This is a genomic window from Bacillus sp. FJAT-29937, assembly GCF_001509555.1.
GTDB lineage: Bacteria > Bacillota > Bacilli > Bacillales > Cytobacillaceae > Cytobacillus.
In genome coordinates this window covers 230687-288357 of the sequence record NZ_LMAS01000002.1, presented here as the reverse complement: position 1 = coordinate 288357, position 57671 = coordinate 230687, and the positions used below count along the sequence as shown (strand labels likewise).

The window sequence follows — 57671 nt, the reverse complement described above, 5'->3', positions numbered from 1 at the left end:
CAGATCGAATCATTTTTCTAGCCATGGATTCTTCATCTTCAGAAACATCCATTACTTCCGCTGTTTTACTTTCCTCTAGGATATAAACGGAAAATAATACGGCAACAAGCGATACAAGTGCAGAAATTAAAAGCGGAACCTTTAATCCAAAGTCCGCCAAAAAACCGCCAATGCCCGGGCCAATCACAATACCTAGTGACATAGATGCGGATAATAAGCTATTTCCTTTTGCTCGCTGGTCCATTGTAGTAATATCCGCCACATATGCAAAGATAGCCGGTATAAGCAATGCCGCGCCAATGCCTCCAATAATACGCGAAGTATATAGCCACCAAACAGAGTCAAAGCCATAAAATACAAACATAGAAAGCGTCAGCCCTATCAAACCATAAATAATCATCTTTCTACGCCCGTATTGATCGGCCCATTTCCCTGCAATGGGAGAAAAGATTAATTGCGCGCCTGCAAAAAGAGCAATCATTAAACCCGCAGCTGTCCCCCCTTGATTAATGGATTCCAAATACGCAGGCAAAATTGGGATAATAATTCCAAAACTTCCTATGGCAATGAACATATTTATCATCAAAATCAATATTTTTTTCCGTTGTTCTGCATTCATGATTGTTACCCTCTCATTCTCTATTTCATGTCAATCTAATTGATTAACTTCTCTCTTTATTCGGGCAGATTCCCCTTGGAAAGGACTTTTCTACTATTCAAGACAAATAATTATTTTCACATAAATACTAGGCAATTGTCAATACTCACGATAAGACCAACTAGCTTGTTGTTCCAAATCGTTTAGCGTTTCTTACTCGAGCACGTTCCGCTTCGATTTCACGATTGCGCGGCTCGGCACTCGTTTCAAGCGAGCAAAATAATTCCCTAGAAACTCTTGCTACCTCATTAACCGCACGATTAAACGCTTCATCGTTCGCCATTGAAGGCTTGTTAAAACCCGTTATCTTTCTTACATACTGAAGAGCTGCTGCATGAATTTCTTCTTCGGTAGCAGGGGGATCAAAATTAAATAAGGTTTTAATATTTCTGCACATAGGTTTCTCCTCTTCTAATCATTAATAACTACTTCCAATTCTACAAATGACGATGAATATCCTTTTATTCTCAAAATGCACAATAAATATTAGAAACAATTTAGAAAGAAACCCATCCGAGTAGAAAGTCGTACCGCTAATAGGGAACTTTGATAAACAGTGAAAATAGCATACCAATTTACAAACAAAAACGCTCAGATTTGTGCCTGAGCGTTAATTTTTTCATTACTTAGCTTTAATCCTCTCGATTCGCCGTCCGATCCATAGCATCTTCAGCACCTTCGCCTGCCTTATTACCCAGTGCACCACCAGCAACAGCGCCCGCAATTGTGCCAAGCGGACCTAACACGGAACCTACTACAGCACCAGCAGCAGCACCAGCTCCTGTTCCAAGTGCCTCACCAGCATCGATATCATCACGATTTCGCTTTTCGTCTGCCATTATTTCACCTCCATGTTTGGGAAGTGTAATTGCTACCACACTTAAACACATCCCTCAAATGTATTTTGCTCCACAATGTGTACGATTAATTAAAAATCATCTAATTTACTACTGGTAATTTTACTCATCAAACTTTCACTAAACTTTTCACATTGATTTAAGCCAAATTGTACTGGATAAATTGAAGGAACGCTTCAAATTTGAAGCGTTCTTTCTATCTTCGTCTATTCCTTTGCTAGCATACCTTCTCCTTGTGTCGGTGCTTTCATATTGTATATCGGCAAAATGACGAGAAGGCCAATAACAAATAGAACAGCTGCAAACTCGAACATCGAAACAATTGATGTCATTTCTTTGAGGATACCTGCTAAACTCATCGTTATTACCATAGCCCCACTGAAAAGTGGACTTAATGTTCCATTAACTCTTCCAATGAATTCAGATTGTGTATTTTGAAGGATCAGCGTATTAATCCCAATTTGGATGCATGGAAAAAATAATCCGTTCACAAATTCTGCACCAAGCGTAAGCGACAAATTAGTAGAGAAACCAATCACGCTCATCCCTATTGCATTTGCCAGCATACCAATAATTAATAGCTTTTGCGGCGGAACTGACTTAGAAAACATAACTGAGATCGCTCCACCTACGATCATCCCGATTCCGTTTGCCATTAATAGCCATTGCAAGCTTTCTTTTGCTAATTCCAAGCGTTCTGTCACGAGAAAAATAGATAAAGGATGGATCAACCCAATCGCAAGCCCTGCAGCCATAAAGCATAGACCAAGAAGCTTCAGCTCTTTTTTTCCAAGAACATAGCGAACTCCGCTTTTCATTTCTTCAAGCAAAGACGACTCTTTCTTTTCGCTTTCCATCGAATGGTCAGCTGGAATAAAGGCTAACATAACTGCGGAAAGGAGGAACGCAACACCAGTAATGGCAATGGACACATCTATTCCAAATTGCTGGAATACAAATGTTCCAAGCACAGGACCAAAAACCATAAAAACAGCAAAAATCGTTTGATAAATAGACATCGCTGATTGAATCAATTTTTCATCCAAGTGCATTTTAAATAATTTCATTCCTGATGGCTGGGAAAATTGTGATAGTATGGCTGAAATTAATGTGGCGAAGAAAATGATTTTCCAGGAGCCGATCACAAGGGTGATTAATACAGCAAATACGGAAACCGCACTTAATATATCACACCAAATCATCGTTCTCTTTGGCCGCCAGCGATCGGCGAATGTCCCGCCAATAAAGGAGAAAATAAAGATTGGAGCAAACTCCGCAACAGATATCATCGAAACGGCAAAAGCATCTCCATTTGTTTTTTCCATGACGAATAGAAGAACAGCAAAATTTCGAACCCAAATTCCGATTTGCAGGAACAAGGAGGATAGAAAAATAGCCTGAACAAAACGATTTTTAAATAATTGTGACATAACATTCCTCATTTCTTGAAGTGAGAGGCAGGATTGACACCTCCTCTTTTTTAACATTTACTTAAAGACACAAAAACTCCCATCCGTCATGTTTGGATAGGAGTTTATCTAAAACCATAGAAAAAGGCATAGTACGGCTGTACTACTGCAACGATCATCTTTTTTCTATAAAAGTATAGACTAATCCCATTCAAATATGACTTCGCAATTTACGAATGTACGTTTGAAAACAGGATTAGTAGATCATCGCCCTATGGTCACCCTCTCGTATAATGTGTTAATATCGTACACAATTTCAATCTGCGTTTCAAGCACTATTTTAATTTTTTTACAAAAAAAGGGTAAATTATTTACAATTGGCGGCCCCTTGACATGAAACCAAATGGTTTTATATAATCTAAAAAGAGAAACCAAATGGTTTTATATTATTAACTTGAAAGAAGGATTATGACTATGCAAACTAATGTAGCGGATATTAAGAAGACTATTGTATTTGAAGCACCCATTCAAAAAGTATGGGAGGCCGTATCAACAGCGGAAGGCATTTCTTCTTGGTTCATGCCAAATGATTTCCGGCTAGAGGTTGGCCATGAATTTCATATACAATCTCCATTCGGTCCATCTCCGTGTAAAGTATTAGAAATTGATGCACCTAATCATTTAACTTTCTCATGGGATACAGATGGCTGGTTTGTTTCTTTTGATTTAAAAGAAATGGGAGATAAAACAGAATTTACGATGATTCATGGCGGCTGGAAACAAGCAGATGAAATTTTGCCGAAACCAGGAAGAAGTGCAGCAGAAATCCGCGAAACAATGAATGGCGGCTGGGAGGCGCTTGTTAAACAAAAACTTCGCAAAGTTGTGGAAGGGTAATGTCAGCCTTACAAAAATATGATGTTTTCCAGGCCATTGCCGATCCCACTCGCAGAGAAGTGCTTAAATTATTAGCTGAAAAAGAACGGCCGATTTCCGAAATAACGGCTCACTTTTCAATGAGCCGGACAGCTATTGCTAAGCATCTTCACGTGTTGTCAGAAGCAGAACTTGTAAGCGGACAAAAAGTTGGCCGAGAAAAGCGATATAGTCTGCAGCCAGAAACATTCACAGAATTAAAACAATGGCTCGCCTACTTCGATCAGTTCTGGGAGAATAAGCTTTCGATGCTGAAGCATATGGTGGAAAAGCAAGAAGGTTAGGGAATTTTTCTCGCTAGGAATGTCCGTTATACCTCATAACGGACATTTTCCCTTTTGAAAACGGAAGTCATTGCCTTGCAAAATACCCAATGGGCTAGGAACCATACTAATTCTTTTTCGTCCCTGTGTAAATATGGATTGCATCTCTCAAAAACTCCGCCGTACCTGGCTGCACTTTATCGTAATAGGCCGTAAACCTCTCATCATCCACATACATTTGCGCGAGGCCCGCGTGTGCTTCCTTGCTGTACTCTTTCCAATAGTAAAAAAGCCATTGTTTATGGAGATCTGCCGCTTTTTGTGCTAATTCACCTGCTGGATCTCCAGTGACAAATGCTGCCGCCAAAGTAGCGGTAACCTCATTTGCCAGACTTGTTACCTTTTCATAGTCCTCTTCTGTCATATTCATGAGCTTTGCATTAGATTGATCGATTGTATCATTGCCATACATTTCTCGTATTTCCTTCCCATATTTCTTCTCGTTATCCTCTATCATTTTCTTCTTAAATCCATTAAATTTTTCTTTATCCGTCATTTGAATTCTCCCTTCTGTTTGTTCGATGGTTTTCTCCACATTGGCAATTAAGGCATCAAGCTGTTTTCTTTTTTCCAGGAGCTTTTCGCGATGCTCTAGGAGTGCATGGGCCCCATCAAAGCCCGGTGATGTAATGATGTTTTTTATATCGTCTAAACTCACATCTAATTCCCTGTAAAAAAGTATCTGCTGCAATCTATCAACCTCTGACTTCCCATAAATCCGATATCCTGATGAATTCATTCTTGCCGGCTTTAGAATGCCAATTTCATCATAATATCGTAAGGTCCGGGTACTGACCCCAGCTAACTTTGCCAACCCCTGCACCGTATATTCCATTCGCAAAACCTCCTCTTAAATTAAATCTACACCTTGACGCTACGTTAAGGTCAATAGGTTTTTATAATATTGTTTTATAAACATAAAAACCCTGGAGCTAAAGGCTGCAGGGTTTAACAAACTATTGATTTTTAACTTCCTTTGCTACTACCACTCGGTCCTTACCCATCATGAAGACAACAATAGCCGAAAGTAAAATCGGTATTAAGGCAATGAAAAAGGTAAATGTAATAGAGGTTGAAAGTGAATCAACAATTTTATCTAAAACAAAGCTTGGAATTTTTGCACGTTCACTTGCCTCAAAAATCTGACGGGAGTTGTCTAAGTTTCCAAAAGACTGACCACCATCCATTCCCTTAAACGCATCCGCCATATTTTGTGTAAAAACCTTATTTTGAATTGTACCAAAAACAGTGATCCCTATCGTCATGCCAAACGAACGTAAAAAGGAGTTCGTTGAATTGGCCGTTCCCCGAAAATGCGGTTCCAAATTGTGAACAGAAGCTGTTGGCAATAATGAAAAGGAGAAGCCCATTCCAAAACCGACGATAATCATATACATAGTCATTAAAGCTCTAGATGTGTCTGGTGTCAAAGTGCTCAAGAAATACATGCCAGCAAAATACGAAATGATAGAAATCATCATTAAATTGCGGAAGCTTGTTTTCGTTTGAAAAATCCCTCCACCGGCACTTCCTGCTACTGATCCAAGCATCATCGGCATCAAAATTAATCCTGCATTTGTAGCTGATCCTCCATAAACAGCTTGAACAAAAATAGGGATAAAGACCGTTAATATGATAAAGGTGCCCCCATATAAAAACGCTAAAATTTGCGAAGTGGCAAATAATCGTCTTTTGAATAACCAAAATGGCAAAATTGGCTCCTTTGCTTTCAATTCTATAATGAAAAAAGCAATAAAACATAGAGCGAAACCAATAAATAAACTAATTACTTGAACAGAATCCCATGCATATTTCTTTCCGCCTAGCTCCAATGCAAACATTAGGCAAATGATAGCGATTATTAGGGTTATAGCCCCTCCCCAATCAATTTTTTGTTCTTTTAACTGGGAGGTTTCCTTGTAGTAGCGAACGATCAGCCATAATGAAACAATTCCGATGGGAATATTCACATAAAAAACCCAATGCCAACTAATATATTCTGTAATATAAGCTCCTAATAAAGGGCCAAGCACACTCGATGCCCCAAATACGGCACCTAGTAACCCGGTCATTTTTCCTCGCTTTTCTGGAGGAAAAATATCGAAAACGATCGTAAAGGCGATCGGCATTAAAGCGCCTCCCCCGATTCCTTGAATTGCCCGAAAAACACTCAGCTGCACCATACTCCCGGCAATTCCGCAAAGGGAAGACCCAATTAAAAAAACAATTAAACCAAAAATAAAAAATCGTTTTCGTCCAAACATGTCAGATAATTTCCCGAAGATCGGCATTCCTGCCATAACCGCTACCATGTAAGCAGACGTTACCCATACAAACTTATCAAAGTCACCAAGATCTGAAACAATCGTTCCCATTGCCGTCGCAACAATCGTATTATCCATCGCGGACATTAGAATCCCAAGCAACAAACCTGCAACTACTAATTTAATATTGCTTTCTTTTGATATCATATACGCTCTCCCTTCAGATTTTTGTTGCTCCCTGTATATTCGTGTCCAAAGGCATTATATATTTCCAACAAATGTTTATTTTTTGCCATTATAATGCAAACCGATCATTTTTACTATACTTTTAAAATTAAAAAACCTTTACCTCTCAACAGGTAAAGGAATATCACTGTTTCTATTTATAAGCTTTTACATGTAATAATGTTTCCAAGTCAACCATTTCAAAGCCCTGTTCCTGCAATGCTTCAATAATATGAGGAAGAGCTCTTTGTGTCTCCGTCTTATCAGAATCAGAGTGCATGAGAATAATATCGCCATTTCTCACATTTTCCACCACATTGTTAGTAATGTTTTCGGCTTCCATTTGTGACCAATCAAGCGTATCAATGGACCAAAGTATAATCGAATAGCCTTCTTCTTGCGCAACAGCAGCAACCTGGTCATTCGTTTCCCCATATGGTGACCGGAGAATTGCCGGTTCTCTGCCAATTACCGACTTAATCGCTTCTCCTGCTTTATCTATTTCCATTCGAATCTCTTCAATATTCAGCTGAGTTAAGTCTATATGATTATAGCTATGGCTTAAGATCAAGTTTCCTTTCTCAAAAGCATCCTTTACCACATCTGGGTGTTTCACAACTTCTTTCCCTAAAAAGAAGAAGCTGCCTGGTACCTGATATTCATCTAATATATCAACAATGGCTGGAGTGACAGTTACATCAGGCCCGTCATCGAATGTTAGCGCAACCATTTTCCTATTGGGGCCATTTATATAGACATTTTTCTGCTCGTGCGAAAAAAGGACGATTTGCTCTCGCCAATTTTGCATTTTTCTCCAAGCTGCAGCCGTCAATTGATTCGATACCCCTCTAATATCGAGAGAATACTCATTATCTGCTTGACTTTTTTCCATAGCCCTTTGCGGATTAAAAACAGATATGTGATTGACTCCAGTTTTATTTTTAGGAATCACAAATTTTAATTCAATGTTTTCTTTTAAAATGTAAACATAAATTTTCTCATGGCTAAGCTCTCTTATATCCGATGGCTCGCCAAATGCTTCTTCGATAAGTTCTAGTGTAACTTCATTTAAATTCTCCCTATAGGAACGGGCATCAAAGATTTCATCCTCCATATTAAACCCTAAAACGACATTTTTATTATGATAGGAAGCATAGGAACCGTAGCCTGCTTTGTCCACTTTGTCAGGTTCTCCCCACTGGGCTTTAACCTGCTCTAAATTGCTATTCAATACATTAAATGGACTATCAATGATCATCCCGGTTTGGGCCTTTTCCAGCACCTCATCCAAATTTATTGCGGAAGGCTTTACCTCTTTTGGCTGTAAGGCATTCTCTTTTTGATGGATATTTTCAGGTGGGGGGTTCTTTACAAAATTACAAGCGGATATTAGAAAGAGTAAAGATAAATATACTGTGAGCTTTATGATATTCTGCATCTTCATAGAACATACCCCCTCTGGATCTATTAATGCCTTATAAATAGTCTATTTATACAGAACTGCTGGACCAATTATTTATATACCCCATTTTTCACAATATCCAGGTAATCATTTAACTCCTGAGCAAGAGGGTCTGGCTTTGTGAAAAAGTCATAAAGCTTATTTTTATAGAGTGTTTGATACTTATTTCCTAATTGATCACCAATAAACATCGTCATATTAATAACTGTATCAACAGAAATTCCTTCTCTTAACTTATCTATTTGAATAAGCTCTTTAAGATAAATATGCTCCAGCATGAATTCCTTTTGATAAGTTTCAAAATGTTTATTAAGAATGTCCTGCATATCCTTACTCACTGCAACAGGGGGATTAAATAAGGCATCAGTGATAAGCAGCGTTTCCTGCATAAAGTGCGCAATAATTTCATGCTTCAATAGATAAATTTCTTTTATCCTTTCAAAAAAGTCATCTGACTTTACCTTTCTTAGTGCTTCCATTGTTGTTTCGGTAAGGAGATCGACACAATAACTTACTAGATAAATATATAAATTTTTCTTGCTTTTAAAATAATGAAAAAGAATCCCCTTTGAAATGCCTGCTCGGCTCGTAATCGTATCGGTAGACGCTTTTTCAAAGCCATTTTTCACAAATTCCTCAATCGCCACTTTAATAATTAGATCCTTTTTCTCCTGTGGCTGCTTTTCAAAAACTGAATACAAGAATGCGCACCTACTTTTTTAGACTGAAATGTCCTTCTTTTTATATATCATAAATGAGACGATGAAACTAATAAGGATAATTGCTCCCATTAGCAGCAAAAAAATTGATTCAATTATTTGTTCATTAATTATATTGGCTGCCTCAACATATTTAAACGGGCTAAAATATTTTAGGATATCCAAATCCTCGGATAATCCTGACATGATACTGATAAAGTAAGAAACAATCACAACCGCTAGTGATATCGATAGAACGTTCCTTGTTTTTCTCAAAATCGAAGAGAACATAAAGGCTATTGCAGCAAAAGTTACATGCAATAACAGCGTCGCTATGGCCAGCAACGCAAAAGTGCTCCACTGAATCGCTTCTTCTTTAGCAAACTGAAAGCCAATGATACTCGATATCGTGGATACGATGTTTAAGATTACGATATTGACAATCACAGCCATAAGCTTCTTCGCTACAATTTGGCTTCTTGACACAGGCTTAGATAGTAAAAATTCAATCGTTTTTTCATTTTCTTCTTTGGCAAGAATGTTTGAGGCGAGCATAGCTGCATAAATACTTCCTAAAAGAGTGGTCATCATGTAGACCTCAATGCCGTAAAAACCAATTAATGTTCCCAGATTAAGCCGGTCCATCCCAAACATTTGCTTCATGGATTCTGGATAGGCATCAAACAAAGTCTGAATTGACTTCTGCCCCTCGGCAAACTGAGGAAAAATGCTTAATAGCCAGATAATTAATCCCGCAAGCACCAAGCTCCAAATGATAAGTGACTTTTGCCCGCGTCTAAACTCCCTTTTAAAAATCATTGATCTCCCTCCCTCTATTCATAATAGTGCATGAATATTTCTTCCAAAGTCGGCTCTTCTATAAGCACATCTTGAACAGGTAAATCAATAAGATGCTGAAGAAGTGCTTTAATCTCCCCGCTATAAAGCAGAGTTACTTCTTTTCCATTTACTTCTCGTTTTAATATCCCATCCACTGTAAAAGTAAACTGTTCAGGCTGTTCAAATGTAATCGTAATATTTTTTACTTTATTTTTCGTCAGATGTTCAATCGTTTCAACTGCCACGAGCTTACCTTCTTTAATAATCGCCACTCGATCACACATTTTCTGAACTTCACTTAAAATATGGGAGGAGAAAAAGATGGTCGCCCCCTTATCCCTCTCTTCAGCAAGGAGCTCGAAAAAGTGATTCTGAATTAAAGGATCAAGGCCGCTCGTTGGTTCATCTAAAATGATCAGCTTTGGTTCATGAAGCAAGGCTTGCACTATTCCTACTTTTTTGCGATTTCCAAAGGATAGGTCTTCAATTTTCCGATTGATATCAAGGTCAAGTCTAGCAGCCAAATCCTTCATTCTAGTGCTGTTTAAATTCCCATGAAAACGTGCCGAGTATTTTAATAAATCAACAACCTTCATATCATCATAATAATGAACCTCAGATGGCAAATAACCAACATTTTGCCTAATTTCCTTTGAATGTTGAATAATATCCTTGCCAAAAATTGTTGCACTGCCGCTCGTCGGATAGATGAAATTCAACAGGGTTCTAATTGTTGTACTTTTCCCTGCACCATTCGGACCGATAAACCCAAAAATCTCAGCTTCTTCAATGGAAAAAGAAACATCCATAATTCCTCGATTCTGTTTATAGGATTTCGTTAAATTCTTAAGCTCTACAATACCCACATCTAACCCCTCCTATTGAGTGCAAACAAGTATTGACTGAATAGTCAATTTAATTTTAATATCAATTGACTGATGAGTCAATATTTTCCCTAACATCTATAAACAGATGGCGAAATACAAAAAAAGTGAGTTCGCTATTACACAATCATTAGCGAACTCACATTAAATATTAAATGATATTAACCAACATTAGGGACCATTTTCTTCATTTCTTCACATGTGGAAGTTGGGATTTCAAGGATGACTTCCGTTCCTATACCTAATTTACTTTTTATATTTATTTTTCCGTTCATGCTTTCAATTATTCTAAAAACGACCATCATACCGAGACCAGTACCATTGCCTGTCATCGTAAAATAAGGTTCTCCTAATTTGCCAAGGATGTTTTCACTCATTCCAGCACCGTTATCTTTTATTGAAATTATGCATAATTCTTCTTTTATTTCAGTTCTTACCTTTATTTGTCCTCCAATAGTCGAGGCATCTATGCTGTTTTTTAAAATATTTACTAAGGCTTGTACAAATTTAGAATGATCTCCAGAAACGTGACAAGGGCAACAGCTGGATATATCAAGTTGAATTTTTGCCTGTTCTGCCAAAGGTTTTACAATATCAACAGATTCAGATAAAACCTTTTGTAATGATATCTGCTCAATTTTATCAGGATATGGCCTTGCAAACGTTAAATAGTCAGATACAACCTTATCAATTCTATCAATCTCCTGCGATGCAATTTCAAAAAAAGCTTCCCTTTTTTCAGTCGGAAGAGACTGATCTTCTTTCAGTAAATGCATCATTCCGCGAACTGTAGTGAGGGGATTCTTCACTTCATGATTAACAGCAGCAGCTAAATGCCCGACAACATCTATCTTAGCTGAATGTAGAAGCTTCATCCGAAGTAAATAGTTCCTCCTAATTGCTTCTAATGATAGATGGACAAAAATAATTCCTATCAGATTGGTAAGCAAGAAGCCCGACCAAAGTTTAAATGAAAACAGTTCATTATTATTAAATGAAACCGTCACTAAAATGATAATGGAAAACATTGTAATCATCATTGAAGCGAGCAGTACCTTATAAAAAGTTCTTAAACGAAAATAAAAGGGCCTAATTAAGATCGTAATCGCAGTAAAAAGAACAGAGGTGATGAAAGTAATAATCACACCGGTGGCTCCACCAGCACCTCCGGTAAAAAGGCGTACGAGAATCGTTTCCACTGTAAGAATAATCCCTACCATTGGACCGCCATAAATAGTTCCGAACCAAAGGGGTACTCTTCTCAGATCAAATTGGATGCCCCCTTCCATATAAAAGGAAAAGACCATACATAGAAGAATGGCTACAGCGGATGTAAATAAGATGGCATATTTTTGGACAAAAGAACAGTTTGGTTTACTTTCTACCCAAAATTGATGAACAGTCATTGTAATAAGAATAACTAATAAGTTTAAGAGTAAATTGCTGCTTCCATCAATCATCACGCTAATTCCTCCCCCAAAGATTTAAATTCCAACTCACTTTCCTGCTGCGACTTACAAGAACAGACCAATCTGACATAGGAAAAAGGGATGAGGGGAATAAATTTGAATATTAAAATAATAGCACGAACAGAAAAAAATGCCTATAAGAAAATTCCCTGAAACTTTATTTTAATCTTTTCTTTGTATGTATGAATTCCTGCCGTCATTATCCTTCAAGCCATGAGGTATATTCATGTTGCTCCCCACAAGAATGAATTAACTTAAATTAAATAAGACATAGACAGGAAGATCATAAAAAAAAATACCGGTCATATTGCAACCGGTATTTGGCTAATCACTATTTGCTAGATTATTATGCAATTTTTCAATGAAGGTTCACTTTCTTGTCTCATAGAACTAATTTACCTTGAGGTCTGAAAAACTTCCCTGAAGGTCATTTAAAACTCTCCTAAACTACCTTCCGATCTAAAAAACTAATCTAAACAAGGCTAAATAATAAAATAAGCTAATACAGATAGAACAATAGACGTAATCCCCATCGCAATTAATGGCTTTAGTGCTTTCGTACGCAGATCGCGAAGGCTGACATTTAGCCCCAGTCCGACCATGGCTGCTGTTAAACACCATGTAGTTAAATTGGCGACTCCGTTCATAAAGCCCTCTGAAACAGGAATTTTCGGACCGAGTACATAGCTGCCAATTACACTCATGATGATAAAACCGATTAAGAACCAAGGGAATTCTATTTTCGCATTGTTCTCTTCGGAATTTTTGTTTTTCATGATATACATAAAAATAAAGCAAAGTGGAACTAGTAAAAATACCCTACCTAGCTTTGCCAGCAGGCCAATTGCCAGGGCATCCTGTCCCCCAGGCGCTGCTGCCAGCGCAACATGAGCAATTTCATGTAAACTTATGCCTGACCAAATGCCATACTCTACATCTGTCAAAGGCAAAATCGGACGTAAAATTGTATAGACAATCGCAAATATCGTACCAACCAGAGCGATAATTCCTACACCAATAGCTGTTTCCTCATCCTTTGATTTAATAATCGGCGCAATGGCAGCAATGGCAGCAGCTCCACATACCCCCGTCCCTACCCCAACCAGAAGGGAAATGTTTTTATCCGCTTTCAATAAACGAGCGAGCCAAACTGTTAAGAGAATCGCAAAAACAATGACACCCGCATCTCGAATGAGCAAGCCTAAACCATCACTAAGCACAGTACCAATATTTAGCTTGAGCCCATATAGAATAATCGCAAAACGTAATAACTTTTTTGAAGAAAATGTTATACCTGCACGCAAAATCTCCGGATATCCTAAAATATTTCTGTACAAAACGGCAATTACAATGGCAGATGCCAGCTGCCCAACATGATCGAATCCAGGTGCTTTAGCTAATAAAAAACCTAAAAATGCAATAAAAAATGTAAAAGCGATGCCGCCTGCCCATTTTCCCAACGGGGCTCGTTTTTTTTCTGGCTGAATTGGCTCCTTACTAGTTGCAAGTGCTCTTGCTTGTGCTTCCATACTTTTTCACCACCAAAATATCATTTGTGCATTCAGCATAATACTTTTTTTACAATAAGAGAAATAATAATTTATAATGGTGATGATAAGTAAATTCTTATATTAAAAAGGTGGTGTAACGTATGGATCAGCAGTTAGCGGTTTTTGTGATGGTTGCGGAAAAGCAGAATTTCTCTCGTGCAGCGGAAGAATTACATATGACACAGCCGGCAGTCAGTCAATATATTCAAGCATTAGAACGAACAATGGGCACGATTCTTTTAGAACGCAGCAATAAATATGTCCGCTTAAATAAAGCAGGGGAAATTGTTTACCATCATGCAAAGGAAATTATCGGGCTCTATTCAAAAATGAACTTTCTTATTGATGATTTAACGAATAAACCGAGTGGGGCACTTTCAATCGGAGCAAGCTATTCTTACGGTGAGTATATCTTGCCTCACTTGATTGCAAAAATGCAAAAAAAGTACCCTCTAATCAACCCTTCCATTACGATTGGGAATACAAAGGAAATTGCTGAATTGGTACTTGGACACCAATTAGATATTGGGATTGTAGAAGGGGAATACAAAAATAACCACTTAGTCGTAGAGCCATTTGCTGTAGATACGATGAGCATTGTTGCTTCCCCTCATAATAGACCGGCACAAATGGAGGGGGATTTATCCTTCTCTGAGCTAGAAAGTGAAACGTGGATTTGCCGAGAAATCGGTTCAGGTACGAGAGAAGCCGCAGAAAAAATGTTTTCTAAATATGGGATCACTCCTAAAAAACTCTTGGAATTTGGCAGTACACAAATAATCAAGGAATCGGTTGAAGCGGGTTTAGGCATAAGCTTATTATCTGATTGGACGATTCGGAAAGAAGTTTCTCTTGGGACATTAAAAGTATTAAAGGTGAAAGACCTTTCCATTACTCGTGACTTTTCAACTGTGTTAAGGTCTCCCTTTGAGACAAAAGCATTGAAGGTCTTCCTGGAAATTATTAAAGAGAATACGAAAATAAAATAGAAAAATTTTAAGGGACATGCAATGGATGATTTCTTGATACCATGTCCTTTAACAGTGATTTAAAGGACAACAAAAAGAGAATTCTTGATTCTATGTCCTTTAACAGGATTGTTTTGATGAGGTTCAGTTGTGAATCTAACTTTTTGTTCTATAATAAAAGTGAGGTGAGCAGCATGGCAAGGGAACGGAAATTTTCGATTGATGAACTTTTTAGAACAACGAAGGAGTTATTGCTTCTTCATGGATATGAAGGGTTTACCTTTAGTCTTCTAGCAGATCGCCTAGAGATCTCTAGAGGCACATTGTATAAATACTACGATAATAAGGAAGAGCTAATTACCGATTACATGCTCGATGAAATGGAAAAGTTTCTTTTAAAGTTGCAGAAGATTACGGAATTCGATGGCTTTGAAGCCCAATTCAATGAACTCCTTGCGCTTATTTTTGAGCATTCGGAAATCCATCAAATTATTATCATTGCACTGCAGATACCAGCAAATATATCTAAAAAAGTAACATTGAATAAAGCAAAACTGGATGTACAGCATCTTGATATGTATAAACATTTACAAACTTTTATTGATTTAGGGAGAGCGGAAAAAATATTAAAGCCTCAAATTCCGGATGGTCTTATCCTAGGCTTTATTTTTCAAACCATTGCAATTCCGAATCACACAAGAGTACCCGCAGAGGAATGGGTGAGCTCGATTAAAGAGATTATTTGTCACGGAATGTTTACAAAAAACAATTGACACTACTGTCACCTTTAAAAGATAATATTGATGACAATAGTGTCTTTTATTTTTCTCGAAAGTGACAGTTGTGTCACCAATTTAATAAGAAAGGGTTGAATAAATGAAAACCTTCCTGCATTTCATTACCGACCGAGTCACAACAAGAAAAGGCATGTGGATTACCCTTGCCATATGGCTTGTATTGACAATGGGCTTAGCTCTATTTGCTCCTAGCGCAAAAGATTACCAAGTTTCATCTATAGATACACTGCCAAAGGATGCACAATCGGTTATTGCCCAAAATAAATTGGACACATATTTTAAAGACAATGATGGCCTTCCTGCTATATTAGTCTTCCAATCTAATGATGGGGAAATTGAATATCAGCAGCTTGCGGATCTTTTTGACAGGATTGCTGGGGAAAATATTAAAGGTGTCCAACAAGTTATTCCTTTATCCTCCATCCCTCCACAAGCAGCGGGCGGATTTTTCTCGGATGATAGACAGACAGCTGTTGTTCCGTTAATATTCGATTCTTCGTTTGAAATTAATGAAATTAAACAATCAAAGGAAAAAGTCGAGCAGCTTGTTAAAGATCATTCGGATTTAACTTTATATGTCACAGGCCCTGCTGGTATTGGTATTGATACGCTGGATTTATTCTCAAGGGCCGATGTCGTGCTTATTTTATCAACAGTTGGATTGATTTTAGTGCTTTTGGTTATTATTTATCGTTCTCCATTGCTGGCTCTAATTCCCCTTCTTGCAGCGGCCTTCGTCTATGAAGTGGTCATGCAAACGCTGGGATTAATGGGTGCAGCTGGGCTCATAATGAGTAATCAAACACTTTCGATTATGACCATCCTTTTATTTGCTGCGGTTATTGATTATTCCCTATTCGTATTTTCAAGATACCGTGAAGAGTTAAAGAATTTTGAAAGTAAGTATGATGCGATGCAAGCCGCAATGCGAGAAACTGGAATGCCTGTTTTCTTTTCGGGGGGAACGGTATTAGCTGCCATGCTCGTACTATTCTTTGCTCAATTCGGCGATTATAAGAATTTCGCTCCTACCTTTGGAACAACGATGGTCATAATTATGCTCGCATCCGTTACGCTCATTCCAGCGTTATTTACACTTTTCGGAAGAAAATCATTTTGGCCAAAGATTCCTCGTGTCGGAGAAACTTTTATTCCAAAGCATTCCTTTTGGAGCCGGACTGGCCGATTTGTTGTCCAAAAACCAGGACTTTCTGTTGCCGTCATTGGGATCATTCTCCTTGTTTCAGCAAGCAATATGTTCAATATGCAATACGAATTTGACACAATGAAGTCCTTCCCAGACGATATGCCATCAAGGGTAGGCTATGATATTCTTGAGGAAAACTTCCATAAAGGAGATCTCGCGCCTACGACTGTATTATTTGAGTCACCTGACATCGTAGCAGAAGAGCATCAGGAGGCATTGAAAAAAGCGTTAGAAGATCAGCCGTTAGTTAATAATGTCCGTATAAATGGAATATCAGATAACCAAAAGGTAATTAATTATAGCCTGACTTTCAATGAAAGCCCGTATGCTATTGTAACAATGGACGCCTTAGAGAAAATTAGAGATGACGCTGAGGAAATTGTGGCGAATAGCCAAATGACAGGAAACCTGTATTTTGCTGGGGAAACAGCATCAAAAGTTGATGAGCGTGCCATTAATGATCGGGATTTGATTGTAATTGTCGTATTAGAAACAATTCTCATCTTTGGCTTGCTTATCCTTTTAACAAGATCAGTTAAAATGCCCATTTATATGATGGGGACCATCTTAATCTCCTTCCTGGCTGCTTTAGGTTTAGGAATGTTTCTAACCAATCTTTTCTTTGATATTCATACAATAAGTGACCGTGTTCCGCTATACTCCTTTGTTTTCTTAGTCGCGCTCGGAATCGATTACAATATTATTCTAATCTCAAGGTATCAAGAGGAAAGAAGAAAGCATTCCGTGAAGGAAGCAGTTGAAATTGCCGTTGCGAATACTGGAGGCGTCATATCTTCAGCAGGCATCATTCTAGCGGCAACCTTTGCCGTCCTAATGACCCAGCCGGTTGAATTATTATTTGTCTTTGGATTTATTGTCGCTGTCGGCATTTTATTAGATACGTTTTTGATCAGAGGTATATTGCTGCCTGGATTAATTGTTTTATTTGAAAAAGAAAAAGCAAGTAAGAGTAAAGCGAATTAATTTTTCAAAGCCGGTATCGACAGCTGAAAGCAGATGCCGGCTTTTCTATGCCAATTTTTTCACATTAAAATTCATAGGAATTTCATCGTCCTTTGTGCGGAAAATAAAATGTAAATCCATAGGACGGAGCTAACTAATGAAAAAATGGTGGGTTCTTTCGTTTTATTTATTGATCTTAATCATCGGTTTTTTCAATAAAGATTTGATTTTTGCATGGATTCAAAATAGTGATCCAAGTGACCTCCCCCTCATGTTTTTCCTATCTGTCATAACAGCGGCCATCCCGTTTATTCCCTTTACCTTATTTGCTGGTATAATGGGAGCAAAATATGGAGTGCTAATAGGAACTTTAATCAATTGGACTGGTGGATTTTTAGCAGCTATTCTCTATTTTTTCTTAGCACGCATTTTCTTTCGAAGCCATTTCAGTCATTATTTAAAGCGGATTAATAGAATTCAACGATTTCAGCTTATGCTTGAGAAAAATGCTTTTATCGCCATCCTCCTTGTTCGGCTGTCGGCTATTTTGCCTCCGCCAGTTGTTAATATTTATACAGGCGTGAGCAATATTTCCTTTGGCACTTATTTTATAGCCACTGCATTTGGGCTCATCCCTCCCATGTTTATGGTGGCCTTCAGCGGGAAGCAAATTTTCTCATCATTCCTGTTTCTTTCAATCGGATTATGTATTTACGTATTATTTTTGCTTTGCATTTTTTTAGTTTATAGATATTGGTCTATGCAGACTTCGAAAATAAATTAGGTCATCCTTTGATCCCTTGTATATGGGAATTTCCGCCATGGTGCCGCTGCCATCAATTGCATGTAATAATGGCGGTATTTTTCCTGTATAATCGGGGATATGGAAGGAGTGATTCAATTTTGATGATTTTACTTTTCGCTGTATTGGCGGGTTTTCTTACTTACCTTCTAAGAATGGCTAATAGAAACACGAAAGATATCATGATTAATAAAGTTAAAGTTCATAATGAATCAACAAATAGACATGCTCCAAAGATAAACATTCTTCACCTATCCGACCTGCATCTCGAAAATATTTCAATTTCCCCTGACGAGCTTTTCGAAAAGCTGAAAGACGAATCCATTGATCTCATTGCTCTTACTGGAGATTTCCTCGACCGTAAACGTACGATACCTAAGTTAGCGCCTTATTTAAAAATTCTTAATCAATTACAACCTAAACATGGCATTTATGCTGTATTGGGGAACCATGACTATGTTCTGCGCAAGCAAAACTTGCAAGCATTAGTAGATACACTCAAAACCTATAACTGCAAAGTATTGAAAAATGAACACAATGTAATCATGGTTGATGGATGTCCAGTCAATATTATTGGCATTGATGACTTTAGTACAAAACGAAGCGACCTTGAAGGCTCATACAAAGGAATTAACGATGGGACCAATTTAGTTTTAACACATGATCCTAATATTGTTCTGCATATGAAGAATTATCATTTTGATTATTTGTTAGCCGGTCATTTCCACGGAGGGCAAATTTGCTATCCGAAAGCCTACCATCTTGTGAAAATGGGGAAGCTCGCAAGGATGAATATTACAAAAGGATTTCATACCCAGGATGGGAAGCCTTATTATATTAGCGAAGGGCTTGGTCAAACTGGCGTGAACATCCGTGTCGGAAGCCGACCAGAAATAACGTTTCATGAGCTAACTTTAGCTGCAAGCAATGGAAGGACTGCAGCTGCTATATAAGAAAAAGCTGTTTTTTATAACAGCTTTTTCTTATATCCTTATTAATTTCTATACATTTCGGATAGTTTATTTGTGGACATAAATAAGTAATTTGGCTTTTGGCTTTTAAGGGACTCCCAGGAAGTATGTTTGTTGGATAGAAGCTCGATCGGCATAAAGGCAAACCATTTAAACCATTTATAAATGGGGCTGTAAATATCTACAACTTCAAAACCGAGCCTTTCACAGCCTTTATTCAGCATCGTAATGCCGACAATCCCTTTAACCATGTACCTTTGGCGGCATTCCCGAATATAATTCTCTACCTCAGGAAGAGATTTTTGGACATATTGATAAATAAATTTCGCCTTCTTCAAATCACCCTTTATGTCTTTCAGTTCTTTTAATAACTTGGCATTGTGGAGATGAATTTTGACAAGCGTGTCATTTTTATTGATTCGGGTTCCGTCTGAAAGGACCACATTTCTCCCTCTGTATTTTGTTATTCGAATCCTGAAAATATTGCTTTTTGCCCCTTCACATGGAAGTAAAGTTAGACGTGAAAAGAAATAATAAATCGGATCAAACCAGTTCCAAATCGAAAGAACATATCCTCTCATACTTCCTGTCTCTCCTTCATCTATTTCCTTTTCCCACTTATTTTTCTTCGATAAGTCAAATATTATTTGTGGAAAAATATCGCTAAGAAGGAGGCAAGAAATCAAGGGACAAATTCTGTAACCCCTGTTAGTTCATCCTTAATAATTCCAATTCCGCCTATTACTTCTACTTGCGCACCAAATGATTGAAAAAAATCCCCTGCCACAGCTATTCTTTGTGAATTCAGAAACTGTTCTTGATCTAGCGCTGACAATTCTTTTGTCACCCCTAATGCTTCTATCAATTGTCCGATAGCCTGCACCCATAAACCAAACAGGATTTTTTTCTCCGGTTCTGAATCCTGTTTGTCGTCAGATATACTATATAGCTTCGATACCAAAATGGCTTTACTAAATGCTGCCATTGCTTGAAACCAACAGACTGCCTCAATTTGCTCTTCCAGCTGAAGCTTTAAACTCTCAATATCTAAATTTGTTTGCTTTTCCACTTTTGTTTGATTTTCAGCTTTTGTGTTTTTACCGTTCAGCTTTATCCACTCCCATCAACGGGCTTATATCATAACTATTCGAACGGGAGTGTTTTCGTGAGTATCCGTAAAAGCGTATTATTTGGAAAAGATCAACCAATTAGAAAACACCAATCAGCTTAACAATGATTGGTGTTCTAATTCCTTATTTTGCAAAACGATGTTTTCCAATCGTGACAGTTACTTGTCTTGAAAAAACCCATTTGCTTGTTGATGTTGCTGGATTAAAGAAATATAACGATCCTCTTCCTTGCCCTCTAAATGCTAAAGCCTCATCCACTGCTCTCCTTGAGCTCAGATCAGCGGGTTGATTAATCGTTCCATTTTGAACAGGTGTAAAGGCATAGTGCCCGCTTACTTTTTCATAGATAACACCTGAAACCGTATTTGGGAAAAGTGAACTATCAAGACGATTTAAAACAACTGTTGCCACTGCCACTTTTCCTGCGTATGGCTCACCCTTAGCTTCGGCATGGACAAGACGAGCGATTAGTTCTTTTTCAGCAGCAGTAATTTTTGAATTAGGGATTATGATTTTCTCCCCGGCATAAAGGAAATCACTCGTCCTGTTATTTACTTTTTTCAAGTGAGGCACGGAAATCCCATATTGATTCGCAATTGTCCAATAGGTTTCTCCTTTATGTACAAGATGGGTATTCGTCGCTGCATTCGACTCAGCTGCAAATCCAAAAAGTGATAATGAAAGTGCTCCCGTGATTATTAGTTTCTTTATTTTTTTCATGCTAGTTTTCCTCCTACTCCCGTAAAGAATCTCTAATAAAAGGCTAGCATATGTAACATAATGAATCCCCGCCCAAAATGTGGAAGCTAAGGAAACGGCTGATTTGTGCCTGTGGCTACTAATGCGAGCTATTCAGTGGTAAAATGTTGAAATATATTAGGAAGTGCACCAATTACATAACTTGGATGATATATGACATTATTATTTCGTGTATGTAACAGAATCCGGGGCTTTTTTGGTGATGAATCTAGGGTTGAAGAGACTGGTTAGGGAGAAAATATGAGAGATTATTTGTTAGAATGGTTTCCTGGTAATCCAATACTCGCTGTCCTCTTTAGTTTAATTGTTAATATCGTTGTTGCGATATCTGGCATTTTGCCCAGCGCTTTTATCACTGCAGGAAATATTGCCTTTTTTGGCTTTGAAACAGGGCTTATGGTCTCAATTGCAGGAGAAGCAGCTGGGGCTATTGTTAGTTTTATTTTATACAGAAAAGGTTTAATCAAGCTCTCGCCCAAAATAAATAAATCAAATTCTAAGCTTTTATTAATGTTGAAAAACACAGCCGGTGCAGAAGCTGTAATTCTTGTCCTTACCCTTAGAGTTCTCCCATTCATTCCTTCAGGCGCTGTTACACTTGCAGCAGCATTCAGTAAAATGGGGCTGTTATCGTTTAGTGTTGCAAGTACTGTAGGGAAAATTCCATCCCTATTTATAGAAGCTTGTTCTATTGATCAGGTATTATCCTTGAAAATAGAATGGCAGGTGGCTTTTATTCTATTTTTTATTTTAACAAGCATTTATTTTCTTTTTAGGAAAATGAAGCGGTAAATTTGGTGGACGCCTTTTTCATTCCTTATTCTTATGGAGGTATGAGAATTCATAGGCGGAGAATTTCCGGCTAATGTATTTGGGGAAGGCTTAAAAGGCAGATATAAGCGGAGTAATTCCGACTAACCTCTCAAAACAAGTCAAAATCCATCGATTTGGAACATATAAACGGAAAAAGTACCTTTATTTATAGGGAAATATGGGTATTCCCCTAAATAGACGGAATTTTTCCGCTTATTTTTCAAACACAGTGAAATCGACATTCAGTTGCCTATTTGCATTGCGATTAAACTGTGTTGCATCTCTTATGAGAACCCTCGTTAAATTATATTAATTAACATCGTATCCTTGATCATCAATCGTTTCTTTGATTTTATCAACAGTTACTTCTGAAGTATTAAATTCGACATCTACTTTTCCATTTTTTAAATCAACTTTTACGCTTTCCACACCAGCTAATTCTCCCACACTGCCTTCAACTGCTTTCACACAATGTCCGCAAGACATACCAGCAACATTTAAAGTGATTTTTCCCATGGATAAACCTCTCCTTATTTTTTCATTAATTTTTGGATAGTAATTAGAACCTCGTCTAATACTTCTGTGTCTCCTTCATTAAGCCTGTCAACGACACATGTTTTTAAATGCCCTTCCAACAGAATTCGAGCGACACTATTTAATGCAGATTGAGTAGCAGAAATTTGTGTAATGACATCATCACAATAAGTGTCTTTTTCGATTAACCCCTTGATCCCACGAATTTGCCCTTCGATCCGGTTCAACCGTGTCACAAGGTTTTTCTTTACCTTATCAGAATGATGGCTCTTTCTCTCACTCATCTGCCCACAGCAAAACTCTTCCTCATCTGCCAGTAACGATTTATTTTCTAGATTGGAATTCATTCGGTCCCCTCCCTTAATCACATTATATTATACCCCTGTACGGTATGTAAAGAAGGATTTCAATTTGTTAAAAGTTCCCTTCTAAACCTGATCCTTCAAATATTTTATGTTATTTACCCTTTCTTACAACATACCTTTTCTCTAAAGACATCAAATTATTGGTTTTTTTTCCAATTTAGTTGTAATATTCAAGTTAAGGGTTTTTAGCCGCCTATAGGGAGTGAGCGTTGTATATGTCGTTGTTTGAAAAAAGATGGTTTAGAAGTATGATTGCCATCATCTTATTTTTATTAATTGTGTTTTTATTAAATAAGAATCAGTTTATTTTAACTCCAATCGTTGTTTTGATAAAAACGATTTTTTTGCCTTTTGTTGTGGCAGGTATTTTGTTTTATTTATGCCGGCCTTTAGTAGTTTGGCTGGAAAAAAAGAAAGCACCGCGATGGATTGCCATTTTAGCTGCTTATTTTGCCATCATTTTGTTTGTTTATGGCGTGGTCAAATTGGTTGGTCCAGTTATCAATGACCAATTAGAACGATTTGTTGATAATTTGCCAGCTATGGTTTCCACAGTAGCGGATTGGATTAAGTATGTTCAAGAAAACCGGAGTACGTTTCCAGACTTTGTACAAGAAGCATTACTAAATGCGAGTGCAGATGTAGAATCTAGAATTGAATCCAATGTAGGGAATATTGCCAATGGCATTCTTGGCGTATTCGGATTGATCGGCGGTTTTATCAATACGATTTTCTACCTTGTACTTGTTCCATTTATATTATTTTATATGTTAAAAGATAGTCACCGATTTGCACCAAGTGTGGCTGTTCTGTTCCCACAGTCTAAAAAAGAACATGTGAAAAACATATTAAAAGAAATGGACAAGACCATTTCTACCTATATTCAAGGTCAAATGCTCGTCAGTGTCATTGTCGGGGCCCTATTGTTCATAGGCTACTTAATTATTGGTCTAAACTACTCACTTGTTTTAGCGATGTTCGGAATGTTTACTAACGTTATTCCGTTTTTAGGTCCTTATATTGCCGTTATTCCTGCATTCCTAGTAGCATTATTCCAAGATCCAATCATGGCTCTCTATGTAGCAATAATCATGCTTGTTGCTCAACAAATTGAAGGCAATATCATTTCACCGAATATCATGGGAAAAACACTGAACATCCATCCATTAACAATCATTGTGCTGATTTTAACAGCTGGAAACCTTATGGGGATTATCGGGGTCATTTTTGTCATACCAGCTTACTCCATAGTGAAAGTACTAGTCGTCAATATTGTTAAGATTTTAAAGCTTAATAGCAACTAGTACCCTTAATATTCACCATACATTATTCCAATATCAAAAGGGAGCAGAATTCTGCTCCCTTTCGTTGATTCTTATTGTTTTTTTCCTTCTTTAACTACGTGATTCCAAGTATTTGCACCATCCAGCGATTGATAAATATCTCCATGGTTCGCATTTGAGAGAATCCCTAGCTAAAACGCTTACTATGAATAGTTCATGGTTCGCATTTAGGAGGATCTCTCATCAAAACGATTACTATGAGTGGTTCATGGCTCGCGTTTGGGAGGATCCTCGGCAAAACGATTACTATGAGTGGTTCATGGCTCGCGTTTGGGTGAATCCCTGGCTAAAACGATTACTATGAATGGTTCATGGCTCGCGTTTGGGAGGATCTCTCATCAAAACGATTACTATGAATAGCTCATAGTTCGCGTTTGGGAAAATCCCTGGCTAAAACGCTTACTATGGATGACTCATGGCTCGCTTTTAAGAGGATCTTCAGTCAAATCGCCAACTATGATTTTGATTTAAGAACCTTTATTTTTATATAAGTCCAACTCCCCCAGCATTTCATAAGCTCTGTCCCGAGCAAGATTATGCGACTGCCAGGATTTACTTCTTAAATATTCTCTTTCAGCTTTACGCTGCATTAGCAAAGTTTCTAATCCTTGAACGTCAGGCTGCTTATCATAAAGCTCCATTAATCCCATGATTCCCGTTGCGGATAGACTATTCAAATACTGAATATCTATTTTCCCGGTAGTCTCAAAGCGAGCCATATTTTGATCCACAACGATTCTATCGATATTGACGATATTAAGCCCTGCATAATAAATAAGTGCGGCAATGAAATAAAAGCGGAATAACGATAGCCTCTCAATCCAGATTTTCACAAGCGTATAGGCAAAGATGACCATAAGGAAAATCATAAAGGAATGAGCGAGAACCCGAGTTAATGTGAATCCATAAGCATCCTCATACATCGTTAATCGCATGAAAGCAGATATAAGAAGGACCCCGCTCGATAGCACAAGAATGGTTAAAGCAAACTTGATTGTTGTCTTCAACATGCCAGGAACATTTTTAGTTAGATTAATGACCCCGGTCGTAACAGTTAGATTGATCAATGTGACAAAGAGCAGTTCAAAAAATCCGCGGCGTGCATATTCTGCGTATGTGTAGCCTTCATCAAGAGTCCCACTGAAAAAGTACTTGAATTGAACGGCAACGAATAATACATAGACTAAATCTAGAAGCAGCAAAACGGTCAGTGTAATAATTCCATCCACTCCAAATGGCTTAGGGGTGCCTTCTTTCTGGATAATATGGATATTCTTTTGCAAAAGAGATTGAAGAAATCCGAAGAAACCAAATGTATAGATTAGAATAATAACCAAGCGGAAAACATATTCACCATTGAAGTTGAACAGACCAGGGATATTATTTAAAAGCCTTTCAAATTGAGTATCTGCGGACATAAGCAAATTCAGTATGATAAACAAAAAGGGGAAAGAGATTGCGACACCAATCAGAACCTTTTTCCACACATCATTTTGTTTTTCGCTGCTTTCTCGTCTTGTCAGCTTGGCAGCATATTTAGTGAATAGAGCACTATACCGAATTCCGTCAATCAGTCGTTGTAAGGCGTAAATGACGAAATACAAATTACTCCATTCTATTTTTTTCGGTGAAGTAATTAATGCAAGATGAAAGATAACAAGGGCCGGTATCACAAGAATGTTCAACCCATAAAAAAGGGCTGTATCATACAGATAATAGCTTGCTGCTAATAGCCATATTGCGATTAATACTAGATAACCGAACCGCTGGTGTGAAAAGGAAAACGACCGAAACCTCCAGAAGAACAGCGTATAAAATGCAACAATGAAAACAAAATAGGAGATGCCAATTTGATTTCTGAAGAATGCTTCCTCAGCCACAATCCCCAGTAAAAAACATAAGAAAAAGAAAATCCAATCTTTCCTTTCGAGTTTGACTTCCATAATAAAGCCTCCTTTTTCGAATTAAAACTAAATTATCATTGGATTTATTGAACAAGCCTTGATGTACGGAGTAATCACCAGCGCAGTGTAATGAAGCCACGACATTTACATTCTTAGTTGTGAGCAGTATGTTTAATATATAGAATTTCTATATAAGTAGACATTCTATGTATATAGGCAAAAAAAGCTCATACAGAAGCTTTTTTCCCCCACCTGTAGCTAATCAGGCACACAGGGTATAAAAGTAGTGTCATCAAAATGCAGATCCCGATAAATGTTTCAGTCAGCAACGGGCTAAACCATTCATGGGGAATGATTCGGAAAACCGTCAGAGCCATTAGCGTTACATTTGGAATTGATGCCAAGAAAAAGGTCGTTTTCATCAACTTTCTGCCTTTATGGCCAAAGCCTCTGCCAATTTCATAGCCAAGCAGCGCCCAGAAAAACAGATAAATAAATGCAATTAATATCGGAAAAGAAGTTAATTGAACCCATAGGCTTGTAAGCCAGCTCCAATTTAGCAGATTATGTGCGAGCGTAAGGACAGACCCGCCTGCAAAAAAAAGAATATTAACGGCAATGAACAGCCATTTCATTTTGCTGGGTGTAACGGAAAGTTCTTCTCTCCACATGGCCGCAATCTCCTCGGGCGCTCCTAGCCTTGAATAGATTTGATTGCGCACCTCGGATTCATCCTCTAGCCTGAAAAGCTCTACAAGGAGTTCATTAAGGTGATCATCATATTCCTTTAAAATCAATTCTTTTTCGCTATGATTTGCGAGATGCTTTGCAAGCTCTTCTAAAAACTCATCCTTCAGCCGATCCATGCTTTTTTCTCCCCATCACCTTGTTCATTACGGAAACAAAGTCATTCCATTCACGGGTTTTCTCAAGAAGCATTTCTTTTCCTGCCTCTGTAATACGATAATACTTCCTGGCTGGTCCCTTCTCCTGCTCCTGCCAATAGCATTCAATGTATTCCTGCTTTTCGAGCTTATGAAGAGCCGGATACAATGTGCCCTCTTTAAAAGAGAACTCATTTTCGCTGCGCTTCTCCAGCTCCTTAACAATTTCATACCCATACATATCCCGCTCGCCTAGCATTTGAAGAAGCAATAGGGATGAACTTCCTTTAACTAATTCACGATTGAACATTTTATCACCTACCTAGTTATTTTAGGTATATAGAGATTCTACACTTATTGGATTAAAATGTAAAGTATGAATTAATTTTAAAAATTATTGCATTGTGGGTTTTCGTTATCCTACCCTTTCATCATTTGTACCAACGTTTCTATCTTCTTCCTCCTCTCCTCACGTGCCAGCATCGCCTGATCAATCGTGACGGCGATAAAGCGGCATTTGGATAGTGGTCTCGATTGGGCAATTAAATCAAGATCCTGGCTAATGACAGTGCCAATTGTAATAAACCCTCCGCCCGTTGTAGCGTCATTTTGCAGAACAATCAGTTCTTCCTCATTTGTAAATAATACAGAACCAATCGGATAAGCGATATCAACTACATTGGAAAAACTATTCCCTGCACCGAATGGAGGATTCTGCTCGGTAAATGACACCTTTGGCCCTTTATAACGGTAAGCAACGCGATTCGATTCATGTGATACCGTCCATTCTGAATTAAGAAAGGTTTTCAGTGCAAGGTCATTCATTAAATAACCGGTAATCCCCATCATGACCCGTAATTCTTGAAAGTCGCTAAAAGACGGAATAAATTCAATTGGGATTGTTTTGCCGATTTGCTTGAAGGCTTCAGGTAATGGCTCATTTATTTGGATTCTGTCTCCGGCGGCTAATTTTCTGCCTTGATAACCGCCTATACGGCTTAATTCATAGGTAGATTTACTGCCCATAACTTCTGGAACATTAATACCGCCTGACATGCATAAATAACTTTTTACCCCTTTAGGGCATGCCTTTATTTGCAAAACATCTCCTTCTTTTACTTGGTGGGTTTCCCAGAAGGAGATTGGCTTGTTATTTAAATAGGTTTCCATCGGGGCACCTGTCAAGGCGATTATGCAATTTTTATGAAACTCAAGCTCTCCGCCGATTAAAGTCATTTCAAGGGCTGCTGAATTTTCGGGATTTCCGACTAGCAGGTTTCCGATTATAAAAGAGTATTTATCTGCCGCTCCAGATGGCGGAACACCTAAATGATATTTTCCGATCCGTCCCATATCCTGTACGGTTGTCCATAGCCCAGGTTCCCTTACCTCTATCATTTAAAAATCCTCCATTAGCTCTTGGATATATTGTTTGCCCTTCTCAGCATATTCAAGTGGAGATAGGTCAATTTCTTTCATTTTAAGGGTATGCTTACCGGTCCTCTCTTCATTCGTAATCTTATGATATTCAGATTCATTGATTGGACGATACTTCCAAATATCACCTGGCCTCGCCAAAAAAGATGTCTCCTCGAGATCATCTGAGTGATTATGCTGATCGACTACAGAAACCGCTGACCGGCCGATAAGCTGGTAGGTTCCTGGTCCGCTTACAGGGTAAATCACATTGAACGCCCCGCCAAGGCCCATGCCCCTTTCCGGTGTTTCTGCCCGGGGACTATTGTATTTTGGTGCTTGAATAATTTCGTTCGGCTGTAATCCAAGGGGGAAATGCCAGGCCGTTCCCGGAAGAAAACCGACCATCGTAATTAAATAGGGAGTGTCTGAATGGGCTTTAATAAATGCTTCCTTATCTGTGAATCCATTTACTTTCATGACAAATTCGAAATCAGATAAATCGGGTGAAGGATGTCTATTTCGATAACGGAAAGAAAATTCCTTTGACACGGGGTCATCATACCATGCTGGAATTTCCACTATACGGACTGAAAAATGGAGCTTCGTTGGATTGCTTTTCGTTAAGTCAATCTCCTTTAATAAATCGAGTAAATCTCTTGCTGGGATGATATCTGGATTGTAGCGGACTAAATAGGATGAATTGGATGGAACGATATCAATAATTCCCGGGATTTCTCTTTTTCTAAGCTCGTCCGTTACAGCCAACGCCTTAAAGTTACTTTCAATCCTCATATCACGGGATATCTCAGCATAAATATATTCATCCCCGCCGAAATTAAAATGAGTTTCAGGCAAGTTAAACATTTGGTGTCACTCCTCTTATTATTTCAGCTTTTTGATCCTCCTGCTGATCGTTGCTGGACTTACTCCTAGCACCTTGGATAATTTATCAGCAGTCCGATATTTTTGCATTCCCCGCTCAATTAATTGGGTTTCTAATTCTTCAACAGCTTCTTTCAATGGCATCAGTTCCAAAACAAATAGCTGCTTTTTCTTCTTTTCCACTTCACCGTACAGATATTTTAATGCGTGTTCCCGCTGAATCCATTCACCGTCAGTCAGCAGAATTAACCGTTCCACAATATTTTGGAGCTCCCTTACATTTCCAGGCCATGCATACGTCTCCAATACTTCAATAGCTTCTGGGGTGAAGCTTTTTTTTATATCATACATTTGTTTAAATTTCTCCAAAAAGTAAATCGACAAAGGCAGAATATCTTCTTTCCGCTCACGTAAAGAAGGAATACGAAAAGGAATGACATATAATCGGTAGTATAAATCTTCCCTAAACTCGCCCTTATTGACCATTTCCTGCAAGTCCTTATTTGTGGCTGTAATAATCCGAACATTTACAGCAACCGGCCTTACTCCGCCTATCCTTGTCACTTCCCGTTCCTGCAATACACGCAATAGCTTTACTTGCATATTTAAAGGCAATTCGCCAATTTCATCAAGAAATAGCGTGCCATTGTTAGCCATCTCAAATAGACCCGCTTTCCCATTTTTGTCTGCGCCAGTAAAGGAACCCTTCTCGTATCCAAATAGTTCACTTTCGATCAAGTTTTCCGGTATCGCCCCACAGTTAATTCGAACAAACGGCTGATTGCTTCTAGGACTTGCTGTATGGATTTGCTGGGCAAATACTTCTTTCCCGACTCCAGAATCACCTTCTAGTAAAATGGTTGAATTAAATTGGGCCACTCTTTTAATCTCTGCAACTAATTGCTCAATTTTTTTCGAACGGTACACAAGCCTTTTTTCATTATGATTTTTTTCCTGTCTATTATGTAAAGATGGATCCGTTTCTTCTTCTTTAAGGGAGGTGCTTTGCTGGGTAATATCCCTTGAAAGAATAACGACTTTCTCTAATTTTCCTTCGTGGTAAACGGGTGTGGCAACCGACCAAACTCTACTGTTTCCAGCGGAATCTTGAATGGCTGTCACCTTTTTCTTTTGCTTCTTGCACAAATCAAACACATTCGGCTGAAATATATTCCTTTTCGAGAATTCATCGATATTTTTCCCGATGATATTCTCCGGCTTTTCCACCTTCCAAAAGTCTTCTAGAAACATGCCCGCGACACGAATGATTTTTCCACTTCCGTCAATCACGAGTATTTGTTCTTGAGAAGATGCATAAACAGCCTGTAAATCCGAATTTAAATTTCGAACAAAGTCTAGCTCATGTACAGCTTCCTCGAAAACTTCTTTAGAGAAAAAAACATGGACAAGTCCTGTAATGTTCCCATCAATCTGTAAAGGATAAAAGTTTCCGCTAATTTGTTTAAAGTTAATGGAAGAGTTTACAGTGACAAGCGTTTCTCCGTCCATGACCTTTTCTAAATTTTTATCATTCGTTAAAAGCGTTTTATAGTTTCGAAACATGAGAAATGAGCTAGGGATTCCGAGTATATTTTCTGCTGTTTCATTAATGAACTCAATTTGATAATTAATATTCGTTCTAACAATTCCCACTCCAGCACCGTGCAGCAAAAGATTTATATCTTTTAAACGCAGTTCACTCATTTGATGCCGCGCCTGTTCAATAGTCGTATAACCGACGAATTCTCCCTTATCATTCACTCCAATCATTAAAGAAGCGTTATGATAAAATTCAACTGGAGAAAACTGCGGAACTTTTAAAATATCATTTCTATATGTAATAAGCTGTGTTAAGTCCGAGGATTGGGCAATTTGATTCAATAGAAGCTCCTTCGTACAATAACCTACTAGAGAACCTTGATCTGTTACTAAAACAATTTCCGCATTTTGATTGGAAAAATGGTGAATAACATCCTCAATCGAACTCTGAACATCAATAAAGTTTGAAATCGGCTTCAGAATATCCTTCCAAATAATCACCCTATCCGACCCCTCCTGTTTAGCACGAATCTCATATAAGGTTATTATACTTTTTCAATGAATAAATTGGAAATTAATAGACCGAATATAAAGATATTTCTATCCATTCTGATTTATCGCTTCTTCATATGCTTCAGGAGTATCAATATCGAATAAAATGCCGCGATCATCCACAGTGATGGACTTTCGATGAGGGATTTTGTTCATTATTGCTTTTGCACCGCGGTCACCTTGAATCTCCATAAATAAATTTCGATCTGGATGACCGAAAAATACGGGATGACCTGTTATGCCGCTATACTCAGGCTGAATAACGAAGCTTTCATGTTGAACTTTAAACATGCCTTTCCCGGTTTGATAAATGGATTGAACAGTGCTTTCTGAAATAAAAGGAAGATCGCCGAGGAATACCATCACTCCGGAATGGGTATCTCCTGCGTTTAAAATCCCTGTTTTAAAAGAAGAGCCTTGCCCAGATAAATAATCTTCATTGATTACCCAGCGAAAGCGCGGGTCCTCTATTGAAATAGCTTTTTGAATTTTATCAGCTTCACAGCCTATAACCGTAATAATTTCGGAAAAGTTTCCTGAAAGTGCTGCACGAATGACATGCTCTAGAAGCGGCAGTCCATTCAATTCAAGCAACTGCTTTGGCCGCCCCATTCGGGATGACGTGCCAGCTGCAAGAATAACAGCACAAATAGATGGGTTTATTGTATGTCCGTTCATACGGGCTCCTTCGTGCTCGATGCCCGGTGAATATAATCAGATCCTTGTAAAAATCCTCCCGAATGGCCATTCTTTTTCGCAACTACCTCTGCTAGAATACTAAGGGCGATTTCTTCTGGTGATACAGCTCCAATATCTAAACCAATTGGACTGTACATTCTATTCAGTTCATTTTCATCGAAAAAGACTCCGTCTTCCCCCAGACCCTCTATCATTCGAATGCGGCGGGAGCGCGGGCCAAGGACACCAATATATGGCGATGGGGAGCGCAAAACAAACTTTAATGTTTCCTGGTCTCTCTCAATATGATGATTCATCACAACGATATAGGTTCTCCTGCCAATCTTAATTTTCTCCTGAAATTCACTCGTTTTGACGATCAGCCTGTTCGTTCCCGGAAAACGCTCCTCATTATTGTAAAATTCCCTTTGGTCTACAACAGTTGTTTTGAATCCTAATGAAACCGCATATTTTGCCACTGGAATGGCATCATGTCCGGCACCGAAAATCATCAATTCTACCGGTGGAATATATACATCTATAAAAACATGAATCTCATTGCCGTCCGGCATTGTGAACACACGTGTCTCCGACTTTGGATTTGTTTCATTTAATTTTCTACTTGCCAGCTCTGTTACCCTTAGATTGATGTCCTCATCGCCAAGGTCGCCAATCGTTTCGCGGCTTCCAGAAACAAACAAACGGTAAGGCTCTTTAGATTGATGTGATGGATTGATTGGCAGAATTGTTGCCAGGACACACTCCCGCTCTTCTTTGAAACTAGTTAACCATGCTTCAAATGGTGATAGATTTAACATATTACCCCTCCATCAATTATTTAATAAGGCTCGACAGGTTCGATGTAAATTTTCACCGTGCCTGGGCAGCCAAGTCCAAGTCCCCAAACTAGATCCTCATCTAAATCGTATGTCTTTAAAATAGGGGCGCCTGACGCCATTACAGATTTTGCCACTTCAGCAACATCCGACTCCAGACATCCTCCTGAAATCATCCCGATCCTATTCTCTTCCTCATCAACCAGCATTTTCGCCCCTTCTCTTTTATAAGCTGAACCCGCAACACTTACTACAGTGGCTAATGCCGATTTTCGACCTAATTTTCTTGTGTTATTTATAGCTTCAATTATTAATTCATTGTCAGTCATCCTTTTACCTCCTTAAAATAATAAATTTAAAAAGGGGCGTCTCTCTAGTTAAGATGCGCCCCCTATTCTATTTAACTATTTTTTTAATAAAAGACAGAATGCAATGCCCTCTCCGTATACACCTTGCAAAGGTTTCTTCTATACTCCTCAGAAGTGTATAGATCAGATGCCATTTCCCCTTCATCGGCTGCCAATTGTGCAGCTTCTTTAATCACCGATTCAGACAAGGTTTGGCCAAGAAGCTTATCCTCTACAGAGGTCGCACGGTATGGAACATCCCCGACACCTGTAATGGCAATTTTAATGTAATCAATGACATCATTTTCCCCAACCCCAGCAACAACAGCGACTCCGATGACAGGATAACCAGAAGCCGGGTGGAAAAATTTAAGATAAGTAGATTTCGTATGCGTTGGTGGAATGGCAAACGAAACGCTCGTTAACACACTATTTTCAGGGAGCATCGTAATAAGCGGTCCTACGATGAAGCTGTCTATATCCATCTTCTCAGGGCCAGCTTCTCCATGAAAGGCAATTTCCGCATCAAGGACGTAAGCGGCGGCCGGTAAGTCTGCAGCTGGATCCGCATGAGCAATATTCCCGCCAATCGTTCCCCGGTTGCGCACCTGCAAATCGCCAATTTGACTGACGGTTTCAGATAAAACAGGAATATGTTCTTTTACAATTGGATCATTCGCAACTTGGAAATGGGTCGTGAGTGCACCAATAACGATGCGATCTCCATCCTTTTGAACCCCTTTTAGCTCGGCAATGCGGCTAATATCTATCAGAGCGCCTGGCTCCGATAATCTGAATTTCAAAAGTGGAACTAAGCTATGCCCTCCAGCAATCAGCTTTCCTTCGCCATTACATTGCTGTAATTGCTGAATGGCCTCATCAATGGAATTTACGCGAACATAATCAAATTTAGAAGGTATCAAATTACTTGCCCTCACTTTCTGAAATAGCCCGCCATACTTTTTCAGGTGTAAGCGGCATTTCAATATCTTTAATTCCGTATTGCTCAAGCGCATCCATAACCGCGTTCATGATCGCTGGAGTTGATGCAGTCGTCCCTGTTTCTCCAATCCCTTTTGCACCAAGTGGGTTAACTGGGGATAAGGTTTCAGTAAAAGCCGTTTCGATCTTAGGGAAAAAGCGAGCTTTTGGCAGCACATAATCCATAAATGTTCCGGTTAACAGCTGCCCATCTTCGTTATAAACTGCTCCCTCCCAAAGTGCCTGACCGATTCCCTGAGCAATACCGCCATGCACTTGGCCTTCTGCGGTTAATGGGTTGATAACACGCCCAACATCATCAACTGCTATATATCGTTTGATTTCGATTTGTCCAGTTGCCTTATCAATTTCAACAACCGCAATATGTGTGCCAAACGGATACACAAAGTTTTCCGGGTCGAAAAAGGCCTGAGCTTCTAAGGATGGTTCTAATCCTTCCGGCAAATTCCATGCCATATTGGCTGATTTGGCTATTTCTTGGAATGTGCGTACAAAGCCTGGTTGGCCATTCACTGAAAAGATTCCATTTTCAAATGCAATGTCTTCTACAGAAGCTTCAAGCTCATGGGCAGCAATTTTCTTTGCCTTTTCAATAACGCGGTCTGTCGCAAAGGAAACTGCAGCGCCCCCTACGGCTACTGAACGGGATCCATATGTTCCCCACCCCATCGAGATTGACTTTGTATCGCTAAACACGAGTTCAATGTCATCCATTGGAATGCCAAGCTTTTCCGATACGACTTGACCAAAAGTTGTCGCATGTCCTTGACCATGCGGAGAGGTTCCAGAATAGACTGTCACCTTTCCAGATGGATGGACCCGAACGGTTGAGTTTTCCCAAACTCCCCCTTGGAATCCAATTGCACCAGCAACTTTAGATGGTCCAAATCCGCATAATTCCACATATGTGGAGAACCCAATGCCGACAAGTTTTCCTTGCTTGCGCAGTTCCTTCTGTTCTTCCCGGAATTTATTATAATCTAGCATCTCAAGAGCCTTTGCCAGCGGCTTTTCATAATCCCCGCTGTCATACACTAAGCCCTGTGCATTCGTAAAAGGAAACTCTTCTTTCTGGGCAAAATTTTTCCTTCGAAGCTCTATAGGATCCATCCCGATCTCTTTTGCGAATAACTCAATTGCACGCTCAATTTGATAAGTTGATTCCGGCTTACCTGCCCCACGATAGGCGTCAGTTGGTGTTGTATTCGTATAAACGCCAAACGTTTCACATGATGCATGAGGGATTTTATAAGCCCCGGTAATCATAAGTCCAAAATCAATTGTGGAAACACCTGGACCCATTGTCGATAAATATGCGCCGACGTTATGGGTATTTTTCACCCGAATGGCACTTAGCGTTCCATCCCTTTTCCCATATAACTCGACATCAAGGACTTCATCACGTCCATAGTTAGAGGCAGTAAAGTGTTCATTTCTTTCCTCAATCCATTTCACAGGACGGCCTAAATCCCGTGCTGCATAGCCAACAAGTGCTTCATCAGGATAGACGCCGATTTTTCCGCCAAAGCCACCGCCCATATCTGGAGCAATTACCTGTAATTTAGCTTCTGAGATTCCGAGCACTTCGCTTAAAACCATCCGATGAATATGAGGATTTTGGGAGGTGCACCAAAGTGTCAAGTCTCCGCTTCCAGGATTGTACTGGCCAATAGCTGCACGTGTTTCAATCGGACTTGGCGCTACCCGCTGTACATAAAAGCTTTGCTTAATAGATACCTCTGCATTTTCACAAACCTCTTCAGGCACTGCTCCCGCCTTCCAATGGAACGCAATATTGTTTTCAATATCGTCATGAACAAGTGGAGCATTGTCTTGCATCGATTTCTTCTGCCCTACTGCAGGTGCAAGCGTTTCATACTCAACATCGATTAAGTACATGGCATCACGAACCGCATAGCGGCCTTCCGCAATGACTAGTGCAACACCATCTCCCACATAGCGAACTCGATCAATCGCCAGTGGATATTGCGGGGCTTCCTTCAAATCACATCCCGGGACAAGCCATGATGAAGGGATCCGGCCAATTTTGCCTTCTAAATCTTTCCCGGTATAAATCGCTACAACCCCTGGTGCCTTTAATGCTTCCTCCACATTAATGCTTTTGATCATGGCATGAGCATGCGGGCTCCGCAAAATAGCGGCATGCAGCATTCCTGGGAGTACAATGTCATCTGAAAAATTACCATTACCTGTAATCAGCTTAGGATCTTCTTTCCTCTTCAGCCGAGCACCAACAACCTTTGTCATTATGAGCGCTCCTCTCCTACTAATTGAACTTCCGTTTCTCTCATAAGCTGCGCTGCATGTTTGACTGCTTCAACAATAAATTGATAGCCAGTACAGCGGCAAATAACCCCTTCAAGTCCTTCACGAATTTCCTCATCAGTTGGATTTGGATTTTGCTTCAGCAGACCAACCGCTGCAATCATCACCCCAGGTGTACAGTATCCGCATTGCAGCCCATGCTTTTCCCAAAAACTTTGCTGGATTGGATGCAAATTCCCTACTTGCCCTAGGCCTTCTACTGTTGTAATTTCTGATCCGTCTGCTTGAACAGCCAACATTGTACACGATTTCACTACTTCTCCATCCACCATAACCGAACATGCTCCACACTGACTTGTATCACAGCCAATATGAGTACCTGTCAAACCAAGATCATCACGAATATAGTGAACAAGCAGCGTTCGCGGCTCTACATCCGCGCATTTTTCTTTTCCGTTGATTTTCACCTTTACATTTACATTTTCGATTGCCATTCACTGCACCTCCCAATTAGTACCTTTAATTACATTTACCTTGGCTCGCTACAGAAATAATTAAATTACGTTAGACGAGCTGTTTCGCCTCTTTATCTATATCTTTAAAAAATTGACCAATGACGACCTTCGCAACTCCACTCATGACTCTCTGGCCAACCGAAGCGAGAATACCTGTCAATTTCACATCTGCCTTGCATTCAAGTACAGTTCCTTCTTCTGTTTCAATTAAAGCCATTTCAGCATCCGCATCAATTTCACCTGGCTTGCCCTTTCCGGTAACAAGCAGACGGTAAAATTCAGGATCCTTTTGATCAACCTGCCGGACACCCCCTGTAAAAACTCCCTTTACAGGACCAATACTAATGCCTAGCTCAGACTCAAAAACATTGTCCTCTACCTCAACAAATGACTTACATCCTGGTAACGACCTTTTCAACACCTCCTTATCTTGAATGGTTCTCCATAGCACTTCTCTTGGGATACCCTTGAAAGTATATGAATGCTCAATTTTCAAAGCGACCTCTCCTTATAACAGTTTTGACATCTTGTTGTTTATTTCCAAAATTCGAATAATTCCATTTTAAAACTTTGCTAATCACAGCCTTATCCCTTCCTATAAAGGAAGGGAGCGATGGCTCCTATATTTAAATTATTTTCCTAATTGGAACAATCTCCACTCCGCTCATCTTTAAGGCCTCAACTATTGTCTTGGCTAAAATAGGTGCACCTGGTGTATCGCCGTGTATGCAAATGGTTTCAGCTTTGATCGGAGCATCCTTCCCATCATGAGTGATCACCCGTTCTTCTTTCACCATTTGAACAACCCGTTGCGCCATGGCCTCATAATCGGTGATTGCCGTCCCTTTCCTCGTCAAAACAATCGAGCCGCTTTCAGTATGCTCACGATCCGAATAAGCTTCTTTCGCAACTGGAACGCCCATTTTAATTGCTTCCTCAAACAATTCGGACTGATTAAGAGCGAAAATAATCATTTCCGGATCGATATTATGAAGCGTCTCTAAAATGGCACGTGCTAATGCCTTATCCTCCGCCGCTTTCATAAATAAAGCTCCATGCGGCTTACAATGCTGGATATTCACTTTGGCTGAAGCACAGAATTCTCTTAAAGCACCAACCTGGTACATGACATAATCTTTAACTTCTGCTGGCGTACAAGTCATGAATCGGCGGCCAAAGCCCAATAGATCAGGAAATCCGGGATGCGCGCCAATTCCAACTTCGTATTTCTTCGCAAGCTCTACTGTCTTCCTCATTACATGCGGATCACCAGCATGAAAACCACAAGCGATGTTGGCGGAGGTAATGTACTGCATCATTTCTTCATCATTGCCTAATTCATAGAGGCCAAAGCTTTCCCCCATATCACAGTTCAAATCTACTTTAAGCATTTATTTCACCTCTTTTGCAGTTCTGCTTTATGCTCTGCCAGAAATTCAGTCGTATAATTTCCGCTTATAAATTGCTCGTTTTTCATTATCTTTTCGAGGAGCGGCAGATTCGTTTTTACTCCCTGAATATCCATTTCTTCAAGAACTTTTTGCATTTTACAAATTGCGTCATCACGGGATATGCCGTGAACGATAATTTTTCCAATCATCGGATCATAAAAAGGGGTAACCGCACTTCCGTTAATGAAGCCAAAATCATACCTGACATCATCTCCCGGCAGCTCCAAGCTAGAAATAACCCCCGGACTAGGGAAGAACGTTACTGGATCCTCTGCATAAAGCCTGCATTCAATTGCATGGCCTGTTTTTGTAATATCATCCTGGGTAAAAGTCAATCGTTCTTTTGCAGCTATCTTTAGCTGCAGCTCCACTAAATCCAATCCTGTTATTTCTTCCGTTACCGGATGTTCGACCTGCAAGCGGGTATTCATCTCAAGGAAATAGAAATTTTTATTTCCGTCAAAAATAAATTCCATTGTGCCAACATTTGTATAATCGATTTGCTTAACGCCACGAATGGCCGCTTCCAACAGCTCATTTCGAAGGGCTTCATCTAGAAACGGCGAAGGACTTTCCTCGATTACCTTTTGATTTCGCCGTTGGACGGAGCATTCTCTTTCAAATAAATGCATGACGTTTCCGTAGGCATCTGCAACGACTTGCACCTCAATATGGCGAGGTGTTGAAATCCATTTTTCCAGAAAAACAGTGCCATCATTGAAGAATGAATTTGCCTTCTGTTTTGTCGAATCAAACACCTTTTGTAACTCGTCTTCATTATGCACGAGCTGCATCCCGATACCGCCGCCGCCCGCACTTGCTTTTAGCATAAGCGGATAGCCAAGATCATTGGCAATCTGAATAGCTTCCTCTATCGATTCAATGCTTTTATCCGTACCCGGTACAACGCTTACGCCTGCTTTTTGCATTTGAATGCGTGCTTCAAGCTTGCTTCCCATCAGGCGAATCGTTTCTGCGGAAGGACCGATAAAAACAATATTTTCCTCCTCACAGCGCCGAACAAATTCCGGATTTTCCGATAAAAATCCATAGCCCGGATGAATCGCATCCGATTTCGTCTCTTTTGCTACCTGAATAACTTTTTCTACATTAAGATAGCTTTTTTTCGCTTGGGCTGGACCGATGCAAACAGCCTCAGTAGCCTCACTAACATGAGGCGCCTCTGCATCAGCCTCGGAATAGACTGCAACTGTATCGATGCCAAGCTTCTTACAGGTGCGAATAATTCTCCTCGCAATTTCCCCTCTGTTTGCAATCAGCACCTTTTTAAAATAAGCCATCCGCATTTCCCTCCTCTTCAGAAAAATTTTACTGTTCAATGATGACTGCTATTTCCTGGCCTGCATCGAGAAGGTCCTCGTCTTCAACAAAGAATTGCGCTAGAACTCCCTCATTCTCCGCTTTAATTTCGTAAAAGTTTTTCATAACCTCGACAAGGCCGATCACATCGCCCACTTTTACAAGGGCTCCTTCTTTTATATACACATCCTTATCTGGAGCTGGTTTGCGATAGAAAACTCCTGGGATTGGTGTTAGTACTGTTTTTTGTTCAGCCATTTTTTAATCCTCCTACTTGAGCTAATACTTGCTGCTTCATTTGATTGATTTTATTCTGATAATCTTTGCGGATCTCAAGTGCTTCGTGGATATCAACTGCCACAAACCGAACTTTTTCATTGGTCTTGATTTGGGCCATTTTATTTAAATCTGTACTAATAATGGTACAAATCGTCGCGTATCCTCCGCCTGTCACGGCATCGTTTAAGAGAGCGATCGGCTCTACCCCATCAGGCACTTGAATGGATCCAATCGGATAGCCTAAATCAACAACATTCGATGGATTGCTTCCGGCTCCAAATGGCTGTTCCCGTTCAACGAAATTTAGGCGCTCCCCTTTAAATCGATAGCCCACACGGTTTGCTTCCGGTGTTACTGTCCACTCAATTGAGAAAAACCGTTCTTTACTTTCCTCTGTTAATCGATAACTGCATAATCCTAATACAACACGGATTTCATTTTTTTTCGAGAATGTCGGAATGAGTTCATCACTAATACGGGTTCCTGCTGCGATTGCTGTTTCGTGATCACTTCCAATTTTCAATTCATCTCCTGATTGAAGTGCGCGGCCTTCGTACCCTCCAATCCCACACAATGTGTAGGTAGCGCGTGATTCCATGATTAGCGGTACGTCAATTCCGCCAGCAACAGCCAAATATACACGTGCACCTTGTTTAATAAAATCGAATGAAAGCACATCTCCAGCTTTCACTTTCAGCGTTTCCCACATCGGAACAGGTTCTCCATTAATTTTCGGTGGCATCTCGCCACCTGTAATGGCAACGGTTGCATTTTGCTGAAATTCTAATACTGGCCCCATATAGGTGATTTCAAGAACAGCCGCATTTTCCTTATTCCCAACGAGTAAATTGCTCGCAAAGTAAGAGTATTTATCCATGGCCCCTGATGGAGGCATCCCCACTTCATAATGGCCAATTCTGCCGGAATCTTGAACGGTCGTTTGGAGTCCAGGATTGATTACTTTAATCATGCATACAACCTCCTTAACACGGAATCTGAAAATGCTTTCGGATTTTCGAGTACCTCTTGAGGCTTAAACGTAATTTCCTTTGTTAAATAGCGGAAATCCCCACTTTCCACTTGTTTTCGAATATCCTCATATTCCTCCATCGTAATGCTGCGATATCGGAAAACATCTCCCTGTCTAGGGAAAGTCATAGAATCTTTGAAATCATGCAAACGCTGTTCTTTTTCATAAATTGGTGCGGCAGCAGTCCCAAAAAGCTGGTATCCGCCCGCTCCTTGTACTGGGTAGATAACGGCGAAGGCTCCGCCAAATCCGAATGCTCTCTCTGGTGTAAATGTACGAGGGCGAACATATTTCGGCGCTTCGATTTGTTGTTCGCGAGGCACCATTTGATAGCACCATGGCAATCCAGGTACAAACCCGATCATTGAAACGAGATACGGGCTATCAGTAATCGATTTGATAAGTTCCTCTTTCGATTGAAAGCCGTTTGTGCGAGCCACATATTCAAGATCTGTGGCTGTTGGGTCCTGATGTCGGTCCCTGAAACGCATTAACGCCTCATGTGTCCAAGGGTCTTCGAATAAGACCGGAACATCAACAGCACGAGCTGTAATTTCAAAGTTTTCTAATGAAACCGTCTGTTCAAGTTCTTTCAATTTTGCAATTAATTCATCAGGGTGAATGATATCAGGATTAAAACGAATCATATAAGATGCATTGGATGGACAAATATCTAGAATTCCTGAAAGGTTTTCCTCTCTTAATGTCTTTGTAATCGCCATAGCCTGAAAATTCGTTTCCAAGCTCATCGCTTCAGATAATTCCACAAAAATAAACTCATCACCGCCATATTCATAACGGGTCAATGGACTTCACCTCACTGAAAGTATTTATATCTACTAATCTTGCAAATTCCATGCCAAAATAAATTTTATTAATTTTTCAGATTATAGGAGATTGGGTGGGGTTAATCACCTTATAATCTTTCAAAAGTGAAATTTAATTTTTCAATATTGAAAGCGCATCCAGTATTTATTTTTCTGAATCGGTTAATTGGAGTTATCTAAGAAGAACATAAAAAAGGACTGCATCATCTTTTATCAAAAAGATTTGCAGTCCTTTTTCTAATTTCTATTAAAAACGACTAGTTTCTGCTCCGTCATTTCTTCGATTGCATATTTTATACCTTCTCGGCCGACTCCGCTTTCTTTAACCCCGCCATATGGCATATTATCCACTCGGAAAGTTGGGATGTCATTGACCATGACGCCTCCAACATGCAGCTGCTGTGCTGCGGTTAAGGCGGTATGGACATTGTCTGTATAGATTCCAGCTTGAAGCCCATATCGAGAATCATTGACAAGCTCAATCGCCTCATCAACAGATTTCACTTTATTTATCAGTACGATTGGCGCAAATACTTCCTGACAGGATACCTTTAGACAAGGATCAGCATCTAAGAGAACGGTCGGCAATAAAATATTCCCTTCTGCCGTCCCTCCAACAGCCACCTTCGCTCCCTGCTGTTTCGCTTCCTCCAGCCAATCAAGTGTCCGCTGCACATCTTTTGCTGTAATTAAGGCGGAAACATCTGTCGCCGGATCAAGCGGGTCACCGATATTCAGCTGCTTCGTTGCTGCGACAAACTTTTCAACGAAAGCCTCATATAAATCTTCATGAACATAAGCCCGCTGCAATGAGATGCAAACTTGGCCTTGAAAGCCGAATGCACCTGCTACACAACGTGAGATAATTTTATCAATGTCAATCCCTTTATCAATAATGACCGCCGCATTCGAACCTAATTCCAGCGTAACACGCTTTAACCCAGCTTTATTCCGAATTCCAATTCCTACCGCAGGACTTCCAGTGAAAGAAATCTTCTGAACCCGATCATCCTTCACAAGCTTTTCCCCAATGATGGAACCGCTGCCTGTTACAACATTTAAAGCACCTGCAGGCAATCCAGCTTCCTGAAATAATTCAGCAATGAAAAACGCTGATAACGGTGTTTGACCAGCCGGTTTCAAAACAACGGTATTTCCTGAAGCAATAGCTGGCCCAACTTTGTGAGCGACTAAATTCATTGGAAAATTAAAAGGTGTGATCGCGCCAATCACTCCAATTGGTTCACGCACTGTGTAGGCAAGCCTTCCTTCCCCGCCCGGTGCCGCATCAAGCGGAATCGTTTCCCCATGAATTCGCTTCGCTTCTTCAGCCGCAAATTTATAGGTCTGGATGGTGCGGCCTACTTCTGTCCTTGCAGCAGATATTGGCTTGGAAGCCTCAGTGGCAATGATTTCAGCAGCCTCTTCAGCCCTCTTCTCTAATAGAAATACCACTTTTTCTAAAATTTGCGCCCGTTGATGGCTTGGCATAGCCGCCATTATTTTTCTCGCATTATAGGCTGCCTCTAGTCCTGTTTCAACCTCTTCAACCGTTGCTGCTGGAATTTCAGCAATCAACTTTCCGCTATAAGGAGAGCTAAGTGGTACATACTCACTTGCCTCGACCCACTCCCCGTTAATGAATAATTTCTTCTTCATTTAGATCTCTCCTTAATCATTTCTCTTAATCGTTTTATATTCTTCCTTACTCGCCCAAAACCCTCTATTACTTTAAAACCTCCGCTTCAATTGCCGCAATTGCATCATTCAGGATTTCTAGCATTCTTGCCATTTCTTCCTTATTAATGATTAACGGCGGTGAAAATACTACAGTGTCTTGGCCATCAAACACGACAGATCTGCAAATGAGCCCTCGTTTTCCTGCTTCCGTTACAATTCTTGGTGCTACTGGATTAGTAAATTTCTCATTTGTCCCTTTATCATTAACTATTTCGATGCCGCCCATTAATCCAAGACCTTTTACTTTGCCGACAATTTGCCGCTCGCCTTGAATCCATTTAAATCCTTTCAGCATTTCGTCTCCCATGATTTCAGCGTTCTTAATCAGGTTTTCCTCTTCAATGATTTCAATATTTTTCAATGCGACTGCACAAGCCATTGGGTGTCCGCTATACGTATAGCCATGCAATAGGGTACCAGTTGACAACTCAGTAAAGTCTTGGTGGATTTTTTCCGAAATCATTACTCCGCCTAATTGGGCATAGCCACTCGTCACACCTTTTGCAAAGCACATCATATCTGGGACAACCCCATAATGCTCAATCCCAAAGTATTTCCCTGTCCGGCCAAATCCTGTAATCACTTCGTCTGTGATAAATAAAATGCCATATTCATCACAAATACTTCTAACTTCCTTAAAATAGCCTTCCGGTGCAACATGGAGTCCGCCTGCTCCTTGCACTGGCTCTGCAATAAACGCCGCAATTGACTCTGGCCCTTCCGCTTCAATCACATTTCGCAAATCTTGCGTTGAAAAATGATCTGCATAACAGAAATCTGGATCAAATGAATTCGTAAAATCACGGAACGGCTTCAAGCCAGTTGCGTTTGTCGATCCCATAGCAACACCGTGATAGGACTTCGTTCTAGAGATGATCTTTTTTCTATTCGGCTGCCCTTTTAAAATCCAATAATGGCGCGCCAATTTATAAGCAGTATCATTCGCCTCAGAACCTCCGGAAGTAAAGAAGGCGGCATTTAAATCCCCAGGGGCAATCTCGGCCAATTTCGCAGCCAAACGAATAGCGGGCTCATTGCTAAAAGTAGCAAAGCATGAGGAAAACGCCAGCTTGGACATTTGTTCCATCGCCACTTTCCCCAATTCTTCTCTCCCATGCCCTACATTCACATTCCACAGAGAAGACATGCCATCTATGACCGTGTTCCCGGCCATGTCTTTAAGGTAAACCCCTTTCCCTTCTGTAAAAATAAACGATGGACCTTGATCCTGCTGCTGCTTTATAGGGGAGGTCGGATGCAGAAAATGTTTCTTATCTAAGTCCATTAATTCCTGAATGCTATTCATATCTTTTATCATGATTTCATTCCTCCTAGAAAAATATAGTTTCGTTCTTATATAAGTTGTAAATGCAAATTTTATGCCAACTTTTGAGTAATTCCTGCCTCTTAGAAATTATGCGGACATGGAATCCGTTATTTCCATTAAATACATTAATTTAATGGCTAAGCGGACACTGAGTACCTTATCTGCTAAAAACACTAGGAAACCAATGCTTTTTTGCAAAACAACGGAACCTATGTCCGCAAAGATGCGGAATTACCCCCTTTTCGTCCAAATAACGGCCCTGGTGTCCACCAAAGAAGACAACACTAAACAAAAAAGACCAAATCAGTATGCGATTCGGTCTGCCTTTCGAAGGGACTAATCCCTTTGTAACGTTCTTTTTTCTAAAGTGTGATTAAAGGTATATATGAGATCAGGACTATCTAACTGAATATTCAGTAATATTTGAAAATGGAAAAATACGGCTATATAATGATCTAAGTTACACGAATCACTTGCTTTTAAATCATAGGAATTAAGGAGGGATGATCTAAATAGGGAGGGATCTACCAAAAACGATCAATAAAAAGATTCAAAGTTTCCTAACTTATAAGGGGAGGTTTTCTAATGAAAAAAATGTTTGTTTATCTCGCGGCTGCTTTATTAATACTTTCCGGCGGACTTACATATCAACAAAATGAAGTATCCGCAAAAGGTTCAACCGCATTAGATATCCATTTTAACTCAGTAGTCGTAGATAGCCACAATGATACGATGATGAAGGTTGTTGATACAAATACATGGCTGCCAGTGACCGATATCAAAAATAATACTCCATTCCATATTGATATTCCAAAACTTCATAAGGGAGGGCTAAATGTTCCGTTTTTTGCTGCTTATACATCTGGTTACTACGGAAATAATCCCCGCAGCATAAGCCGCACATTAGCTTTAATTAATGCTCTCTATTGGACTGAAGAAAGAAACTCAGATATTTTCAGTATCACCCCTTCCTTAAAGGAAATTGAGAAAGCTATTCACAATGGAAAAATTGCTGCTGTACCAACGATTGAAGGAGCATATTCCTTAGAGGAACATAATGCGATTGGCTTACTTCATCAATATTATGACCTTGGCGTAAGAGCAGTAGGATTTACCTGGAACTATTCAAATGCCTTAGGGGAAGGAGCAAACAGAATATATGGGGATGCGAATAGAACCCCATCTCAAGGCGGATTGACAGAACTGGGTAAAAAAGTGGCAGAAGAAATGAATAAACTCGGAATGATCATTGATGTCTCGCATATGTCTGAAAATACGTTTTGGGATGTTATAAAGGTCTCTAAAGCTCCGATTATTGCGAGCCACTCTGCCGTCCATTCATTAAGAAATCATCAGCGAAATTTAACTGATGACCAGCTGAAGGCATTGGCTAAAAATGGCGGTGTAGTAGGCATTGTTTTTTATCCTGAATTTTTGACGTATGGATATCCAGCTGAACCAAACTATATAAAGGACTATGCAGACCATATTGATTATGCTGTTAAATTGATTGGCATCGATCATGTAGCGCTTGGCTCCGATTTCGATGGAGGACCGCTGCCATCCGATTTAAAGGATTCTTCTGAATTGTATAAGGTAACAGAGGAATTAGTGAAAAGAGGTTACACGAAACAAGATCTTGAGAAATTGTTAGGACAGAATACATTACGTGTGTTAAAGGAAGTAGAAAAGGCAGCTGCACATAATCCTGACAATGTTGGCCAGAAGCTTTCTGTTATCCCAGCATTTAAAATGGGTGAAGTGATTCAAAGCAAAACCCCTCTTTTGAAAGCGACTATCGTACGCGATAAAGGATCAAAATTAGATGAGTCCAGTATCCGTGTGATTGTTGATGGCATTGAACATAAGCCAACTTTTAATAAAGAAAGTTCAACTCTATCCTTCCAGGTGAAAGAACCATTAAAAGAAAATTTCCATGTTGTTACGTTCGAAGTTGCAAATAATGCAGGTAAAATCACCAGAGAAACTAGAATTTTCTATGTTAATCAATAAAGCTTGAGGTTTATTTAAAGAAAAGGTTGGAGAACACGTGCAAATGCATTGTGTTCTTCTTTAATTAAAGAGGCTTGCACAGACCTTTGCAGGTACAATATTAAAGGGCTGAGGGTCAATAGCCTGTATTACTCACAGCCCTTTGGCCACCCACTTACCAACCCTTCCGAAGTAATTACCATTTACAGAAAAAAACACGCTGTTTTCAGCGTGTTCAAGAATGCGTTCACCAACATACCAACCATCTTCAAATCTCAGACAAACTAAAGTGTATGATGATGACACAAAATCCTCAAAATCTCCCAATCACCGGTTTCTCCGATTTCGCAAAAAGGCAGGTATATCAAGAGATTCGATTGACGGTTGCGGTTGTTTTCTATCATTATGAGGGGCTTCGTCACGTTCGCCTCGATGACTGTGGGCTTGTTGTACTTCTAGACGCGAGATCGATATCCCTTCTTTTGAAGAGGGAGATGGTTTTGTTAATGGAGATTCCTTCTCTTTAAATCCAGTAGCAATCACGGTTACTAAAATATGATCCTTCAAATTCTCGTTAATGACAGAACCAAATATCATGTTTAACTCATCGTCTGAAGCAGAAGAGACGATGCTTGCGGCCTCTTGGACTTCAAATAGGCTTAAATCGCTGCCGCCTGTAATGTTCATTAATACACCGCGGGCTCCTGTGATAGATGTTTCGAGTAGAGGACTTTCAATGGCTGCCTTTGCGGCTTCAATGGCTCTATCTTTTCCTTTAGCTAAACCGATTCCCATTAAGGCTGTTCCTTGATTGGACATAATCGTTTTTACATCTGCAAAATCAAGGTTGATCAAACCGGGCAAAGCGATTAAATCGGAAATCCCTTGAACCCCTTGACGAAGGACATTATCTGCTTCACGGAACGCTTCAACCATAGGGGTTTTTCTATCAACGATTTCTAGCAGGCGATCATTAGGAATAATAATTAAGGTGTCTACGGCTTCCTTCATGAATTCTATGCCACTTGCTGCATTGGCCGCACGCTTGCGCCCTTCGAATTTGAATGGTCGCGTGACGACTCCAATCGTCAAGGCGCCAAGCTCACGGGCTATTTTCGCAATAGCAGGCGCTGCACCTGTTCCCGTACCGCCACCCATTCCAGCTGTGACAAAAACCATGTCAGCGCCTTTTAATAATTCTTGGATTTGCTTTTTGCTTTCTTCAACAGCCTTCCTTCCTACCTCAGGGTTTGCCCCCGCTCCTAAGCCTCTTGTCAACTTAGAGCCAATCTGCATCGTGATCTCTGCCCTCGACTGTTTAAGAGCCTGAGCATCTGTATTAACGGCAATAAACTCAACGCCCTTCACACCGTCCTCAATCATACGATTCACGGCGTTGTTTCCCCCGCCGCCAACTCCAATTACCTTAATTTTGGCGTTTTGATCTACATATCCCTCGAATTCTAACATAAACATACCTCCCGATTTCTCTTCTATTATTTTCACACTAAATGTTTCGTATGCTTTATTTTTTTTAGTATTTAAAGAATACTAGATTAGGTTGTTAATTTCTATTGGTAGATAGACATGTTTTACATTCAGCAAGGTATTGAATTTAAAGATTCTAGAGGACATGGCTATATACCTTTTGACTAAAGGCCTAACAAGAATAATAAAAGACCAAATCATATGCGATTTGGTCTGCTAATAAAAATGCTGTTTACAAACTTTCTACATCCAATGATTCCAATTAAAACGTAACTTCCACATCGCCATCATTGGCAGTGATATTTAGTTCGTGACCTGAGTTTACAGTATATGTAGCATGTGTTTCATAGTCATTATTATTGACGGTTATATCCCCAAAGTTATTTTGGATGCTATAGCTTATTTCAAACTCCTTATTTAGGAGGTGCACCTGAACATCTCCAAAGTTGGAATGAATCGTGGAGGCTCCAAGGAGTAAACCATGGATGGCAATTTCTCCGTCATTGCTTTGAATATTCAGTCCTTCGCTGCTAAAGTTTCGGAAAGTGATATCGCCAAATTGATTATTCAAAACAGTCGATGCTGCGTTCAATTTATCAAACTCAGCATCGGCATCGTTCAGCACAATGACTAGTTCTTTTGTAGTCACATTTCTTCCGTTAATATCCCCATACTGATTAACAATTTTAAAATTATTAGCTTGCACGTCATTGAAAATAAGATCCCCATCATTTGAATCAATGTTAATTTTATTACTATTTACTCCTTCTAATCGAACATCGCCAAATTGGTTATTTAAGAGGATTTCTGAGAATATTACTTCTTTTGGAACATAGATTTTGATGGCGTTGTCCGGGATGCTAGTAAAAGTCAAATTTATAAATAACAGTGGGACATTCCGCTTACTTTCTTCTATGACAAGCGTATCATTTTCAACTTTGTGGCTGATTTCTATTTCTTTTTGTCTTTCAATCTTTAATCTATATTCATTTGAAGGAATAATTTCAATATCGACATCATTGAGATTGCTAGTAATCTTTGTAAAAGCAGGTAAAGGCAATTCCTCTATTATTTGATCTTCAAGTCCTAATACTTTAAATCCATCCTTCGTATTAGTAATCCCGAATTTTGCTCCAGCGCTAATGCCAATGATCGCAAGTATGATGCCAATGACAAGCATCCAGCTAGCAGCCATTGTCATTACTTTCATCTTCTTTTTCAATTAAATCGCCTCCTTACGTCTTCTCGCCACTTTATCAAATAACCTCTTCAGCCATTTTGCTAAGGCTAAACTCGTACTTTTGGTAATGGATACTAGCGGCGAGAATAATAGAATGCCAATTCCAGAGGCAATCAACCCCGATCCTACAAAGAAAAGAGAAGTCTGCCAATGCTGCCCAATAACTGAGAGGCCGGCTACTATGCTGACTATTCCGGATAAGGCTAATGCTGCGATCGTTGTAAAGAAGGTAAAAATAAATGCCGCACACACAATTACTACGGAAAAAACTAGAGCAAAAACAGCAATGACCAATGGCAAAGCAATCGGTGAAGCAAGAATCGCTAGAATAATAAACCAAATAGCAGAAATCCCTTTTTTAGCAGATTCAGAATCAGCGTCTAATCCTTTTACTGCATAATCGGCTAATATTTGTGAGGCAACCTGGGCAGACGAACCTAATTTTTCAATTACAAATTGAGTATTTTCTTCTCCTGCTTCATCAAAATATTCACTGTAATAATCTAACGCTGCATTCACTTCTTCATCAGGCAACTTTCTAAGTTTGCGCTGCAATTCCCTTAAATACGAATCTTTATTCACTTTTTAATCCCCCTAGTAAAACCGTATCAATTTTAATTTTATAATCTGTCCAATCCCTAAGCAGTTCTTCATATTTAGCTCGGCCGCTATCTGTAATTCGATAATATCTTCGGTTTCTTCCTTGGAATGGCTGATCATAGGTTGTTAAATACTCACCTTTTTGCAATCTGCGCAGTACAGGGTAAAGTGTTGATTCAGAAATATCCATCACCTCGCGAACCTCCTGGGTCAGCGAATATCCGTAAGCATCCTCTTTCGCTAAGATTGCAAGTACACAGGCATCAAGTAGCGCTGATCCAAGTTGAAATGACATAGCTGCACCTCCAATGATCATATTATATTACGGCTTATATTATATCTCGTATAGTATATATGTTAATGATATTATATGGCGTATAATATGATATGTCAACACACATAAAACAAAACCTTATTGCCTATAAGGAACTTAACCACTCAGCAGAGAGTCCCATTGTCCTAAATATCCAACACTCTGATTTAATCTATCCGTGAATTGGATATACTTTAGTGGGATAAGTCACTTTTTTCCTTAAAAATCGTGTTTTTCATAAATAAAAGTGTTTACCTTCACCTTCAAATTTCTTTATGCTAGAATCCTTCTAGTAGGGAGCATGCCGCGGTTTTTCATGTGGAAAATAATTGAGAAATCAGTCCCTGAAGTTTTAATGATTAAATGATAGAAGGAGGTTATATTATGCATCTATTGCCGCGAGAAATTGACAAGCTCATGATTGTAGTGGCTGCTGACCTTGCAAGACGCCGGAAGGAAAGAGGATTAAAATTAAATCATCCGGAGGCTGTTGCTCTAATTACTTATGAAGTAGTAGAGGGAGCGAGGGATGGGAAGACAGTCGCGGAACTTATGGAGTATGGAGCAACGATTTTGTCAAGAGAAGATGTCATGGATGGAATCCCTGAAATGATTCCTGACATTCAAGTTGAAGCGACATTTCCGGATGGAACGAAATTGGTTACTGTCCATAGTCCAATCAGATAAAAGGAGGTTCGTTACATGCTGCCTGGAGAATACATCTTACAAGAAGAAGATATTATCATTAATGAAGGCAAAGAAGTCATTATTATTCCTGTTACAAATACGGGGGACCGCCCTATTCAAGTAGGCTCACACTTTCATTTTTACGAAGTAAACGAGGCTCTTCAGTTTGAGAGGGAAAAAGCTTATGGAAAAAGATTAAATATCCCTGCAGGAGCTGCTGTGCGTTTTGAGCCTGGAGATGAAAAGGAAATCCATCTTATTGATTTTGCCGGCGAACGCCGCGTTTTCGGTTTCAATAATAAAGTAGATGGCTCATTAGAAAGTGGGGGTAATAGATGAGTTTTAAAATGTCCAGAAAGCAATATGCTGAAATGTTCGGGCCTACAACAGGTGACTCTATCCGTCTAGCAGATACCGGTCTGTTTATTCAAATTGAAAAAGATCATACAACTTATGGAGAAGAAGTTGTTTTTGGCGGCGGGAAAGTGATTCGTGACGGAATGGGGCAGCACCCTCTTGCAACACGCGGAGAAGGTGTGGCAGATACAGTCATCACAAATATCGTTATTTTTGATTACACTGGAATTTATAAGGCGGATCTTGCCATTAAAGATGGAAAGATTTTCGGCATTGGTAAAAGCGGCAATCCGCTTATCATGGATAATGTTGATATTATTATTGGTGCAGCGACTGAAATTATTGCTGGAGAAGGCTTAATTGTGACAGCCGGTGCTATTGATACTCATGTGCATTTTATTAATCCGGAACAAGTGCAAACGGCTTTAACTTCTGGAACGACGACATTAATTGGCGGAGGAACTGGACCTGCAGCCGGATCGCGTGCTACGACTGTTACTCCAGGTGAATGGAATATACACCGTATGCTAGAAGCTGCTGAAGGTCTTCCAATTAACGTTGGCTTTACTGGCAAAGGACATGCTGCATCCATCGAGCCTTTAGCAGAGCAAGTAAAGGCTGGCGTGATCGGACTTAAAGTACACGAAGATTGGGGAGCCACCGGTTCATCCCTAGATTATGCACTAAGGGTTGCAGACGAATATGATATTCAAGTTGCCCTGCATGCAGATACATTGAATGAAAGCGGGTTTATGGAAACGACCATGGCTGCTGTGAAAGATCGTGTTCTGCATATGTATCATACAGAAGGAGCTGGCGGAGGACATGCCCCCGATTTAATCAAATCTGCGGGATACCATAACATCCTGCCCTCATCAACCAACCCGACCCTTCCATATACCGTTAATACAATTGACGAACATCTTGATATGGTCATGGTTTGCCATCACTTAAACCCTTCTGTTCCGGAAGATATCGCGTTTGCCGATTCAAGAATTAGAAGAGAGACCATCGCCGCAGAAGATATTCTTCAAGATATGGGTGTGTTTAGTATGGTCAGCTCCGATGCACAGGCAATGGGCCGAGTAGGTGAAGTCGTTCTGCGCACTTGGCAGGTTGCCGATAAAATGAAAAAGCAAAGAGGCATTATGTCTGGTGACAGTCAGTATGCAGATAATAACCGTGCAAAACGATATATTGCAAAATATACGATTAACCCAGCGATTACGCATGGAATTTCCAACCATGTCGGCTCAATCGAAATCGGGAAAATAGCAGATTTAGTTCTTTGGTCTCCTAAATTTTTCGGAGTAAAGCCTGAAATGGTCCTGAAAAACGGCCTTGCTGTAACAGGTTTGATGGGAGATTCTAATGCGTCTATCCCGACTCCACAGCCATTTATATATAGACCGATGTATGCCCAATTCGGAACTGCCTTATCAAAAAGTTCTATCACCTTCATCTCCCAAGCTGCCTTTGATGATGGTGTTCATGAAAAGCTTGGCCTGAAAAAAATGATTCTCCCTGTGGGTGGAATTCGGACTTTATCTAAAAAAGATATGAAATTAAATTCAGAAACACCAGATATTACGGTCGATCCACAAACATATGAAGTGAAAGTAAATGGTGAGCTGCTAACTTGTGACCCAGTGGATACTGTGCCAATGGGACAGCGATATTTCTTATTCTGAGGTGAAATGATTGATAATTGAAAAGGTTGTTACAAACTTAGAAAAAATGGATCAAGAAGAAATTAAAAAGCGCCATATCGAAAAGGTGTACTTAGAAAGCGCACATCTAGTGAAACGCATTCAGAGAGTCAAAACGGACCATGGAAAAGAGATTGGCATACGTTTGAAAGAGCAGCGAGACCTTCTAGCTGGCGATGTTCTGTACATGGACGATAAAAATATGATTGTCATTGATGTACTGTCAGATGATCTGCTCGTCATCAGCCCGCGAAGCATAAAGGAAATGGGTACAATCGCTCATCAGCTTGGCAATCGTCATCTTCCGGCACAATTTGAAGAAAATGATATGCTCGTTCAATATGACTATTTAGTTGAAGAACTTCTGCAAGAGCTTGGTATTCCTTTTAAACGCGAAGATCGAAAAGTAAAGCAAGCATTCCGCCATATAGGTCACAGCCATGGATAATAAAATTCTCTCTCTGTTTCAGATTTGTGACTCTAATTTTCCTACAGGAGCTTTCAGCCACTCCTTCGGTTTAGAGAGTTACATCCAGGAAGAGAAAGTGAAGGATTCAGAAACTTTTTTCCAATGGCTGCAAGTATATTTGCATGAGCAGCTTATTTATACGGACGGGCTTGCTTGCCGTATTACTTTTGATGCTCTCATTGAGGAAAATTTTCAAAAAATATGGGATCTTGATCGTCTCATTACCGTCCAAAACTTGCCGAGAGAGACGCGTCAAGGGACACAAATGATCGGATCGCGAATGCTAAAGCTCACGGAATCTTTATATGAGATGGAAATTCTCTCGCAATATAAAGCTAGAGTTACAAAGAAACAGTCATCCGGTCACCCATCCATTGTTTTTGCCATAGTTGCACATGGCCTTGGTGTGGCGAAGCAGGATGCCATTCTTTATTATTTGTACTCGGCCGTTTCCAGCCAGGTTCAAAACGCCGTACGAGCTATTCCGTTAGGCCAAACTGCGGGACAAGTCATTACACATAAATTTCAGCCGGAATTAACACGGGCAGTTGAAAAAATCCTTCACCTCCCCGAAGATGATTTCGGCATCGTTTCCCCTGGTCTTGAACTATCTCAAATGAATCACGAACGAGTGAATATTCGAATTTTTATGTCGTGAAATTTTATAAAAGCTATAAAGGAAGTGTTTGAATGGAAGCAATTAAAATTGGAGTTGGAGGACCTGTCGGAGCAGGAAAAACAATGCTGATCGAAAAATTAACCCGTCATCTTGCCGATGAAATAAAAATGGCGGTCGTCACGAATGATATTTACACAAAAGAGGACGCGAAGTTTTTAATTCAGAACGGTGTATTGCCTGAGGATCGTATCATCGGGGTTGAAACTGGCGGATGCCCCCATACAGCAATTCGCGAAGATGCTTCAATGAATTTCGCTGCCATTGATGAGTTAATCGAGCGCCATCCAGATGTCGAGCTTATCTTTGTGGAAAGCGGCGGAGATAATCTTGCAGCCACTTTTAGCCCTGAGCTAGTAGACTTCTCGATTTATATTATCGATGTTGCACAAGGTGAGAAAATTCCGCGCAAAGGCGGGCAAGGGATGATTAAATCTGATTTATTCATCATTAACAAAACTGATCTTGCTCCTTTTGTCGGTGCAAGCCTCGAAGTAATGGCTCAGGATACGAAGGTTTTTCGCGGAGACAAACCCTTCTTTTTTACAAATTTAAAAAAGGATGAAGGTCTCCCTGAAGTGATTGAATGGATTAAGAAGAATGCTTTATTAAAAGGATTAGAGTAAGATGACAGACTGGACTGGCGAGTTATCTTTAGATCTTGAAGACAGACATGGGAAAACTGTTGCTAAAAATGTGTATTTTCAAGGTGCATTTAAGGTGATGCGGCCGGTTTACCATGATGATTCAGGACAGGTTTGCTACTATCTTTTAAATCCTGGCGGCGGCTTTTTAGACGGCGACCGGTACCGAATGAAAATATCTATCGATGAAGGCGCCAAAGCTACTTTAACGACACAGTCAGCAACAAAGATTTATAAGACACCGAATGACCATGCTTATCAGGAGACAGAGATATCCCTCAAGAAAGGCAGTTATTTAGAATATCTTCCTGATCCCTTAATTGCTTATCAGCATGCTCGTTATAAGCAAAAAACTGTCATTCATATGGAAAAAGGCGCAACGTTTCTTTATACAGACATTTTGACCCCAGGCTGGTCTCCGAACGGGGAAAAGTTCACCTATAATTCTATTCAATTAATTACGGAGATTTATTTAGATGATCAACTCGGTGTATTTGATCACATAAAGCTGATCCCCTCTCAGCAAAAATTAACTGAGATAGGGTTTATGGAAGGATATACGCATCTAGGGTCGATGATCGTAATCGGTGAACAAACGGATAGCGGGCTGCTGGATGAAATTTTTGAAACGATAAAAATGGAAGAAGAAAACATTAAATTCGGCATTTCTAAACTTGAAGTGCCGGGATTTAGTGTACGAGCTCTTGCAAACTCGACCCAAATTATCGAACGAATTTTCATCCATTGTCATCGTCTCATTAACGAAAAATGGTTTCATCATACTCCTAAATCTTTAAGAAAATATTAATACTAAAGTCCCGGATTTGAAAATAGGAATCCGGGCTCTTTTTTTGCGGAATTGCTTGACTTCCCTTGTAATAAATGAATATTTCGTTTAAGCTAGGAAAAACTTTAGCAAAGAGCCTGCAGAGGAGGTTAAGTATGCCTGAAGATAAAAAGGAAAAACCAGTAATTGAAGATTTTGAGGTCGAAAAACTTTACGAGGACCGCCCACATGAGCGACACGCATTTACGTTTAAGGTGCAAGGCGGAGAATATAAAGGGCATTATCATGAGGGTGAGATCCAATGGCTTCATCCACACCCAAAGCAAATGATTGGTGAAGATAAGGTAGATACGATCGAGACGAAAATACATTCATTATTAAGACAAAATGGAGTTTCAGGCGGGGTTGAAGAGTTGGAATTAATGCCAGCATTTGAAGACCGGATTCATGAGCGGCAAGCATTCACACTGCAAGTCCACGGTGCTGCATTCAAAGGGTTTGTACACGAAGGAGAAATTCAATGGTTCCATCCCCACCCTCACCATAAGCTTGAAGAAGAGCATGTTGAAGCGATTGAATCAGAAATCCATGAAAAAGTAGCGAAACAAACAAAGAGTGAAGAATAACAAAGGGACGGTCTCGGGCTTCGAGAGCACAAGAGCCGTCCCTTCACTTTTTATTTTTTATCCCACTCTTCAATATTCCATAAGACACCGAACCCGTGATGTCCCAATGTGCGGGTACTGATGCCCGTTACGTCTTTATTAACTCCATATAGTGCTTCGAGATAAACTAGAAAATTATAAGGAGGATCGATTGCCAGCTCCTCCTGGAAACTTTTATAGTAGGCTTCTCTTTCATCGATATTCGTTGCTGTACGAGCCTTCATAAGAAGTTCATCGACTTGTTGGTTTTGATAGGCCCCAAAATTATATTGCCCATCGCCAATTTCACTGCTATGGAAAAGACGGAATGTGTGATCGTCTGGATCAAACTCACTTCCCCAGCCAATAATTAATGCCTCTTCCCCATCATATTTCACGGCATTCCGGTCAACAGGTTTCGGCACTGCCATTATACCAAGCGGCTTTAACTGTTCAGAAACGACATTCGCAAGTGCGACACGAATTTTATCTTGGATCGGGGAAACAAGTTCAAATTCAAATCGTTTTCCGTCTTTTGTTAAGATCCCATCTGATCCTTTTACCCAGCCGGCTTCAGCCAAAAGCTGCTGCGCTTTTTCAATATTGTACGAATACCATTCTTTTTGCGGGACTCCTGCCCAAGATTTCTGCAACGGTCCCCATGCAGGCTCTCCCTTCCCAGCTAGTACCCCTTTGACTAATTCTTCCCGATTTACCGCAAGATTCATTGCCTGGCGGACACGTTTATCTTGAAAAAGCGGCAAACGCATATTATACATCACAGCTCGATAATCCGCTGTTGATACTTCATGCACCGCATAAGGATCTGTTTCTTTAACGCCTGCCAGCTGATTCGGCTCCAATAATGCTAAATCGATTTCTCCCGTTTTCAACTGTAAAGCGCGTGTATTGGCATCCGGTACAGCTTTGAAAACCACTTCATCTAGCTTCGGCGCTTGTCCGTAATAATCATCATTCCGCTTCAGCACAATCGTATGATCGTTTTTCCACTCCTTTAGC

Annotated in this window: 61 protein-coding genes (2 of these 61 running past the window's edge); 18 read left to right on the top strand and 43 right to left on the bottom strand. The window is 39.8% G+C overall.

Annotated elements, in window-relative coordinates:
* From AR328_RS05130 to AR328_RS05115, 4 genes are all read right to left on the bottom strand, one after another.
* Window positions 1–619 carry the 5' portion of an MFS transporter gene (locus AR328_RS05130; RefSeq protein ID WP_066291138.1) on the bottom strand. 575 nt of this gene lie to the left of the window's left edge, so 619 of the gene's 1194 nt are visible here — the first part of the coding sequence; it begins with the start codon at window positions 617–619; the stop codon falls past the left edge of the window.
* A gap of 160 nt (window positions 620–779) precedes the next feature.
* Window positions 780–1055 carry a DUF2277 domain-containing protein gene (locus tag AR328_RS05125; protein ID WP_066291136.1) on the bottom strand — a complete coding sequence of 92 codons (276 nt, stop codon included), beginning with the start codon at window positions 1053–1055 and terminating at the stop codon, window positions 780–782.
* A gap of 235 nt (window positions 1056–1290) precedes the next feature.
* Entirely contained in the window at window positions 1291–1497 is a 207-nt protein-coding gene (locus tag AR328_RS05120) for a hypothetical protein (RefSeq protein WP_066291132.1), read from the bottom strand.
* 224 nt (window positions 1498–1721) lie between these two features.
* Window positions 1722–2957 (bottom strand): MFS transporter, encoded by a 1236-nt coding sequence (locus AR328_RS05115; RefSeq protein WP_231734758.1) that lies wholly within the window; start codon window positions 2955–2957, stop codon window positions 1722–1724.
* Between the two features lie 435 nt (window positions 2958–3392).
* Between AR328_RS05115 and AR328_RS05110 the strand changes: the two genes are divergently transcribed.
* Together AR328_RS05110 and AR328_RS05105 are read left to right on the top strand one after the other, a co-directional pair.
* A complete protein-coding gene (locus AR328_RS05110; RefSeq protein WP_066291122.1) occupies window positions 3393–3821 on the top strand; it encodes an SRPBCC family protein in 429 nt (142 codons plus the stop codon).
* Window positions 3821–4144: an ArsR/SmtB family transcription factor gene (locus AR328_RS05105; protein WP_066291121.1), complete on the top strand. Its 324-nt coding sequence runs from the start codon at window positions 3821–3823 to the stop codon at window positions 4142–4144. Before AR328_RS05110 ends, AR328_RS05105 begins: the two co-directional genes overlap by 1 nt.
* A 106-nt stretch (window positions 4145–4250) precedes the next feature.
* Here the strand turns inward: AR328_RS05105 and AR328_RS05100 are convergent, their stop codons facing one another.
* The 8 genes from AR328_RS05100 to AR328_RS05065 form a co-directional block, all read right to left on the bottom strand.
* Window positions 4251–5018, bottom strand: coding sequence for a MerR family transcriptional regulator (locus AR328_RS05100; protein WP_066291118.1), 768 nt, complete (start codon window positions 5016–5018; stop codon window positions 4251–4253).
* Window positions 5019–5139: 121 nt separating this feature from the next.
* Complete coding sequence (locus AR328_RS05095; RefSeq protein WP_066291117.1) at window positions 5140–6654, bottom strand: MDR family MFS transporter; 1515 nt, start codon at window positions 6652–6654, stop codon at window positions 5140–5142.
* Window positions 6655–6826: 172 nt separating this feature from the next.
* Window positions 6827–8116: a polysaccharide deacetylase family protein gene (locus AR328_RS05090; RefSeq protein WP_066291111.1), complete on the bottom strand. Its 1290-nt coding sequence runs from the start codon at window positions 8114–8116 to the stop codon at window positions 6827–6829.
* A 68-nt stretch (window positions 8117–8184) separates the two neighbouring features.
* Entirely contained in the window at window positions 8185–8835 is a 651-nt protein-coding gene (locus AR328_RS05085) for a TetR/AcrR family transcriptional regulator (protein ID WP_066291109.1), read from the bottom strand.
* Between the two features lie 18 nt (window positions 8836–8853).
* Window positions 8854–9651, bottom strand: a complete 798-nt coding sequence (locus AR328_RS05080) for an ABC transporter permease subunit (RefSeq protein WP_066291107.1) — start codon at window positions 9649–9651, stop codon at window positions 8854–8856.
* Between the two features lie 14 nt (window positions 9652–9665).
* Window positions 9666–10538, bottom strand: coding sequence for an ABC transporter ATP-binding protein (locus AR328_RS05075; RefSeq protein ID WP_066291104.1), 873 nt, complete (start codon window positions 10536–10538; stop codon window positions 9666–9668).
* Window positions 10539–10717: 179 nt separating this feature from the next.
* A complete protein-coding gene (locus tag AR328_RS05070; RefSeq protein WP_231734770.1) occupies window positions 10718–12016 on the bottom strand; it encodes a sensor histidine kinase in 1299 nt (432 codons plus the stop codon).
* A 491-nt stretch (window positions 12017–12507) separates the two neighbouring features.
* Window positions 12508–13554 (bottom strand): YeiH family protein, encoded by a 1047-nt coding sequence (locus AR328_RS05065; RefSeq protein ID WP_066291098.1) that lies wholly within the window; start codon window positions 13552–13554, stop codon window positions 12508–12510.
* Between the two features lie 122 nt (window positions 13555–13676).
* On the opposite strand from AR328_RS05065, the gene AR328_RS05060 reads away from it, so the two are divergent.
* The 5 genes from AR328_RS05060 (at window position 13677) to AR328_RS05040 (ending at window position 19265) form a co-directional block, all read left to right on the top strand.
* Window positions 13677–14564 carry a LysR family transcriptional regulator gene (locus AR328_RS05060; RefSeq protein ID WP_066291095.1) on the top strand — a complete coding sequence of 296 codons (888 nt, stop codon included), beginning with the start codon at window positions 13677–13679 and terminating at the stop codon, window positions 14562–14564.
* A gap of 173 nt (window positions 14565–14737) precedes the next feature.
* The gene (locus AR328_RS05055) at window positions 14738–15316 is read left to right on the top strand and encodes a TetR/AcrR family transcriptional regulator (RefSeq protein WP_066291092.1); all 579 of its coding nucleotides are present in this window, start codon (window positions 14738–14740) and stop codon (window positions 15314–15316) included.
* Between the two features lie 103 nt (window positions 15317–15419).
* The gene (locus tag AR328_RS05050) at window positions 15420–17531 is read left to right on the top strand and encodes an MMPL family transporter (RefSeq protein ID WP_066291089.1); all 2112 of its coding nucleotides are present in this window, start codon (window positions 15420–15422) and stop codon (window positions 17529–17531) included.
* Between the two features lie 136 nt (window positions 17532–17667).
* Entirely contained in the window at window positions 17668–18294 is a 627-nt protein-coding gene (locus AR328_RS05045; protein WP_066291086.1) for a TVP38/TMEM64 family protein, read from the top strand.
* A 119-nt stretch (window positions 18295–18413) separates the two neighbouring features.
* On the top strand, window positions 18414–19265 hold the full coding sequence (locus AR328_RS05040; RefSeq protein ID WP_082677128.1) for a metallophosphoesterase: 852 nt from the start codon (window positions 18414–18416) through the stop codon (window positions 19263–19265).
* A gap of 41 nt (window positions 19266–19306) precedes the next feature.
* Here AR328_RS05040 and AR328_RS05035 read toward each other — a convergent pair whose 3' ends face one another.
* From AR328_RS05035 to AR328_RS05025, 3 genes are all read right to left on the bottom strand, one after another.
* Window positions 19307–19864 carry a YkoP family protein gene (locus AR328_RS05035; protein WP_066291925.1) on the bottom strand — a complete coding sequence of 186 codons (558 nt, stop codon included), beginning with the start codon at window positions 19862–19864 and terminating at the stop codon, window positions 19307–19309.
* Between the two features lie 101 nt (window positions 19865–19965).
* Window positions 19966–20352, bottom strand: a complete 387-nt coding sequence (locus AR328_RS05030; protein WP_066291081.1) for a hypothetical protein — start codon at window positions 20350–20352, stop codon at window positions 19966–19968.
* A gap of 184 nt (window positions 20353–20536) precedes the next feature.
* A complete protein-coding gene (locus tag AR328_RS05025) occupies window positions 20537–21133 on the bottom strand; it encodes a cell wall hydrolase (RefSeq protein WP_066291077.1) in 597 nt (198 codons plus the stop codon).
* 279 nt (window positions 21134–21412) lie between these two features.
* On the opposite strand from AR328_RS05025, the gene AR328_RS05020 reads away from it, so the two are divergent.
* Window positions 21413–21964, top strand: a complete 552-nt coding sequence (locus tag AR328_RS05020) for a TVP38/TMEM64 family protein (protein ID WP_066291068.1) — start codon at window positions 21413–21415, stop codon at window positions 21962–21964.
* Window positions 21965–22294: 330 nt separating this feature from the next.
* On the opposite strand, the gene copZ is transcribed toward AR328_RS05020, so the two are convergent.
* Together copZ and AR328_RS05010 are read right to left on the bottom strand one after the other, a co-directional pair.
* Window positions 22295–22501: a copper chaperone CopZ gene (copZ, locus tag AR328_RS05015; protein ID WP_066291059.1), complete on the bottom strand. Its 207-nt coding sequence runs from the start codon at window positions 22499–22501 to the stop codon at window positions 22295–22297.
* A 14-nt stretch (window positions 22502–22515) separates the two neighbouring features.
* Window positions 22516–22866, bottom strand: a complete 351-nt coding sequence (locus AR328_RS05010) for a metal-sensitive transcriptional regulator (RefSeq protein WP_066291056.1) — start codon at window positions 22864–22866, stop codon at window positions 22516–22518.
* Between the two features lie 233 nt (window positions 22867–23099).
* Here AR328_RS05010 and AR328_RS05005 point away from each other — a divergent pair, with 233 nt between their 5' ends.
* Window positions 23100–24188: an AI-2E family transporter gene (locus tag AR328_RS05005; protein ID WP_066291054.1), complete on the top strand. Its 1089-nt coding sequence runs from the start codon at window positions 23100–23102 to the stop codon at window positions 24186–24188.
* A gap of 506 nt (window positions 24189–24694) precedes the next feature.
* On the opposite strand, the gene AR328_RS05000 is transcribed toward AR328_RS05005, so the two are convergent.
* From AR328_RS05000 to AR328_RS04905, 20 genes are all read right to left on the bottom strand, one after another.
* A complete protein-coding gene (locus AR328_RS05000) occupies window positions 24695–26170 on the bottom strand; it encodes a DUF4153 domain-containing protein (protein WP_066291051.1) in 1476 nt (491 codons plus the stop codon).
* A 188-nt stretch (window positions 26171–26358) separates the two neighbouring features.
* Complete coding sequence (locus AR328_RS04995) at window positions 26359–26997, bottom strand: HAAS signaling domain-containing protein (RefSeq protein ID WP_066291045.1); 639 nt, start codon at window positions 26995–26997, stop codon at window positions 26359–26361.
* Complete coding sequence (locus tag AR328_RS04990; protein ID WP_066291043.1) at window positions 26978–27325, bottom strand: PadR family transcriptional regulator; 348 nt, start codon at window positions 27323–27325, stop codon at window positions 26978–26980. The genes AR328_RS04995 and AR328_RS04990 overlap by 20 nt, the downstream gene beginning before the upstream one ends.
* 110 nt (window positions 27326–27435) lie before the next feature.
* The gene (locus tag AR328_RS04985) at window positions 27436–28413 is read right to left on the bottom strand and encodes a biotin-dependent carboxyltransferase family protein (RefSeq protein ID WP_066291040.1); all 978 of its coding nucleotides are present in this window, start codon (window positions 28411–28413) and stop codon (window positions 27436–27438) included.
* Window positions 28414–29298, bottom strand: coding sequence for a 5-oxoprolinase subunit B family protein (locus AR328_RS04980; RefSeq protein ID WP_066291037.1), 885 nt, complete (start codon window positions 29296–29298; stop codon window positions 28414–28416).
* Between the two features lie 18 nt (window positions 29299–29316).
* Window positions 29317–31356 (bottom strand): sigma 54-interacting transcriptional regulator, encoded by a 2040-nt coding sequence (locus AR328_RS04975; protein ID WP_066291033.1) that lies wholly within the window; start codon window positions 31354–31356, stop codon window positions 29317–29319.
* Window positions 31357–31455: 99 nt separating this feature from the next.
* Window positions 31456–32085 carry a nucleotidyltransferase family protein gene (locus AR328_RS04970; RefSeq protein ID WP_066291028.1) on the bottom strand — a complete coding sequence of 210 codons (630 nt, stop codon included), beginning with the start codon at window positions 32083–32085 and terminating at the stop codon, window positions 31456–31458.
* Entirely contained in the window at window positions 32082–32903 is an 822-nt protein-coding gene (locus AR328_RS04965) for an XdhC family protein (RefSeq protein ID WP_066291022.1), read from the bottom strand. The genes AR328_RS04970 and AR328_RS04965 overlap by 4 nt, the downstream gene beginning before the upstream one ends.
* Window positions 32904–32923: 20 nt before the next feature.
* Window positions 32924–33250 carry an XdhC family protein gene (locus AR328_RS04960; RefSeq protein ID WP_066291020.1) on the bottom strand — a complete coding sequence of 109 codons (327 nt, stop codon included), beginning with the start codon at window positions 33248–33250 and terminating at the stop codon, window positions 32924–32926.
* An 83-nt stretch (window positions 33251–33333) separates the two neighbouring features.
* Window positions 33334–34191 carry an FAD binding domain-containing protein gene (locus AR328_RS04955; RefSeq protein ID WP_066291018.1) on the bottom strand — a complete coding sequence of 286 codons (858 nt, stop codon included), beginning with the start codon at window positions 34189–34191 and terminating at the stop codon, window positions 33334–33336.
* Window position 34192: 1 nt separating this feature from the next.
* Window positions 34193–36538, bottom strand: coding sequence for a xanthine dehydrogenase family protein molybdopterin-binding subunit (locus AR328_RS04950; protein WP_066291016.1), 2346 nt, complete (start codon window positions 36536–36538; stop codon window positions 34193–34195).
* A complete protein-coding gene (locus AR328_RS04945) occupies window positions 36538–37050 on the bottom strand; it encodes a (2Fe-2S)-binding protein (RefSeq protein WP_066291012.1) in 513 nt (170 codons plus the stop codon). The genes AR328_RS04950 and AR328_RS04945 overlap by 1 nt, the downstream gene beginning before the upstream one ends.
* Before the next feature lie 70 nt (window positions 37051–37120).
* Entirely contained in the window at window positions 37121–37567 is a 447-nt protein-coding gene (locus AR328_RS04940) for a CoxG family protein (protein WP_066291010.1), read from the bottom strand.
* 130 nt (window positions 37568–37697) lie between these two features.
* Window positions 37698–38462, bottom strand: a complete 765-nt coding sequence (locus tag AR328_RS04935; RefSeq protein WP_066291004.1) for a LamB/YcsF family protein — start codon at window positions 38460–38462, stop codon at window positions 37698–37700.
* 5 nt (window positions 38463–38467) lie between these two features.
* Window positions 38468–39823, bottom strand: coding sequence for an acetyl-CoA carboxylase biotin carboxylase subunit (locus AR328_RS04930; RefSeq protein WP_066291002.1), 1356 nt, complete (start codon window positions 39821–39823; stop codon window positions 38468–38470).
* 28 nt (window positions 39824–39851) lie between these two features.
* A complete protein-coding gene (locus AR328_RS04925) occupies window positions 39852–40100 on the bottom strand; it encodes an acetyl-CoA carboxylase (RefSeq protein ID WP_066290999.1) in 249 nt (82 codons plus the stop codon).
* Window positions 40093–41091: a biotin-dependent carboxyltransferase family protein gene (locus tag AR328_RS04920; protein ID WP_066290995.1), complete on the bottom strand. Its 999-nt coding sequence runs from the start codon at window positions 41089–41091 to the stop codon at window positions 40093–40095. Before AR328_RS04920 ends, AR328_RS04925 begins: the two co-directional genes overlap by 8 nt.
* Entirely contained in the window at window positions 41088–41957 is an 870-nt protein-coding gene (locus tag AR328_RS04915; protein ID WP_066290993.1) for a 5-oxoprolinase subunit B family protein, read from the bottom strand. Before AR328_RS04915 ends, AR328_RS04920 begins: the two co-directional genes overlap by 4 nt.
* A gap of 258 nt (window positions 41958–42215) precedes the next feature.
* Window positions 42216–43637, bottom strand: a complete 1422-nt coding sequence (locus tag AR328_RS04910; RefSeq protein WP_066290991.1) for an aldehyde dehydrogenase family protein — start codon at window positions 43635–43637, stop codon at window positions 42216–42218.
* A 67-nt stretch (window positions 43638–43704) separates the two neighbouring features.
* Window positions 43705–45036: an aminotransferase family protein gene (locus AR328_RS04905; protein WP_066290989.1), complete on the bottom strand. Its 1332-nt coding sequence runs from the start codon at window positions 45034–45036 to the stop codon at window positions 43705–43707.
* Window positions 45037–45630: 594 nt separating this feature from the next.
* Between AR328_RS04905 and AR328_RS04900 the strand changes: the two genes are divergently transcribed.
* The gene (locus AR328_RS04900; protein WP_066290981.1) at window positions 45631–47058 is read left to right on the top strand and encodes a dipeptidase; all 1428 of its coding nucleotides are present in this window, start codon (window positions 45631–45633) and stop codon (window positions 47056–47058) included.
* Window positions 47059–47190: 132 nt separating this feature from the next.
* Here AR328_RS04900 and AR328_RS22495 read toward each other — a convergent pair whose 3' ends face one another.
* From AR328_RS22495 to AR328_RS04880, 5 genes are all read right to left on the bottom strand, one after another.
* Entirely contained in the window at window positions 47191–47364 is a 174-nt protein-coding gene (locus AR328_RS22495) for a hypothetical protein (protein ID WP_156422648.1), read from the bottom strand.
* Window positions 47365–48507: a cell division protein FtsZ gene (ftsZ, locus tag AR328_RS04895; protein WP_066290980.1), complete on the bottom strand. Its 1143-nt coding sequence runs from the start codon at window positions 48505–48507 to the stop codon at window positions 47365–47367.
* Between the two features lie 280 nt (window positions 48508–48787).
* Window positions 48788–49747 (bottom strand): DUF4097 family beta strand repeat-containing protein, encoded by a 960-nt coding sequence (locus AR328_RS04890; protein WP_066290978.1) that lies wholly within the window; start codon window positions 49745–49747, stop codon window positions 48788–48790.
* Window positions 49748–50347: a DUF1700 domain-containing protein gene (locus AR328_RS04885; protein ID WP_066290974.1), complete on the bottom strand. Its 600-nt coding sequence runs from the start codon at window positions 50345–50347 to the stop codon at window positions 49748–49750. It abuts the gene before it with no gap.
* Window positions 50340–50660 (bottom strand): PadR family transcriptional regulator, encoded by a 321-nt coding sequence (locus AR328_RS04880; RefSeq protein WP_066290971.1) that lies wholly within the window; start codon window positions 50658–50660, stop codon window positions 50340–50342. Before AR328_RS04880 ends, AR328_RS04885 begins: the two co-directional genes overlap by 8 nt.
* A gap of 402 nt (window positions 50661–51062) precedes the next feature.
* Here AR328_RS04880 and AR328_RS04875 point away from each other — a divergent pair, with 402 nt between their 5' ends.
* The 8 genes from AR328_RS04875 to AR328_RS04840 all read left to right on the top strand — a co-directional run bounded on the left by AR328_RS04875 (window position 51063) and on the right by AR328_RS04840 (window position 56633).
* Window positions 51063–51365 carry an urease subunit gamma gene (locus AR328_RS04875; protein ID WP_066290969.1) on the top strand — a complete coding sequence of 101 codons (303 nt, stop codon included), beginning with the start codon at window positions 51063–51065 and terminating at the stop codon, window positions 51363–51365.
* A 15-nt stretch (window positions 51366–51380) separates the two neighbouring features.
* A complete protein-coding gene (gene ureB, locus AR328_RS04870) occupies window positions 51381–51704 on the top strand; it encodes an urease subunit beta (protein ID WP_066290967.1) in 324 nt (107 codons plus the stop codon).
* Complete coding sequence (gene ureC / locus AR328_RS04865; protein WP_066290964.1) at window positions 51701–53413, top strand: urease subunit alpha; 1713 nt, start codon at window positions 51701–51703, stop codon at window positions 53411–53413. Before ureB ends, ureC begins: the two co-directional genes overlap by 4 nt.
* Window positions 53414–53459: 46 nt before the next feature.
* On the top strand, window positions 53460–53879 hold the full coding sequence (gene ureE / locus AR328_RS04860; protein WP_442854434.1) for an urease accessory protein UreE: 420 nt from the start codon (window positions 53460–53462) through the stop codon (window positions 53877–53879).
* Window positions 53872–54558 (top strand): urease accessory protein UreF, encoded by a 687-nt coding sequence (locus AR328_RS04855; RefSeq protein WP_066290948.1) that lies wholly within the window; start codon window positions 53872–53874, stop codon window positions 54556–54558. Before ureE ends, AR328_RS04855 begins: the two co-directional genes overlap by 8 nt.
* A gap of 32 nt (window positions 54559–54590) precedes the next feature.
* Complete coding sequence (gene ureG / locus AR328_RS04850; RefSeq protein WP_066290946.1) at window positions 54591–55202, top strand: urease accessory protein UreG; 612 nt, start codon at window positions 54591–54593, stop codon at window positions 55200–55202.
* 1 nt (window position 55203) lies between these two features.
* Window positions 55204–56028 (top strand): urease accessory protein UreD, encoded by an 825-nt coding sequence (locus AR328_RS04845; RefSeq protein ID WP_066290939.1) that lies wholly within the window; start codon window positions 55204–55206, stop codon window positions 56026–56028.
* 134 nt (window positions 56029–56162) lie between these two features.
* Window positions 56163–56633: a DUF5342 family protein gene (locus AR328_RS04840; protein ID WP_066290935.1), complete on the top strand. Its 471-nt coding sequence runs from the start codon at window positions 56163–56165 to the stop codon at window positions 56631–56633.
* A gap of 50 nt (window positions 56634–56683) precedes the next feature.
* Here AR328_RS04840 and AR328_RS04835 read toward each other — a convergent pair whose 3' ends face one another.
* Window positions 56684–57671 carry the 3' portion of an ABC transporter substrate-binding protein gene (locus AR328_RS04835; protein WP_066290930.1) on the bottom strand. It continues 578 nt past the right edge of the window, so only the last 988 of its 1566 coding nucleotides appear in the window; its start codon lies beyond the right edge, outside the window; its stop codon occupies window positions 56684–56686.

Bases quoted from the DNA above. Each gene is read 5' to 3' on its own strand.
- AR328_RS05125 (WP_066291136.1), bottom strand. From the start codon at position 1,055: ATGTGCAGAAATATTAAAACCTTATTTAATTTTGATCCCCCTGCTACC.
- AR328_RS05120 (WP_066291132.1), bottom strand. From the start codon at position 1,497: ATGGCAGACGAAAAGCGAAATCGTGATGATATCGATGCTGGTGAGGCA.
- AR328_RS05115 (WP_231734758.1), bottom strand. From the start codon at position 2,957: ATGAGGAATGTTATGTCACAATTATTTAAAAATCGTTTTGTTCAGGCT.
- AR328_RS05110 (WP_066291122.1), top strand. From the start codon at position 3,393: ATGACTATGCAAACTAATGTAGCGGATATTAAGAAGACTATTGTATTT.
- AR328_RS05105 (WP_066291121.1), top strand. From the start codon at position 3,821: ATGTCAGCCTTACAAAAATATGATGTTTTCCAGGCCATTGCCGATCCC.
- AR328_RS05100 (WP_066291118.1), bottom strand. From the start codon at position 5,018: ATGGAATATACGGTGCAGGGGTTGGCAAAGTTAGCTGGGGTCAGTACC.
- AR328_RS05095 (WP_066291117.1), bottom strand. From the start codon at position 6,654: ATGATATCAAAAGAAAGCAATATTAAATTAGTAGTTGCAGGTTTGTTG.
- AR328_RS05090 (WP_066291111.1), bottom strand. From the start codon at position 8,116: ATGAAGATGCAGAATATCATAAAGCTCACAGTATATTTATCTTTACTC.
- AR328_RS05080 (WP_066291107.1), bottom strand. From the start codon at position 9,651: ATGATTTTTAAAAGGGAGTTTAGACGCGGGCAAAAGTCACTTATCATT.
- AR328_RS05070 (WP_231734770.1), bottom strand. From the start codon at position 12,016: ATGATTGATGGAAGCAGCAATTTACTCTTAAACTTATTAGTTATTCTT.
- AR328_RS05065 (WP_066291098.1), bottom strand. From the start codon at position 13,554: ATGGAAGCACAAGCAAGAGCACTTGCAACTAGTAAGGAGCCAATTCAG.
- AR328_RS05060 (WP_066291095.1), top strand. From the start codon at position 13,677: ATGGATCAGCAGTTAGCGGTTTTTGTGATGGTTGCGGAAAAGCAGAAT.
- AR328_RS05055 (WP_066291092.1), top strand. From the start codon at position 14,738: ATGGCAAGGGAACGGAAATTTTCGATTGATGAACTTTTTAGAACAACG.
- AR328_RS05050 (WP_066291089.1), top strand. From the start codon at position 15,420: ATGAAAACCTTCCTGCATTTCATTACCGACCGAGTCACAACAAGAAAA.
- AR328_RS05045 (WP_066291086.1), top strand. From the start codon at position 17,668: ATGAAAAAATGGTGGGTTCTTTCGTTTTATTTATTGATCTTAATCATC.
- AR328_RS05035 (WP_066291925.1), bottom strand. From the start codon at position 19,864: ATGAGAGGATATGTTCTTTCGATTTGGAACTGGTTTGATCCGATTTAT.
- AR328_RS05025 (WP_066291077.1), bottom strand. From the start codon at position 21,133: ATGAAAAAAATAAAGAAACTAATAATCACGGGAGCACTTTCATTATCA.
- AR328_RS05020 (WP_066291068.1), top strand. From the start codon at position 21,413: ATGAGAGATTATTTGTTAGAATGGTTTCCTGGTAATCCAATACTCGCT.
- copZ (WP_066291059.1), bottom strand. From the start codon at position 22,501: ATGGGAAAAATCACTTTAAATGTTGCTGGTATGTCTTGCGGACATTGT.
- AR328_RS05010 (WP_066291056.1), bottom strand. From the start codon at position 22,866: ATGAATTCCAATCTAGAAAATAAATCGTTACTGGCAGATGAGGAAGAG.
- AR328_RS05005 (WP_066291054.1), top strand. From the start codon at position 23,100: ATGTCGTTGTTTGAAAAAAGATGGTTTAGAAGTATGATTGCCATCATC.
- AR328_RS05000 (WP_066291051.1), bottom strand. From the start codon at position 26,170: ATGGAAGTCAAACTCGAAAGGAAAGATTGGATTTTCTTTTTCTTATGT.
- AR328_RS04995 (WP_066291045.1), bottom strand. From the start codon at position 26,997: ATGGATCGGCTGAAGGATGAGTTTTTAGAAGAGCTTGCAAAGCATCTC.
- AR328_RS04990 (WP_066291043.1), bottom strand. From the start codon at position 27,325: ATGTTCAATCGTGAATTAGTTAAAGGAAGTTCATCCCTATTGCTTCTT.
- AR328_RS04985 (WP_066291040.1), bottom strand. From the start codon at position 28,413: ATGATAGAGGTAAGGGAACCTGGGCTATGGACAACCGTACAGGATATG.
- AR328_RS04980 (WP_066291037.1), bottom strand. From the start codon at position 29,298: ATGTTTAACTTGCCTGAAACTCATTTTAATTTCGGCGGGGATGAATAT.
- AR328_RS04970 (WP_066291028.1), bottom strand. From the start codon at position 32,085: ATGAACGGACATACAATAAACCCATCTATTTGTGCTGTTATTCTTGCA.
- AR328_RS04965 (WP_066291022.1), bottom strand. From the start codon at position 32,903: ATGTTAAATCTATCACCATTTGAAGCATGGTTAACTAGTTTCAAAGAA.
- AR328_RS04960 (WP_066291020.1), bottom strand. From the start codon at position 33,250: ATGACTGACAATGAATTAATAATTGAAGCTATAAATAACACAAGAAAA.
- AR328_RS04950 (WP_066291016.1), bottom strand. From the start codon at position 36,538: ATGACAAAGGTTGTTGGTGCTCGGCTGAAGAGGAAAGAAGATCCTAAG.
- AR328_RS04945 (WP_066291012.1), bottom strand. From the start codon at position 37,050: ATGGCAATCGAAAATGTAAATGTAAAGGTGAAAATCAACGGAAAAGAA.
- AR328_RS04935 (WP_066291004.1), bottom strand. From the start codon at position 38,462: ATGCTTAAAGTAGATTTGAACTGTGATATGGGGGAAAGCTTTGGCCTC.
- AR328_RS04930 (WP_066291002.1), bottom strand. From the start codon at position 39,823: ATGGCTTATTTTAAAAAGGTGCTGATTGCAAACAGAGGGGAAATTGCG.
- AR328_RS04925 (WP_066290999.1), bottom strand. From the start codon at position 40,100: ATGGCTGAACAAAAAACAGTACTAACACCAATCCCAGGAGTTTTCTAT.
- AR328_RS04920 (WP_066290995.1), bottom strand. From the start codon at position 41,091: ATGATTAAAGTAATCAATCCTGGACTCCAAACGACCGTTCAAGATTCC.
- AR328_RS04910 (WP_066290991.1), bottom strand. From the start codon at position 43,637: ATGAAGAAGAAATTATTCATTAACGGGGAGTGGGTCGAGGCAAGTGAG.
- AR328_RS04905 (WP_066290989.1), bottom strand. From the start codon at position 45,036: ATGATAAAAGATATGAATAGCATTCAGGAATTAATGGACTTAGATAAG.
- AR328_RS04900 (WP_066290981.1), top strand. From the start codon at position 45,631: ATGAAAAAAATGTTTGTTTATCTCGCGGCTGCTTTATTAATACTTTCC.
- ftsZ (WP_066290980.1), bottom strand. From the start codon at position 48,507: ATGTTAGAATTCGAGGGATATGTAGATCAAAACGCCAAAATTAAGGTA.
- AR328_RS04880 (WP_066290971.1), bottom strand. From the start codon at position 50,660: ATGTCATTTCAACTTGGATCAGCGCTACTTGATGCCTGTGTACTTGCA.
- AR328_RS04875 (WP_066290969.1), top strand. From the start codon at position 51,063: ATGCATCTATTGCCGCGAGAAATTGACAAGCTCATGATTGTAGTGGCT.
- ureB (WP_066290967.1), top strand. From the start codon at position 51,381: ATGCTGCCTGGAGAATACATCTTACAAGAAGAAGATATTATCATTAAT.
- ureC (WP_066290964.1), top strand. From the start codon at position 51,701: ATGAGTTTTAAAATGTCCAGAAAGCAATATGCTGAAATGTTCGGGCCT.
- ureE (WP_442854434.1), top strand. From the start codon at position 53,460: ATGGATCAAGAAGAAATTAAAAAGCGCCATATCGAAAAGGTGTACTTA.
- AR328_RS04855 (WP_066290948.1), top strand. From the start codon at position 53,872: ATGGATAATAAAATTCTCTCTCTGTTTCAGATTTGTGACTCTAATTTT.
- ureG (WP_066290946.1), top strand. From the start codon at position 54,591: ATGGAAGCAATTAAAATTGGAGTTGGAGGACCTGTCGGAGCAGGAAAA.
- AR328_RS04845 (WP_066290939.1), top strand. From the start codon at position 55,204: ATGACAGACTGGACTGGCGAGTTATCTTTAGATCTTGAAGACAGACAT.
- AR328_RS04840 (WP_066290935.1), top strand. From the start codon at position 56,163: ATGCCTGAAGATAAAAAGGAAAAACCAGTAATTGAAGATTTTGAGGTC.